The organism is Mesorhizobium sp. M0145 (genome assembly GCF_040322355.1).
Lineage (GTDB): Bacteria > Pseudomonadota > Alphaproteobacteria > Rhizobiales > Rhizobiaceae > Mesorhizobium.
In genome coordinates this window covers 599,132-654,819 of record NZ_JAMYTK010000001.1, presented here as the reverse complement: position 1 = coordinate 654,819, position 55,688 = coordinate 599,132, and the positions used below count along the sequence as shown (strand labels likewise).

At 62.5% G+C, this 55,688-nt stretch carries 55 protein-coding genes (2 of these 55 running past the window's edge); 23 read left to right on the top strand and 32 right to left on the bottom strand.

The genetic code is table 11. The features are described 5' to 3' along the window. Positions 1–716: the 3' portion of a prephenate/arogenate dehydrogenase family protein gene (locus NKJ28_RS03275; protein ID WP_352457603.1), read on the top strand. 220 nt of this gene lie to the left of the window's left edge; 716 of the gene's 936 nt are visible here — the last part of the coding sequence; its start codon lies off the left edge, out of view; its stop codon occupies positions 714–716. Positions 717–850: 134 nt separating this feature from the next. Here NKJ28_RS03275 and NKJ28_RS03270 read toward each other — a convergent pair whose 3' ends face one another. After that, complete coding sequence (locus NKJ28_RS03270) at positions 851–1,852, bottom strand: DUF2125 domain-containing protein (RefSeq protein ID WP_023677913.1); 1,002 nt, start codon at positions 1,850–1,852, stop codon at positions 851–853. Between the two features lie 113 nt (positions 1,853–1,965). On the opposite strand from NKJ28_RS03270, the gene NKJ28_RS03265 reads away from it, so the two are divergent. Then, positions 1,966–2,499 (top strand): gamma-glutamylcyclotransferase, encoded by a 534-nt coding sequence (locus tag NKJ28_RS03265; protein ID WP_023677914.1) that lies wholly within the window; start codon positions 1,966–1,968, stop codon positions 2,497–2,499. Positions 2,500–2,518: 19 nt separating this feature from the next. On the opposite strand, the gene NKJ28_RS03260 is transcribed toward NKJ28_RS03265, so the two are convergent. Then, positions 2,519–3,499, bottom strand: a complete 981-nt coding sequence (locus NKJ28_RS03260; RefSeq protein WP_352456700.1) for a quinone oxidoreductase family protein — start codon at positions 3,497–3,499, stop codon at positions 2,519–2,521. Positions 3,500–3,843: 344 nt separating this feature from the next. Between NKJ28_RS03260 and NKJ28_RS03255 the strand changes: the two genes are divergently transcribed. Together NKJ28_RS03255 and NKJ28_RS03250 are read left to right on the top strand one after the other, a co-directional pair. Continuing rightward, a complete protein-coding gene (locus NKJ28_RS03255) occupies positions 3,844–4,791 on the top strand; it encodes an aldo/keto reductase (protein WP_352634041.1) in 948 nt (315 codons plus the stop codon). Positions 4,792–4,869: 78 nt separating this feature from the next. Further along, the gene (locus NKJ28_RS03250) at positions 4,870–5,490 is read left to right on the top strand and encodes a LysE family transporter (RefSeq protein ID WP_352456698.1); all 621 of its coding nucleotides are present in this window, start codon (positions 4,870–4,872) and stop codon (positions 5,488–5,490) included. Between the two features lie 27 nt (positions 5,491–5,517). Here NKJ28_RS03250 and NKJ28_RS03245 read toward each other — a convergent pair whose 3' ends face one another. Next, on the bottom strand, positions 5,518–6,318 hold the full coding sequence (locus NKJ28_RS03245; protein ID WP_352456697.1) for a lysophospholipid acyltransferase family protein: 801 nt from the start codon (positions 6,316–6,318) through the stop codon (positions 5,518–5,520). Positions 6,319–6,426: 108 nt separating this feature from the next. After that, the gene (locus NKJ28_RS03240) at positions 6,427–7,335 is read right to left on the bottom strand and encodes a LysR family transcriptional regulator (protein WP_352634038.1); all 909 of its coding nucleotides are present in this window, start codon (positions 7,333–7,335) and stop codon (positions 6,427–6,429) included. A 131-nt stretch (positions 7,336–7,466) separates the two neighbouring features. Here NKJ28_RS03240 and NKJ28_RS03235 point away from each other — a divergent pair, with 131 nt between their 5' ends. Continuing rightward, positions 7,467–8,087 carry a pyridoxamine 5'-phosphate oxidase family protein gene (locus NKJ28_RS03235; protein ID WP_352634036.1) on the top strand — a complete coding sequence of 207 codons (621 nt, stop codon included), beginning with the start codon at positions 7,467–7,469 and terminating at the stop codon, positions 8,085–8,087. 29 nt (positions 8,088–8,116) lie between these two features. On the opposite strand, the gene NKJ28_RS03230 is transcribed toward NKJ28_RS03235, so the two are convergent. The 3 genes from NKJ28_RS03230 to ftsE all read right to left on the bottom strand — a co-directional run bounded on the left by NKJ28_RS03230 (position 8,117) and on the right by ftsE (position 10,605). Then, positions 8,117–8,881, bottom strand: a complete 765-nt coding sequence (locus NKJ28_RS03230) for a YdcF family protein (protein ID WP_352577222.1) — start codon at positions 8,879–8,881, stop codon at positions 8,117–8,119. 88 nt (positions 8,882–8,969) lie between these two features. Further along, positions 8,970–9,953 (bottom strand): cell division protein FtsX, encoded by a 984-nt coding sequence (locus NKJ28_RS03225; protein WP_352577220.1) that lies wholly within the window; start codon positions 9,951–9,953, stop codon positions 8,970–8,972. After that, positions 9,946–10,605 carry a cell division ATP-binding protein FtsE gene (gene ftsE, locus NKJ28_RS03220; RefSeq protein ID WP_023677923.1) on the bottom strand — a complete coding sequence of 220 codons (660 nt, stop codon included), beginning with the start codon at positions 10,603–10,605 and terminating at the stop codon, positions 9,946–9,948. Before ftsE ends, NKJ28_RS03225 begins: the two co-directional genes overlap by 8 nt. Before the next feature lie 236 nt (positions 10,606–10,841). On the opposite strand from ftsE, the gene NKJ28_RS03215 reads away from it, so the two are divergent. The 3 genes from NKJ28_RS03215 (at position 10,842) to NKJ28_RS03205 (ending at position 12,411) form a co-directional block, all read left to right on the top strand. Continuing rightward, positions 10,842–11,132 carry a hypothetical protein gene (locus tag NKJ28_RS03215; RefSeq protein ID WP_352634034.1) on the top strand — a complete coding sequence of 97 codons (291 nt, stop codon included), beginning with the start codon at positions 10,842–10,844 and terminating at the stop codon, positions 11,130–11,132. A 185-nt stretch (positions 11,133–11,317) separates the two neighbouring features. Then, positions 11,318–11,860, top strand: a complete 543-nt coding sequence (hpt, locus tag NKJ28_RS03210) for a hypoxanthine phosphoribosyltransferase (RefSeq protein WP_254816654.1) — start codon at positions 11,318–11,320, stop codon at positions 11,858–11,860. A gap of 179 nt (positions 11,861–12,039) precedes the next feature. After that, complete coding sequence (locus NKJ28_RS03205) at positions 12,040–12,411, top strand: response regulator (RefSeq protein WP_023677925.1); 372 nt, start codon at positions 12,040–12,042, stop codon at positions 12,409–12,411. A 19-nt stretch (positions 12,412–12,430) separates the two neighbouring features. Here the strand turns inward: NKJ28_RS03205 and NKJ28_RS03200 are convergent, their stop codons facing one another. Next, positions 12,431–13,381: a DMT family transporter gene (locus tag NKJ28_RS03200; protein ID WP_352634032.1), complete on the bottom strand. Its 951-nt coding sequence runs from the start codon at positions 13,379–13,381 to the stop codon at positions 12,431–12,433. A 223-nt stretch (positions 13,382–13,604) separates the two neighbouring features. On the opposite strand from NKJ28_RS03200, the gene NKJ28_RS03195 reads away from it, so the two are divergent. After that, positions 13,605–14,462, top strand: coding sequence for a LysR substrate-binding domain-containing protein (locus tag NKJ28_RS03195; RefSeq protein WP_023677927.1), 858 nt, complete (start codon positions 13,605–13,607; stop codon positions 14,460–14,462). A 73-nt stretch (positions 14,463–14,535) separates the two neighbouring features. Here NKJ28_RS03195 and NKJ28_RS03190 read toward each other — a convergent pair whose 3' ends face one another. Further along, positions 14,536–17,151, bottom strand: a complete 2,616-nt coding sequence (locus NKJ28_RS03190; RefSeq protein WP_352634029.1) for a TIGR02302 family protein — start codon at positions 17,149–17,151, stop codon at positions 14,536–14,538. A 212-nt stretch (positions 17,152–17,363) separates the two neighbouring features. Continuing rightward, complete coding sequence (locus tag NKJ28_RS03185; RefSeq protein ID WP_352618926.1) at positions 17,364–18,305, bottom strand: threonine/serine dehydratase; 942 nt, start codon at positions 18,303–18,305, stop codon at positions 17,364–17,366. A 63-nt stretch (positions 18,306–18,368) separates the two neighbouring features. Here NKJ28_RS03185 and NKJ28_RS03180 point away from each other — a divergent pair, with 63 nt between their 5' ends. Beyond that, the gene (locus tag NKJ28_RS03180) at positions 18,369–18,671 is read left to right on the top strand and encodes an ArsR/SmtB family transcription factor (protein WP_352634027.1); all 303 of its coding nucleotides are present in this window, start codon (positions 18,369–18,371) and stop codon (positions 18,669–18,671) included. Positions 18,672–18,763: 92 nt separating this feature from the next. Here NKJ28_RS03180 and lysA read toward each other — a convergent pair whose 3' ends face one another. The 3 genes from lysA to argH all read right to left on the bottom strand — a co-directional run bounded on the left by lysA (position 18,764) and on the right by argH (position 21,726). Continuing rightward, positions 18,764–20,032 (bottom strand): diaminopimelate decarboxylase, encoded by a 1,269-nt coding sequence (gene lysA / locus NKJ28_RS03175; protein WP_352634024.1) that lies wholly within the window; start codon positions 20,030–20,032, stop codon positions 18,764–18,766. Positions 20,033–20,047: 15 nt separating this feature from the next. Beyond that, a complete protein-coding gene (locus NKJ28_RS03170) occupies positions 20,048–20,254 on the bottom strand; it encodes a hypothetical protein (protein WP_023677931.1) in 207 nt (68 codons plus the stop codon). A gap of 71 nt (positions 20,255–20,325) precedes the next feature. After that, on the bottom strand, positions 20,326–21,726 hold the full coding sequence (gene argH, locus NKJ28_RS03165) for an argininosuccinate lyase (RefSeq protein ID WP_352634022.1): 1,401 nt from the start codon (positions 21,724–21,726) through the stop codon (positions 20,326–20,328). Positions 21,727–21,761: 35 nt separating this feature from the next. Between argH and tlpA the strand changes: the two genes are divergently transcribed. Continuing rightward, entirely contained in the window at positions 21,762–22,445 is a 684-nt protein-coding gene (gene tlpA, locus NKJ28_RS03160) for a thiol:disulfide interchange protein TlpA (protein ID WP_352634020.1), read from the top strand. Positions 22,446–22,447: 2 nt separating this feature from the next. Here tlpA and NKJ28_RS03155 read toward each other — a convergent pair whose 3' ends face one another. After that, complete coding sequence (locus tag NKJ28_RS03155; RefSeq protein ID WP_352634018.1) at positions 22,448–24,880, bottom strand: bifunctional diguanylate cyclase/phosphodiesterase; 2,433 nt, start codon at positions 24,878–24,880, stop codon at positions 22,448–22,450. Between the two features lie 296 nt (positions 24,881–25,176). Between NKJ28_RS03155 and ugpB the strand changes: the two genes are divergently transcribed. From ugpB to ugpC, 4 genes are all read left to right on the top strand, one after another. Then, positions 25,177–26,487 (top strand): sn-glycerol-3-phosphate ABC transporter substrate-binding protein UgpB, encoded by a 1,311-nt coding sequence (ugpB, locus tag NKJ28_RS03150; RefSeq protein ID WP_352634016.1) that lies wholly within the window; start codon positions 25,177–25,179, stop codon positions 26,485–26,487. A gap of 81 nt (positions 26,488–26,568) precedes the next feature. Then, positions 26,569–27,453, top strand: coding sequence for a sn-glycerol-3-phosphate ABC transporter permease UgpA (ugpA, locus tag NKJ28_RS03145; protein ID WP_023677936.1), 885 nt, complete (start codon positions 26,569–26,571; stop codon positions 27,451–27,453). A gap of 8 nt (positions 27,454–27,461) precedes the next feature. Then, positions 27,462–28,310, top strand: coding sequence for a sn-glycerol-3-phosphate ABC transporter permease UgpE (gene ugpE, locus NKJ28_RS03140; protein WP_023677937.1), 849 nt, complete (start codon positions 27,462–27,464; stop codon positions 28,308–28,310). A gap of 7 nt (positions 28,311–28,317) precedes the next feature. Beyond that, complete coding sequence (ugpC, locus tag NKJ28_RS03135; RefSeq protein WP_352452447.1) at positions 28,318–29,385, top strand: sn-glycerol-3-phosphate ABC transporter ATP-binding protein UgpC; 1,068 nt, start codon at positions 28,318–28,320, stop codon at positions 29,383–29,385. 22 nt (positions 29,386–29,407) lie between these two features. Here the strand turns inward: ugpC and NKJ28_RS03130 are convergent, their stop codons facing one another. From NKJ28_RS03130 to NKJ28_RS03120, 3 genes are all read right to left on the bottom strand, one after another. Beyond that, the gene (locus tag NKJ28_RS03130; protein ID WP_352634014.1) at positions 29,408–30,490 is read right to left on the bottom strand and encodes an ABC transporter ATP-binding protein; all 1,083 of its coding nucleotides are present in this window, start codon (positions 30,488–30,490) and stop codon (positions 29,408–29,410) included. After that, positions 30,487–32,070 (bottom strand): ABC transporter permease, encoded by a 1,584-nt coding sequence (locus NKJ28_RS03125; protein ID WP_352577202.1) that lies wholly within the window; start codon positions 32,068–32,070, stop codon positions 30,487–30,489. The genes NKJ28_RS03130 and NKJ28_RS03125 overlap by 4 nt, the downstream gene beginning before the upstream one ends. A gap of 169 nt (positions 32,071–32,239) precedes the next feature. Further along, positions 32,240–33,247: an iron ABC transporter substrate-binding protein gene (locus tag NKJ28_RS03120; protein ID WP_352577252.1), complete on the bottom strand. Its 1,008-nt coding sequence runs from the start codon at positions 33,245–33,247 to the stop codon at positions 32,240–32,242. 202 nt (positions 33,248–33,449) lie between these two features. Between NKJ28_RS03120 and NKJ28_RS03115 the strand changes: the two genes are divergently transcribed. Beyond that, on the top strand, positions 33,450–33,992 hold the full coding sequence (locus NKJ28_RS03115) for a sigma-70 family RNA polymerase sigma factor (RefSeq protein ID WP_352570551.1): 543 nt from the start codon (positions 33,450–33,452) through the stop codon (positions 33,990–33,992). Position 33,993: 1 nt separating this feature from the next. Then, positions 33,994–34,632, top strand: coding sequence for an NrsF family protein (locus tag NKJ28_RS03110; RefSeq protein WP_352593919.1), 639 nt, complete (start codon positions 33,994–33,996; stop codon positions 34,630–34,632). Between the two features lie 8 nt (positions 34,633–34,640). Here the strand turns inward: NKJ28_RS03110 and NKJ28_RS03105 are convergent, their stop codons facing one another. The 7 genes from NKJ28_RS03105 to NKJ28_RS03075 form a co-directional block, all read right to left on the bottom strand. Then, positions 34,641–35,519 (bottom strand): 3-hydroxybutyryl-CoA dehydrogenase, encoded by an 879-nt coding sequence (locus NKJ28_RS03105; RefSeq protein WP_352528900.1) that lies wholly within the window; start codon positions 35,517–35,519, stop codon positions 34,641–34,643. A gap of 114 nt (positions 35,520–35,633) precedes the next feature. Next, positions 35,634–36,563 (bottom strand): electron transfer flavoprotein subunit alpha/FixB family protein, encoded by a 930-nt coding sequence (locus NKJ28_RS03100; protein ID WP_352634011.1) that lies wholly within the window; start codon positions 36,561–36,563, stop codon positions 35,634–35,636. Between the two features lie 19 nt (positions 36,564–36,582). Beyond that, positions 36,583–37,332 (bottom strand): electron transfer flavoprotein subunit beta/FixA family protein, encoded by a 750-nt coding sequence (locus NKJ28_RS03095; RefSeq protein WP_352456678.1) that lies wholly within the window; start codon positions 37,330–37,332, stop codon positions 36,583–36,585. 207 nt (positions 37,333–37,539) lie between these two features. Continuing rightward, on the bottom strand, positions 37,540–38,343 hold the full coding sequence (locus NKJ28_RS03090; RefSeq protein ID WP_352456677.1) for a rhomboid family intramembrane serine protease: 804 nt from the start codon (positions 38,341–38,343) through the stop codon (positions 37,540–37,542). 25 nt (positions 38,344–38,368) lie between these two features. Then, a complete protein-coding gene (locus tag NKJ28_RS03085; protein WP_023677949.1) occupies positions 38,369–38,950 on the bottom strand; it encodes a cob(I)yrinic acid a,c-diamide adenosyltransferase in 582 nt (193 codons plus the stop codon). A gap of 29 nt (positions 38,951–38,979) precedes the next feature. Beyond that, positions 38,980–39,171: a twin transmembrane helix small protein gene (locus NKJ28_RS03080; RefSeq protein ID WP_023677950.1), complete on the bottom strand. Its 192-nt coding sequence runs from the start codon at positions 39,169–39,171 to the stop codon at positions 38,980–38,982. Between the two features lie 23 nt (positions 39,172–39,194). Next, a complete protein-coding gene (locus tag NKJ28_RS03075; RefSeq protein WP_352634008.1) occupies positions 39,195–40,061 on the bottom strand; it encodes an SDR family oxidoreductase in 867 nt (288 codons plus the stop codon). Between the two features lie 57 nt (positions 40,062–40,118). Between NKJ28_RS03075 and NKJ28_RS03070 the strand changes: the two genes are divergently transcribed. After that, positions 40,119–40,973: a YihY/virulence factor BrkB family protein gene (locus NKJ28_RS03070; protein ID WP_031212039.1), complete on the top strand. Its 855-nt coding sequence runs from the start codon at positions 40,119–40,121 to the stop codon at positions 40,971–40,973. On the opposite strand, the gene NKJ28_RS03065 is transcribed toward NKJ28_RS03070, so the two are convergent. Both NKJ28_RS03065 and gluQRS read right to left on the bottom strand, forming a co-directional pair. After that, positions 40,940–41,830, bottom strand: a complete 891-nt coding sequence (locus NKJ28_RS03065) for a DMT family transporter (RefSeq protein ID WP_352456675.1) — start codon at positions 41,828–41,830, stop codon at positions 40,940–40,942. The two genes, NKJ28_RS03070 and NKJ28_RS03065, sit on opposite strands and share 34 nt — an antisense overlap. 149 nt (positions 41,831–41,979) lie before the next feature. After that, complete coding sequence (gene gluQRS / locus NKJ28_RS03060) at positions 41,980–42,855, bottom strand: tRNA glutamyl-Q(34) synthetase GluQRS (RefSeq protein WP_352634006.1); 876 nt, start codon at positions 42,853–42,855, stop codon at positions 41,980–41,982. Between the two features lie 122 nt (positions 42,856–42,977). On the opposite strand from gluQRS, the gene NKJ28_RS03055 reads away from it, so the two are divergent. Then, positions 42,978–43,619, top strand: a complete 642-nt coding sequence (locus NKJ28_RS03055) for a DNA-3-methyladenine glycosylase family protein (RefSeq protein ID WP_352634004.1) — start codon at positions 42,978–42,980, stop codon at positions 43,617–43,619. A 129-nt stretch (positions 43,620–43,748) separates the two neighbouring features. Then, the gene (locus tag NKJ28_RS03050; protein ID WP_023677956.1) at positions 43,749–44,306 is read left to right on the top strand and encodes an HNH endonuclease; all 558 of its coding nucleotides are present in this window, start codon (positions 43,749–43,751) and stop codon (positions 44,304–44,306) included. Between the two features lie 151 nt (positions 44,307–44,457). On the opposite strand, the gene NKJ28_RS03045 is transcribed toward NKJ28_RS03050, so the two are convergent. After that, complete coding sequence (locus NKJ28_RS03045; RefSeq protein WP_023677957.1) at positions 44,458–44,976, bottom strand: disulfide bond formation protein B; 519 nt, start codon at positions 44,974–44,976, stop codon at positions 44,458–44,460. Positions 44,977–45,005: 29 nt separating this feature from the next. After that, positions 45,006–45,593, bottom strand: coding sequence for a YqaA family protein (locus NKJ28_RS03040; protein ID WP_023677958.1), 588 nt, complete (start codon positions 45,591–45,593; stop codon positions 45,006–45,008). A gap of 373 nt (positions 45,594–45,966) precedes the next feature. Between NKJ28_RS03040 and NKJ28_RS03035 the strand changes: the two genes are divergently transcribed. Both NKJ28_RS03035 and NKJ28_RS03030 read left to right on the top strand, forming a co-directional pair. Beyond that, complete coding sequence (locus NKJ28_RS03035; RefSeq protein WP_352634002.1) at positions 45,967–47,826, top strand: ABC transporter ATP-binding protein; 1,860 nt, start codon at positions 45,967–45,969, stop codon at positions 47,824–47,826. A 127-nt stretch (positions 47,827–47,953) separates the two neighbouring features. After that, the gene (locus NKJ28_RS03030; RefSeq protein WP_352577190.1) at positions 47,954–48,733 is read left to right on the top strand and encodes a CPBP family glutamic-type intramembrane protease; all 780 of its coding nucleotides are present in this window, start codon (positions 47,954–47,956) and stop codon (positions 48,731–48,733) included. Between the two features lie 1,481 nt (positions 48,734–50,214). On the opposite strand, the gene NKJ28_RS03025 is transcribed toward NKJ28_RS03030, so the two are convergent. Genes NKJ28_RS03025 through NKJ28_RS03010 form a run of 4 tightly spaced genes read right to left on the bottom strand, consistent with a single transcriptional unit; the run spans position 50,215 to position 54,473 of the window. Further along, positions 50,215–51,447, bottom strand: coding sequence for a trehalase family glycosidase (locus NKJ28_RS03025; RefSeq protein WP_502902157.1), 1,233 nt, complete (start codon positions 51,445–51,447; stop codon positions 50,215–50,217). 34 nt (positions 51,448–51,481) lie between these two features. Further along, a complete protein-coding gene (locus NKJ28_RS03020; RefSeq protein ID WP_502902161.1) occupies positions 51,482–52,264 on the bottom strand; it encodes an SDR family NAD(P)-dependent oxidoreductase in 783 nt (260 codons plus the stop codon). Continuing rightward, positions 52,264–53,571: a histidinol dehydrogenase gene (hisD, locus tag NKJ28_RS03015; protein WP_352633996.1), complete on the bottom strand. Its 1,308-nt coding sequence runs from the start codon at positions 53,569–53,571 to the stop codon at positions 52,264–52,266. The genes NKJ28_RS03020 and hisD overlap by 1 nt, the downstream gene beginning before the upstream one ends. Positions 53,572–53,585: 14 nt before the next feature. Then, entirely contained in the window at positions 53,586–54,473 is an 888-nt protein-coding gene (locus NKJ28_RS03010; RefSeq protein ID WP_352633994.1) for a TIM barrel protein, read from the bottom strand. 540 nt (positions 54,474–55,013) lie between these two features. On the opposite strand from NKJ28_RS03010, the gene NKJ28_RS03005 reads away from it, so the two are divergent. After that, positions 55,014–55,688 carry the 5' portion of a sugar ABC transporter substrate-binding protein gene (locus NKJ28_RS03005; RefSeq protein ID WP_352633993.1) on the top strand. Its footprint extends 396 nt past the window's final position, so the window shows 675 of its 1,071 coding nt (coding positions 1–675); the start codon lies at positions 55,014–55,016; its stop codon lies beyond the right edge, outside the window.

Sequence of the window (55,688 nt, the reverse complement as noted above, 5' to 3'; positions counted from 1 at the left end):
TGCCGGTCGGCTCTTCAGGCACGGTCGCCGCAGAGATCGCGCCGGCGCTGAAGAAGGGCGCCATCCTCACCGATGTCGGCTCGACCAAGGCGTCGGTGATCGCGCAGATGCAGCCGCACGTGCCTGATGGCGTGCTCTTCATCCCCGGCCATCCTTTGGCCGGCACCGAAAAATCGGGACCGGACGCCGGTTTTGCCGAACTGTTCGAGAACCGCTGGTGCATTTTCACGCCGCTGCCCGGCACCGATCCCGCAGCACTGGAAAAGCTCTCGGAATTCTGGCGCCGCTGCGGCTCCAACATCGACACCATGGACCCGCAGCATCACGACATGACGCTGGCCATCGTTTCGCACCTGCCGCATATCATCGCTTACAACATCGTCGGTACCGCCGACGATCTGGAGTCGGTGACCAAGTCCGAGGTCATCAAATACTCGGCTTCCGGCTTTCGCGACTTCACCCGTCTCGCGGCGTCGGACCCGACCATGTGGCGCGACGTCTGCCTGCACAACAAGGACGCCATTCTCGAAATGCTGGCGCGGTTTTCCGAGGATCTGTCCTCGCTGCAGCGGGCGATCCGCTGGGGCGACGGCGAAAAACTGTTCGACCTGTTCACCCGCACCCGCGCCGTCCGCCGCTCGATCATCGAGGCCGGCCAGGATATCGACGTACCGGATTTCGGCCGCCAGGCAGTCGAACACCCGCCGAAGGGATAAGCCGCGGCAGGCCGATCGCAGGCCGGCTCGGCTTAGAGCGGTTCATCGTTTCACAGAAACGCCGAACCGCTCTATCTCTTTGTTTTTGCGCAATTCCGGACGGAAAACCGTTTCACACTTTTCCTGGAATTGCTCTAGTCGAGCGGCTTGATCTTGCCGAGCGGGATGAAGCCGAGCGAGGCCTTGCCCCTGACGATCTTCAGCGGCATCGACGGCTGGTTGCCGAGCAGCGCCAGTCCGGCAAAGCCGGTTTGGATCTCTTTCTTCTGCTCGGGGATGGCGGTGGCGAGGATTGCCGCCACGGCCTTCGGATCATTGAGCCTGATCGTCAGGTCGGCATTTATGAGACCGTCGTCATCGACCGACAGCGGTCCGGAAACGGTGATGCGCGCAGTTCCGGACGACAGATCGAGCTCGTGGATTTCGGCCGCCTGGCCGCGCAGGCTCTTCGGATTTGCCTTGATCAGCGTCACGCCGTTCTTCAGCGTCACGTCGCCGCTGCCGTCGAGCGGCGGCAAGACGCGCCCGTCGATGGCCGCCGCGTCGATTTCGAGATCGGTGAAATTGCCGGTATAGTCGATGTCCGGGCCGTTTGGGCGCAATTGTCCGGTGGCGGTTCCGGCGCTGAACAGCGAGACGGGATCGGTGTCGTCTGCCGGATCGGTCTGGCCGGACAGGCCTTCTGCCTGCAGCGAGAGGCGTCTCGGCAGCGGCCAGGACAGCTTCATGTCGGCCCGCAGATCATCCCAGTCGATCCAGAGCGGGGTCATGCCGGGAACAGAGGTCCTGAGCGGCCCCCTGAGCTCGGCGGCAGGCGACAAAAGCCGGGTGATCTGCGTGGCGGCGTTGATCTTGCCTGTCGATGCCGCGACGTTGCGGCTGTCGTCCTCGTAAGCCAGGCTATCGCAGGAAAGGGTGAAGCTGAAGGGATAGCCGCTGATCGCGAGATTGGCGCAGTCGGCCCTGATGCCTTTGTCGTCGAGATCGGCGACCGCCTTGTCGGTCGCGCTCTCGACCAGGTCCGCCAGGTAGAACCAGCCCGCGCTGTAGATGCCGAACAGCACGAGAATGAAAGCGGCAAGCCACAACAGGCGGCGACGTTGGCTGGGCGGCGGGCGCTCGTCACTTGACGTCATGCTGCGGCTTTCGTTAACGCGGGTGGCACGGGCGGGCTGTCGCTTGCGGCAACAACAGGTAGACGGACTGAAACACCACCGGTGGGTGGTTCGTCACAATCAGGCTTGGCGATATGGGCGATTTTTGGGTTTTTGGCTACGGCTCACTGATCTGGCGACCGGGATTCGCGCATGTCGAGACGCGGCGCGCCCGCCTGCATGGCTACCGCCGTTCGCTGTGCGTCTATTCTTTCGTGCATCGCGGCACGCGCGAACGGCCGGGCCTGGTGCTCGGCCTCGACCGCGGCGGCTCCTGCATCGGGCTCGCGTTCCGGGTTCCAGGCGAGCTGCGCAACGAGGTCATTACCTATCTGCGCGAACGCGAGCTGGTCACCAACGTCTATCTCGAACGTGTGCTCAGCGTTCGCCTCGACAAGGGTAAAACGGATGGGGGCGAGACGGTCGACGCCGTCGCCTATGTCGTGGACCGCAGCCATGAGCAATATGCCGGTGCGCTCGACGCAGCCGAGGCGGCGGCCGTCGTCCGCGGCGCCGTCGGCCAGTCGGGGAGGAATGAGGATTACGTGCTCAGCACGCTGGAGCACCTCGAAGCACTGGGTATAAGCGACCACTGGCTGGAAGACGTGACAAGACGGGTCGCGACGTAGCTTCGGTGTCGTGAGCGGGCTACATCCTGAAAATCTGTTTTCCAAGATCGGCGCGATCCAGGCTGTTTGCCACGGCAAGCTTGAACTCGGTCAGCGGGTGGAGACCGCCGACAGGAACGTGGAAGCCGGGCTGGCCGAAGGTGTCGATAATCTCGCGTAGCACAGGCCGGTCGGCTTCGGCCAGCGGCGAAAAGAAATAGCGATAGATATTCGCCCTGATCTCGACGCCGCTCAGCAAGACATCGAAATTGTGCAGCTCGAAGCGCTCGGCACTCATGCCGCCATTGATCACCATCTGCCCGCCGAGCGCCAGGGTGCGGATCAATTCGCCGCTGACAGGTCCGCCGACATTGTCGATAATCCCGTTCAATCCGGCGCCACCGGTGATATCCATCACCGCTTCCCGGATACTTGTCTTCAAGTCCGAAAGGTCAAGAATGGCGCCGACGCCAAGCGTCTTCAGGTCGAAGCTTTGGTGCGAGCGCCGCACAAGCGCGATGACGTTGATGCCGCGTCGTTGGGCGAACTGCATCACCATTGTCGAAATCGACGAATAGCCGGCCGTGACAGCCAGCCACTGGCCAGGCCGCACACGGGAATCCACCAGCAGATCCCACGCGGTAATGGGGTTCACCATCTGCCCGGCGCGTTCGACCGGATAGCCGGCAGGCAACGGGATCAGCCATTCGGCGGGAATCGCCGCGTACTCGGCCCAACTGCCATAATAGCTGAATGCGACAAGCGTCCCCGGTTCCAGCAAAACGTCCGCGCCAACGGCTTCGACGATGCCGGCGCCATGGTTTCCGGCGATCTGCCGGGGAAAATGCGGCTTTTTCGGTTCGGGATAGAGGTTCTGGATAAACAGGAAGTCGCCCGGATTGATCGAGGCCGAGACCATCCTGACCAGCACTTCGCCGTCGCCGATCCGCGGCATCGGCAGGTCGTCCACATAGAGCACGTCGCGCGGCGAGCCGATGGCGTCAAATACAATTGCTTTCATTCCGGTCTCCACAACAAACGATCCGGGGCAAACAGTCCGGGCTTGGCCAGACCGTGCCGAGATTTGCGTCGGCGCCGCGGAACCTATGGCCGGCCGGCAAAGGTCTGAATTGGCAGATTTGACAATCTATTTGCTAAACTTGCCAGATTGTTTCCTCAGAGGGTACTGGTTTGGAAATTGGGGACAGCGTCTTGAAGCCCGACACGGCGCGGCGGGTCGCGGTTTTGTGAAGCGCCGGCGGGCTGGAAAAGAGGCTATGCGTTTGACGTTGCCACGGTGCGACATAGGTTAGCTCGGTCGGCGGCTCCCACCCGCCCCAGCATGAATCACCATGGAGATCAGCCTTGCAGAAACGTCGTCTCGGTCGCACCGACCTATCCATCGCGCCATTGGTTCTGGGCGGCAATGTGTTCGGCTGGACCGCCGATGAGAAAACCTCGTTCGACCTGCTCGACCGCTTTGTCGACGCTGGCCTCAACGCCATCGACACGGCCGATTCCTATTCGCGCTGGATTCCCGGCCACGAGGGCGGCGAATCCGAAACCATTATCGGCAAATGGATGAAAAGCCGCGGCAACCGCGACAAGGTTGTCGTTATCACCAAGGTCGGTTCGGATATGGGGCAGGGCAAGAGGGATCTGTCCGCCGCCTACATCGAAAAGGCCATCGACGCCACGCTGAAGCGGCTGCAGGTCGATACAATCGATCTCTATCTGTCGCACTGGCCTGATCCGGCCACTCCCTATGAGGAAACGCTCGGCGCCTACCAGAAACTGCTCGACAAGGGCAAAATCCGTTATGCCGGCGCTTCCAACCTCGACGCCGCCCAGTTGCGGGCCGCACTCGACGTAGCAAGCCTGCGCGGCCTGCCGCGCTACGAGGTGCTGCAGCCGGAATACAACCTTTACGACCGCTCGTCCTTCGATGGTCCGCTGCGCGATCTGTGCGCGGCCGAGGACATCGGCGTCATCACCTATTTCAGCCTCGCCAAGGGGTTTCTGAGCGGCAAGTACCGCAGCGAGGCCGACCTCGGCAAAAGCCCGCGCGGTGGCGGTGTGAAAGGCTATCTCAACACCCGCGGCATGCGCATTCTCTCAGCGCTCGATGCCGTTTCAGCCAGACATTCGGCCAAGCCAGCGGAAGTGGCGCTTGCCTGGGTCATGGCACGGCCCGGCGTCACCGCTCCGATCGCCAGCGCGACGACGCTCGACCAGCTCGACAGCCTGGTGCGTGCCGCGTCGTTGCAGCTCAGCCCGGACGATATCGCCGAGCTCGACAAGGCCAGCGCATAGCCGCGCACGATCGTTCAAGACCGGCGCCGCTGCCTTGCCCTACCGTCCCTGCATCGTCGCAGGATGCAGGGACGCCGCATGGCCGGACAGGGTCTTCTCGATCAGCAGCTATGGCAGCAATTGCTGGCGCTTGTGCTGGCATCGGCCATCGTTATGGGCAGCCCGGGGCCGGCGACGATAAGCGTCACCGCGATCGGCGCCGCATTCGGCCTGCGCGATTCGCTCCGTTATGCCTCGGGAATCGTTGTCGGGACGGTCCTCGTGCTTTTGGTGGTGGCGACGGGCATCATGGCCGTTCTCACCGCGCTGCCGAAGCTCGCAGCGCTGTTGGCGGTCGCGTCAGCAGCCTACATCCTCTATCTGGCGTTCAAGATAGCGACGGCGCCGCCACTGGCGGCACGCATTGGTGGGGCGGCGCTTCCCACTTTCCTGGGCGGGTTCCTTCTGGCCGTTGCCAATCCGAAAGCCTATGTGGCGATTGCCGCCGTGTTTGCCGGCGCGTCTTCCGGCACCGGCGGTCTTGCTATTTCAGCCAAGCTGGCGGTCCTCGCGTTGATGATTGTTGCCATTCATCTCTTGTGGCTTCTCGCCGGCGCGGCTTTTGCACGTTTGTTGCGCAAACCCTTGGCGTCGCGGATCATCAATCTGGTGTTTGCCGTGACGCTGGTTGCGACGGCCGCGCTGGCTGCCCTGCCATAAGTCTTTGTGGCATCTGAGGCCGTTGTTTCAGCCTTTCAATTCAGGTTTCGCATCCAGCTCACCAAGCCGTTTCATTGCCGTCGGCGGCATCGGCGGCGGGTTCGGCGTCTGCGCCGCCTCGACGAGAAGCTGGTCGCAGGCGGCCTCCGTCTCGCCGATCAGCCGTTGCATAAATTCGTCCTTGCCGAGGCCGGGCGGGATCGGTGGCAGGAAGCGCGCCTTGATCGTGCCGGGATAGCGCAGGAACTTGCGGCGCGGCCAATAGAGGCCGGCGACGTGAGCGACCGGCACCACCGGAATGCCAAGTTGCGCGTAGAGTTCGACGATGCCGTATTTGTAGACCGGTTCGTCGCCCGGCGCCCGGCGGGTGCCCTCGGGATAGATGATCAGCTGGCGCGGATTGCGCGCCAATTCCTGTTTGGTCGCGGCGATCACCGTCTTCAATGCCTTCGAGCGGCTGCCGCGGTCGACAGGAATCATCCGCATCTTCAAAATGTACCAGCCGAAGAACGGGATCCAGGTCAGCTCCCGTTTCAATATGTAAACGGGATCGTCGAGATACGGCAGGAAAGCGATCGTGTCCCAGAAGGACTGGTGCTTCGGCGCCAGGATGAAGGAGCCTTCAGGCAGGTTTTCCTGGCCGGTGATCTCACTTCTGGTGCCGGCGATCTTGTCGTAGAGCCACATGCTGGTGCGCGACCAGAATTTCGGCACGAACCAGGCGCGATGGCGTGGCGACAGGAAATAATACGGGGTCCAGAGGATCATCTGGACGATCAAATTGAGGTAGAAGGCGAGATTGAACGCCAGCGAGCGGAAATACAGCATACAGCATGTGCCCGGTGAGGAGGTGTGCGTTGGTTACACCAAGCGCCGGCAAAAAGGAAACGCTGCGAGGCGGGCGATCGGTTCCGGTTTTGCGATGGGCCGTCTTCGTCACGTTTGCCACGCCGCCTGCAGCAGGCGCTGTCTCAGGCGCGGGGCGGCGAAGTCGAGGAATGCGCGCAGCTTCACCGGCAGTAGCCCCTGGCCGGCATGGACGAGGCTCACCGGCCATGGGTCTGGCTCAAACTCTTGCAGCACCGGGCGCAGCGTACCCGACCGAACCGCGGCGGCGATCTGGTAGGAAAGCAGCCTCGTCACGCCGACGCCGGCAATCGCTGCATCGATTGCTGCCTCAGCGGTGTTGACCCGTAGCCTGGAGCGGACCGGCACGGCGAATTCGGCCTTGCCGGTGGCGAAGGTCCAACTGGCAGCGGTGAGCCCTTCAAAGGTGATGGCACTGTGCGCCGCAAGCTCTTGCGGCGTTTTCGGCGTGCCGTGCTCGGCGAGATAGGCCGGGCTCGCGCAAACGACGCGGCGGATTGAACCCAGGCGGGTGGCGATCAGGCTCGAATCGGCAAGCTCGCCGATGCGGATGGCGAGGTCGATGTGCTCTTCGACCAACTGGGTTATCCGGTCGGCGAGTGTCAGCCGCACACCTACCTCAGGATAGACGGAGAGGAAGCTGGTGACGACCGGCAGCACATGCAGGCGGCCGAAGACGATCGGCGCAGTGACGATGAGTTCGCCGGTCGGGGCATTGTATTCGCCGGCGGCTATTCGCTCGGCCTCGCCGACCTCGTCGAGAATACGACGACAGGCGGCGAGATAGGCATGGCCTGCATCGGTCAGCGACAGCTGCCGCGCCGGGCGGTTCAACAGCCGTGTCTTCAGGTGCTTTTCCAGGTCCGAAACCTTGCGGCTGACCGTCGTCAGCGGAATGCCGAAGCGGCGCCCGGCAGCCGAGAGGCTGCCTGTCTCCGCCGCGGCAACGAAAAGCGACATGGACTGGAGGCGATCCATAGCTCTCCCGAAAATCTGCCCTCCCGAAAAACGGAAGGATAGATTGCAGATATGGCATCTGCATCTCGAAGATGGAAGGACCTATTTCCTGACTAGCAATGCAGCGCAGCTTGGCGCTTGAGGAGGCTTCCATGAACGCTCACACCAGCGATGTTGCTTTCACTCCGACGGTGAAGGCGATTCAGGCGCGCAAGGGCTCGCGCCAGGCCTATGCCCGTGTCGAGGAGCGTGGCGGCTGGCAGGCGGCAATCACGTCCGATCTCGCCGCCTTCATCGAGGCGCAGACCAGCGTCTTTCTGTCGACCGCCAATGCGGACGGGCAGCCTTACATCCAGCATCGCGGCGGGCCTGCCGGTTTCCTCACGGTGCTCGACGAACGGACGATCGGCTTTGCCGATTTTTCCGGCAACAGGCAGTTCATCACCCAGGGCAACCTCAGCGACAACCCACAGGCTTTCCTATTCCTGATCGATTATGCGCACCGGCAGCGCATCAAGATCTGGGGCAGGGCGCGCGTCGTCGAGGGCGATGCCGAGCTGACGGCAAAGCTGATGCCGCAAGACTATAAGGCGCGACCCGAGCAGGTCATCCTGTTTACGGTTTCGGCTTGGGATTCAAATTGCTCGCAGCACATCCCGCAGCGTTTCGAAGCGGCCGACGTGGCGGCGGCGCTGGGCGAACGCGACAAGCGCATCGAACGGCTCGAACAGGAGATCGCACGCTTGCGATCAGATGCAGCAGCCAGGGAATAAGAGCTAGGGAATAAAAGTGCCGGTGCCGTTCAGTTTCCGCCCGCGGCGTCGGCCAGCGTGACGCCGTTGGGCGATTGCTTCACCGGCATGATGCCGCGCGCCAGCGCCAGCAGGTATTTGTTGTATTCGGTGAACAGCACGCGCAGCGCTTCTGGCTTGGTCAGCCAGCCGCCATTCTCGAGGTTGGTGTTGACCACCGGATAGGGCTCGAGCCTGGCGCCGTGCAGCAGCCGGCCCATTTCCAGCAAGCTACGCGGCATATGATAATTGTTGGTGACGAGAATGACCGTGCCGTAGGCATGGTCCTCGACCCATTTGGCACTTTCCTCGGCATTGCCGATCGTGTCGAGCGCGGCGCGGTCGATGTCGACGCAGCAGGAAAACAGCCTCTTGTCGCCGCCGGTCGCGGCCTGAAGCTGGCGGCGGCTGGCGGAGGGATGGACGCCGCTGATCAGCAGCCGCTCGCCCTTGCCTAACGCAAGCAGGCCCATCGCAGCGTCGAGGCGCGACTGGCCGCCGGTCAGCACGATGATAGCGTCGGCCCTTGCCGGATCGGCGGGCGTAGTCAGGCGGCTGACGGTATTGGCGAACCAGCCGAAGCCGGCGACAAACAGCGCCATAAAGGCGAGCAGAAGGAGAGCCGAGATGCGCAAGGAGCGGGCTGCCAGCAGCCGCCCATGTTTGGCGAACTGATCCGGCTTGGCAAATTCATCAGGCTCGGCGAATACAGGCGGGCGCGCAACCAGCACTGGCATGCATCCAGCGGTATCGGTCGAGTCCCGAACGTCCATCATGAAATGGTTAATCCCGAAATACGGCCTTTGGTAGGAAAAAAATGCAATTTTCGTGACGATGCGTTTTCATCCGTGATCGATCTTTCCTTTAGCCGGCGTCCGGCTGGCGAATGTCGATGTCGCTGAGATAGGTAACCACGGTGAAATGGGAGGTTGCCGCCGTCAGCGCGCCGATCACCAGCACCATGACAGCGACCCCGAGATAACCCGCCGAGCCGATGGCGAAATTGCCGAACAGGGCGGTCGCCTGGTCGGCCTGCGGCGTTGCCATGTTGCGTGACGACCACCAGGAGAAGACGATGAAGACCAGGATCGCCGCGGCGCCGCCTGCCGCGGCGCCCTTCATGCCGGTGACCAGAAAATGCCGGCGGAATTCGCGCGCGATGAAGCGCGCCTCGGCGCCGACAAAATGCAGCACCTCGATGATGTGACCATTGCCGGCCATGGCGCCGCGCGTTGCGAACACAACGGTCAGCACCGTCGCCGACAGCATCAGCGCCAGCACTGCAATACCGATCGTTACCGTGGTGCGGGCCATGGCAACCAGCCGGTCGACCCAGGTGCGATGATCGTCGAGCGAGGCACTCGGCAGCTTCGGCGTGATTGCCGCACGCAGTGCGGCGAAATCGGGCGGGTTGTTCTCATCGATGGTGATGATGATCAAGCGCGGCACCGGCAGCTCATCGATGTTCAGGCCCGAGCCCAGCCAAGGCTCGAGCAGCCGGGCCGTTGCTTCGCGGTCGACGATCCTGGCGCTTTTCACCCCAGGGAATTCGCCGGCGATCTGCGAGGCCAGCGCAAGTGCGGCCTCCATGTCGAGGCCGTCGACCGGCTTGATCTGGATGGTCGCCTCGCGCGAGATCTGGTTCTCCCAGACGGAGGCGGTGTCACGCACCAGCGTGACGGCGCCAAACGTCAGGCAGGACAGAAACGTCATGATGGCGATGACCAGCACCAGCGCCCGGCCGGCGATGTTCTGCGCCGGCACGATCGGCGCCATTTTGCGCTGGACGCGGGGCTTTGCCGCCGCGGCGTCGTGACCCTCGAAATGTTCGACGGAGAGCTCAGTCATAGATGTCCAGCCTTCCGCCGGCCAGGATCATTCGCCGTGCGTCGACCTGTTCCATCAGGCCGAGGTCGTGTGTGGCGATCACCACGGCGGTGCCCAGCCGGTTGAGCTCGATGAACAACCGCAGCAAGCGTCGTGCCAGCGGCGGGTCGACATTGCCGGTCGGCTCGTCGGCGAGCAGGATCTCGGGCTGCTCGATCAACGCCCGGGCGATGGCGGCGCGCTGCTTCTCGCCGCCAGACAGCACCGGCGGCAGCACATGCATGCGCTCGCCGAGGCCGACCCATTTCAGCAGCTCGGTGACGTCGGTGCGATAGGTCGCCTCCTCGCGGCCGCGCACGCGCAGCGGCAATGCCACGTTCTCGTAGGTGGTCATATGGTCGAGCAGGCGAAAATCCTGGAACACCACGCCGATGCGTCGTCTCAGATGCGGCAATTCGGTACGCGAGATGCGCGAGCGGTCCTTGCCGAAAATGGTGATCAGGCCGCGCGTCGGCTTCAGCGACATGAACAAAAGCCGCAGCAACGTCGTCTTGCCGGCGCCTGAAGGTCCGCTCAGGAACTGAAAGGAGCGCTCCGGAATGTGCAAGGAGATGTCGCGGAGAATCTCCGGACCCATGCCATACCGGAGGCCGACATTTTCGAAGCGGATCACTTTCGACGACCTGAAATTCTCGGCGGCAAGATGCCAGCCCTTTCTGTGGAAAGACCATCGGCCGGCATGGTTAACCGACGGTTAATTTGGGGGCTTTTCGAGCGAGTCACAGGGGTTCCGGTGGGGAAGCGTTAACCATTTCCGTTTACCCAAAAGAAACGAACAGCGAACAGGTGCGGTAGTGTTGGGCCATGATGGCTGAGGATCGAACCGCGCGCCCGGTTTCCGGCGAAATCATGACCGATCCGGCCGCCGAGCCGGAACGCATCATGCGCGACGTGACCGCCGAGGTCATCGATGCCGACTATGAGGTGCTGCCCCGCCATTTTACACGTCCAGACTTTGCGCAGCCGCCTGCGCGCATGATTTCCATGCCTTCGATCGAAGGCATGGACATGTTGCGCAAGCCCGAAACCGCCGTCGAACGGCCGTTGTGGGTGCATGGTGGGCCGATCTTCTGGATTGTCGGCGTCGGTGCCGCCTTTGCCGCCTTTTGGATTTCGGGCGGCCATGCGCTGGTTCGTTAGAGCGGCGCCAGAAAATCAACAGGTCACCAGATAAACGATCCGCGACGCGCTGCGGACACCCGACCGTTCGCGGGCGTCCTGCGAAAGATTTGGCCTTGCCAGCCGGCTCGACATGCCTAGAAACAGATTGAAGACCGTTTCGGTCGGCTTCGCCTACAGGGCGATCATTTCTGGAAGGGCAGCCAATGCCAGTTGTGCGCGGCAAGGACATCGAAGTCCTGTTTTCGGCGTCCGCCATCGCGCGGCGGAACCTGGAACTTGCCAAGGAGATCGCCGGGCACGACTACCACGACCTTCTGGTAATCTCGGTGCTGAAGGGATCGTTCATCTTCGCCGCCGATCTTATCCGTGCCATGCACGATGTCGGCCTGTCGCCGGAGGTCGAGTTCATCTTCATCTCCAGCTATGGCGCCGGCACGACCAGCGGTGAGGTGAGGGTGCTGCGCGACATCGACAACGAGGTCGCCGGCCGCGATGTGCTTTTGATCGATGACATTCTGGAATCCGGCAAGACGCTGAGTTTCACCCGCGACCTCATGCTGTCGCGCGGCGCGAGGAGCTGTGCCATCGCCGTGCTGCTCGACAAGCGCATGCGCCGCCAGACCACGCTCAACGCCGACTATGTCGGCTTTGACTGCCCCGATTATTTCGTCGTCGGTTATGGCATGGACGTCGCCCACGCGTTTCGGGAATTGCCCTTCGTCGGCATCGTCAAGGGCGACGCTTGAGGCCTTTTGATAATTCTACTCCGGCGGCCACCTGCCGGTGCTCTCCGACTCGAACGTCCGCTCCGCTCCGGTTCTCGAAAACCACGCCATCTGACTCGCCGGAGCGAATTCTGAAAAGGCCTCATCGACCCTTGGCGCCTTCAGGAAACATCAACTTTTCCCCGCCAAATATCCTGCCCATGGCAAAGCTCCTGATCGTCGAGGACGATGAATCCGTCCGCACTCTCGCCGCTCGCGCGCTCGAACGCGCCGGGCATAATGTCACTGTTGCCGCCGACGGCGCACATGGCCTTTCTCTGATCCGGGCGGCGCAAGGGAGCTATGACCTTGTGCTGTCCGACATCCGCATGCCGGAAATAGACGGCATCGAGATGGCCAAGGCGGCAGCGGCGCTGTTCCCGGCGATGAAGATCATGCTGATGACCGGCTATGCCGACCAGCGCGAGCGCGCCGAGGAATTGGACGGCATTATTCTCGACGTCGTGCAAAAGCCGTTCACGCTGGCTGAAATCCGCGCCCGCGTCGAACAGGCGCTCGCCTGCTTCGCCTAAAGCCCAAGGCCGACCGCCTTCAGGCGGGGTCGCAGGTCGCCGTAATGGCTGGCGCGCCGCTCCGGCGCCGGCTGGCATTGAGCGCAAACAGGCCGGCGCCGATGATGAGGGCTGCGCCTGCCGCCGTCGCTGGTCGCGGCACTTCGGCAAAGAACACAAAACCCCATAGCGGCGACCAGATGATACCGGTGTATTCGAAGGTGGCGACGCTGTTGGCGGGCGCCAGCCGGTAGGCCTGCGACAACAGGATCATGCCGGCCGAGGCAACGAAGCCGCATGCCCCCATCTTGAGGAGATCCGGCGTCGCCGGCCAGACCCATGGCCGGACGAGGAATTCGAGACTCGGATGCACGGCGTTGTCAATGCCTGCCAGCCAAAACAATGCCGCCACAAATGCGGCGCCGACCAGATAAGCGCCGTTCTGATAGAAAGCCATGACAGTCGAGGATTCGGTGTCGCCGATCTTGCGTGCCATGAGCTGCGAGAAACCGTAGAGCAGAGCCGAACCTAGCGACAGCAGCGCTGCCCAGTCGAACAAGCCGGCGCCCGGGCGCACCATCACCAGCACGCCGAGCATGCCGACCAGGACGGTGGCGAGCGCCTGCCAGGACACGCGTTCGCCGAGATAGGGTCCGGCCAACGCCATGATGAACAGCGGCGCCATGAAATAGAGCGCCACCGCGTCAGCCAGCGGCAGGGCGGCGATTGCCAGGTAGTAGGCCGTATAGGAGGTGAACTGGATGAAGGCGCGCATCGTCAGCATGCCGAACCGCTTCGACAGGATCGCCTGCAATCCGACATCGGCGTGGACAAGGAAAACCAGGATCGGCAGGGCGACGATCGAGCGGATCGCCATCACCTCGGTGACCGGATAGTGGCTCGACACCGCCTTGACCAGCGGGTCCTGCAGCGAAAAGACCAGCACGCCGAGACAGAGGCTGAGGATGCCGAGCACAAGCCGATTCTGCATAGGCGCTCCTGTCTCCCGCGTGCGCGGCCGAAAGCAGACCTGCATCCGGGTAAAAAGAACCCGCCACCGTTTCGGGCAGCGGGTACGAGTGAGGACTTTTGATTGGTCCGCAGCCGATTTCGCGGCCGCATATCCAATGGGTAAGGCGACTATCGTCCGCCGTTTGACATGTTGCAAACGAATTGGAATGATGCCAGCAATCAGATTTTCTTATGGCGGGCACATGCGACCCAATCTCGACAGCGACCTGTTGCGCACCTTCGTGGCGGTCGCCGACACCGGCAATTTCACCAAAGCGGCGGAGCGGGCCGGCCGCACCCAGTCGGCGGTCTCGATGCAGATGAAGAGGCTCGAAGGCATGATCGGCGACAGCCTGTTCGAGCGCGGGTCGCGCGGTGTAGCGTTGACGCAGCGCGGCGGCGAACTCATCGCCAACGCCAGGCGCATCGTTTCACTGCTCGACGAGACGGCGGCATCGATGGTCGCGGCGCCGCTTGGCGGGCCGGTGCGCATCGGTATCCCGGAGGAATATGGTCACGCGATCCTGTCGCGGGCACTCGGCGCCTTTGCCAAGCGCCATCCGCAGGTCGACATCACCGTCCGCTACGCGCATTCCGGTGCGCAGATCGCGGCGCTCGCCGCCGGCGAGCTCGATCTGGCGGTGGTGTTCGAATGGCAGGATCTGTCAGGCGGTGAGGTGCTGATGCATGACCCGACCGTATGGGTGACGTCGGAGCTGCATCACATGCATGAGGAGCGGCCGGTGCCGATCGCGCTCTACAACCGTGCCGGTTGGTGCAAGGATTTCGCCATAAAGTCGCTGGAACAGCGCGGTCTCGCCTATCGTGTCGCCTACACCAGCGATACCAATGGCGGCCTGCGGCTCGCCGTCACCTCCGGGTTGGCGATTGCGCCGATCTCGCGCAGCAACATCCCGGCCGGCTGCCGCGAGCTTACGGCCGCCGACGGGTTCGGCGACATCGATTCCTCGAACGTGGTGCTGCGGCGCAATCCGAACGCTTCCGGCGAGGCCATCGACGGCATGGAAGAGGCGATCCGAGAGGCGTTCACCAACCGTTAAAACGTGCCGCTCAGTCCGGCGGTGGCGGCCTCCACGGACCGCACGGCGATCTTCCGAATATTGGGGGGCAGCCTTACTTCAGCTCCAGCAACCGCTCCAGATAGCTGCGCTCGATATCGGGGCTGAGTGCGTTGCCGAGCCGCTTGCGGATCGCTTCGAGGATCTGGCGGGCACGCTGCACATCGATCTCGTCGGGCACTCTCACCGAACTTCCGTCATCGGGACCCTCGCTGGTGCGGGGCCGCCCGAGCGGGTCACGGTCGGCATTCTGCTGGCGTCCGCCCTGCCCGTTGCCGCCTTGATCGCCTTGCATCGCCTGCAGTTGCTTCATCATGTCCTTGGCGCCCCTGCGCAAGGCTTCCAATGCGCGGCCCTGGTGACCGACGGCCTGATCGCCTTCGCCCTCGCCGAGCGCCTGTTCGGCATTGCCCATGGATTTGCCGGCCTCGCCAAACCCCTCATTGGGGTCGAGGCCCATGCCTTCGAGGCTCTTCCTCAATTGATCGAGCTCGCCCTGCAGCTTGCCCTGGCCTTCCTGCAATTGCTTCAGCGCATCAGCAAATTCCTGCGGCGTCATCGGCTTCGGCCGGCCGAGCGGATCGCGGTCGTCACCCGGGCCGGGTTTGCCCTCTTCGCCCATCGGGCCTGGCTCACCGTTCTCGCCGAGCTGCTCGTCGCGGTTCTGCCCGCGCTGTTGCTGGCCGCGCTGCATCTGGTCCATACGGAAAGTGTCGTTCATCATCTCCTGCTGGCGCCGCATGATCTCGCCCAGCTTGTCCATCTGCTGGCGCATCTCGCTGTCTTGCTGGCCGCCTTGCTGCTGGCGGCCTGCCTGCAGATTGTTCATCATGTCCTGCAACTCGGACAGCAATTGCTGCGCCTGGTCGCGATTGCCGGATTTCGCCAGGTTCTCGATCTGGTCCATCATGCGGTCGATGTCGCTCTGGCGCAGTTCCTGACCGTTCTGCTGCATCTGTGGCGCATTCGGATTCTGCTGCGCCCGCGCCGCGAATTCCTGCAGGAACTGGTTCATCGCCTCGCGCAGTTCCTTCATCGCCTTCTCGATCTCTTGGTCGCTGGCGCCGTTCTTGATCGCATCCTGCAGCGCCTGCTGCGCCTGGCGCAGCCGCTTCTCGGCCGCCGACAGATTGCCTTCCTCGATGCCGAGCGCGATCTCCCAGAGGTAAGCGACCTCGTCGCGCAACTGGTCGTCGCTGTCGGCCATCTTCAGCCGGGTGCGGGCGCTCATGATGGCGAGGTAGTGCGCCATGTTGTCGAACGTGTCTTCCGGCCTGAGCGTGATTGCATCCATCAGGTCGAGCACGCGGTCCTTGGCATAGGCGTCGAGCGCCAGTATGCGGCGCTGCTCGACCACAGCCCGCGCCAACGGATTGGAGAATGGCCGCTCCGGCATCACCAGCGTCTTGGTTTCGCTGGTCGCCGTGTGTCCGGCACCGTCGGTGGCGACAAGCGACAGCTTGACGTTGCCACCTGCCCAGACATGGTCGGTCAGATCCTTCGTCGTCTTAGCGGCATTGGCCTTGCCGCCGCGGCGCGGCAACGTCAGCGGCATTTCCGGCGGGCCATAGAGCGGATGCGCGTTGGGCACTTGCGGATCGGCCAATGCGAAAACCGCATTGGCGGAGGCCGCGCCATAGTCGTCGTCGATCTGGTAGTTGAGTTCGAAGGCGCCGTTGACGGCGCGCTTCGGCTCGCCGACAAAGCGGATCTGCGGCGGCTTGTCGGGAATTATGGCGAAGGCCCAGCGGCCGAGCTCGCCGTCGCTGGACTGCAGCGTCAGCGTGCCGTCGGCCGTTAACTTGCCGCTGAACTGGCGCACGGTGGAAGGCGTTGCCGGACTTGCCTCAGTCTTGGCGGCTTGCGGCCCTGTCGGATCGATGGCGCGGGTGTTGCCGCCGGTGTCGGCGTAGCTCAGCGTTTCCTCGCCCGAACCGCCGGTGACGCGCAGCGACACATCGCTGCCCTCCGGAACCGTGAAGGTCGGCAGCGCTTGAGTGGCGTTGTTGGCCAGGACCGGGGCGTTCAGGAATACCGGCGGCCTGCCGGTATAGGCCGGCGGCGTCACCCAGGCATCAATGCGCGGCGGCACGACGTCGCGGGCGGCACGGGCAACAAAACCGTCGCTCAGCCTGCCGCCCGATGGCCCGAAGGAGAAGGCAAAGGCAGTGACCAACAAAAGCGCGGCAACGGCGCGCAGCGCCCACGGGTCGCGTTCCGGCACGCGTGTGCGCGGCACGTCGCCGCCAAGCTCGCCCAGCCGGTCCGCCATGCGCCGCTGATGCTCGCGCCACAGGGCTTGCGAAAAAATGCTTTCCTTGCCGCTCGGGCGATCGGTCTGGACCTGCACCGGGCTGTGCAGCAATCGGTTGGCCGCCTCGATGCGGCGGTCGACCTCGGCACTGGATGGCGTGCGGAAGAAACGCAGTGGATAGAGTGCGGCAAGCGCTGCGACGCCGAATGCCGTGATAAGACCGATCCGCGCCAGATCGGGCAAAAATGGGAACAGGCCGAGCCACGAAATGCTGAGGAACAGGCTGGCGACGATGATCAGTGGCAGCAGCAATGGCCAGCCGCGTTCGACGATTATCGAGACCTGCGTCCCCAGCCGGCTCAAGGCAAGGCGCCTGGCCAGACTGCGATCGCTGGTGAAAATGGGTCGTTGTGTCATCGGCCCTTCCTGGCCGGGCGGGATAGCCCAGGCCTCACGAGTCTATCGCATGGGCCCGAAAAGTCGATTTTCGGGAAGCACGATGCGAAGACCTAAAATCTTAGCGCGTACTTCGTGCGTCCAAGCGGATGTACATCGCCCTAAGGATACCAACAAACACGGCGAAGGCGAGGCGGTTCCCCAAAACGTGAACAATAATGCCCCGGATATTGTCAGAATTTCGCCGGATTGGCGTTTGCGCCGCAGACCAGTACGGCAACGCGCTCGCCTGCAGCCGGTGCGTAGCGGCCGGACAGGAGCGCCGCGAAGGCGGCCGCACCGCCCGGCTCGGAGATGATTCGCACGCGGTCCCACAGCGCCGCCTGGGCGGCGATAATGTCGTCGTCGCCGACCAGGATCGAGCGCTCGACGAATGCCTCGGCGATAGGAAACATCATTTCGCCGACACGCTTTGGCGCGAGCGAATCGGCGGCGATGCCCTCAGCCGGCGCGTCGACGGGTCGGCCCGCCTCGAAGGCGCGATGAAGCGTCGGCGCACCCTCCGGCTCGACCGCGATTATCCTGATGCGGCCGGAAAACCAGGCAGCGATGCCGCCGATCAGCCCGCCGCCGCCGACGGCGACCAGCAGGGTGTCGAGCTTCGGCAGGTCGGCCTCGATCTCGAGGCCGAGCGTGCCTTGCCCGACCAGCGTCTCCTCCTGGTTGAAGGCGTGGATCTGCAGCGCGCCGGATTTTTCGGCGAAGCTCTCGCTGGCGGCCAGCGCCTCGGCATAACGGGCGCCGCCGACGATCAGCTCGGCGCCGTAGCCGCGGATGCGGTCCAGCTTGGCCTGCGGGCTCACTTCGGGAACAAAGATGGTCGCCTTGTGGCCGAGTCGCATGGCGGCATAGGCGACCGCGGCGCCGTGATTGCCGCCCGACGCGGCGACGACGCCGGCCGCAGGAACCGGCCGTTCGAGGAGATTGGTGAACGCACCACGTGCCTTGAACGAGCCGGAATGCTGCAAGCACTCAAGCTTCAGGTCGACAGGCAGAGGCGGGCGGCCGAAATCGGCCATGTCGACGCGCAGCACCGGCGTGTGGCGCACGAAGGGCCGGATGCGGGGTTCTATCGCCGCAATGCGCTCGCGTGTGATCGTGTGGCCGTGCAGCATGATTTCACTCCCAGAGTTGACATTCAGAGTTGACATTACTTAGTAACTTGGCAAAGTGCCTAAATGCAAGAGCTCGATGTCTTCAAAGCAATTGCCAACCAGCGCAGGCTGCAGATCCTCGATTGGCTGAAGGACCCGCGCGCGCATTTTCCGCCGCAGGCGGACGGCGATCTGGTCGAGGACGGCGTCTGCGCGCTGCTGATCGCGGAAAAGCTGGGGATCACCCAGGCGACGCTCAGCGAACACATGCGCGTGCTCACCCAGACAGGGCTTTTGCGTAGCAAGCGCATCAAGCAGTGGACATTCTATCGCCGGAACGAAGACAGGATCGCCGAAACCAGGGCGCTCATTCAGCACCGGCTGTAGCGCTCAGGTATCTATTTTTGTTTGACCATGATCGGTTCCGAAAACCGGTTTCCACTTTTCGCTGACGCGGACCTTCGGTTCGGGATCATGGTCTACTCCAACCAGTCCGGCACCGAGTCCAGTCCGATCAGCTGGTCATAGGTCTGGCGCGGGCGCACAACGTGGAAGCGGTCGCCGTCGACCAGCACTTCCGGTACCAGCAGCCTGGTATTGTAGGTGCCGGCCTGAACGGCGCCATAGGCGCCGGCGGTGGAGACAGCGATCAGGTCGCCGGATTTCAGCCGGGGCAGGTCACGGTCGAGCCCGAGATAGTCGCCGGTCTCGCAAACCGGGCCGACGACGTCGACCTTCATGCGTGGTGCTGCGGCCGGCTGCTGCGCCACCGGCTTGATGTCGTGGAAAGCGTCGTAAAGCGTCGGCCGGATCAGATCGTTCATCGCGGCGTCGACGACGAGGAAGTTCTTGGCGTCGCCCTCCTTCACGAAGATCACCTGCGAGACCAGGATGCCGGCATTGCCGACGATCAGCCGGCCTGGCTCGAACATTACCTTCAGCCCAAGTTTGGCAACATGCTTCCTGACGATCTGGGCATAGGCATCGGGCAAAGGCGGCGGGTTGTTGTCGACGCGGTAGGGAATGCCAAGGCCGCCGCCGACATCGATGTGCTCGATGGCATGACCGTCGGAGCGCAAGGCGCCGACCAGCTCCACCAGCAGCGCAAAGGCGTCGTCGAAGGGCTGCAATTCGGTGATCTGGCTGCCGATATGGGTGTCTATGCCGGTGACCTTGATGCCCGGCAGCTCAGCCGCGCGCGCATAGACCTTCCGCGCATGCTGCCACGGAATGCCGAACTTGTTCTCGGCCTTCCCAGTCGAAATCTTCTTGTGCGTCCTGGCGTCGACATCCGGATTGATGCGCAGCGAGATCGGCGCGATCTTGCCCAGCGCGGTGGCGCGGGCCGACAGCAGCTCCAGCTCCGGTTCGGATTCGACGTTGAAACAGAGAATGCCGGCCGAGAGCGCAAAATCCATTTCGCGAGCGGTCTTGCCGACGCCCGAAAACAGGATCTTGCTTGCCGGGATGCCGGCCGTCAAAGCGCGGCGCAATTCGCCCTCCGAGACCACGTCGGCGCCGGCGCCGAGCCTTGCCAGCACCCTCAGCACGGCCTGGTTGGAATTCGCCTTCATGGCATAGCAGACGAGAGCATCGAGCCCGGCAAAGGCCTCGGTGAAGACGCGAAAATGCCTGGTCAGCGTCGCCGTCGAATAACAGTAGAACGGCGTGCCGACGCTGGCGGCGATGTCTGATATCGCCACGTCCTCGGCATGCAGCGCGCCGTCGCGGTAGTCGAAATGGTTCACGAGATTGGTCCGAAATCAGAGCAGCGGGTCGAGGATGAATTTCTTGTCCTCGACAGGTTTTTCCGGCTCCGGCGGCAAAGGTTGCTTGGCCTTCTCGGCGTCCTTGCGGGCCTGCACGGCTGCCGCGTACGGCGTGTCGAGCGCAGCCTTCCTGCCGCAGGCCGCAACGGTGGCCATTGCCGCCAGCAGCGTCAGCGTCACCAAAATCCTGCTTCCGGTCATCGTGCCATCCGTCCGAAACTGTTGCCCGCAGCCGCTTCTAGCCGAGTTTTGCGGCCATTGCACCCCGCGTCTTACGCCTTGGCGAGCCGCTTTTTCCAGTAGCGGATCTGCTTGCGCACCTCGGACGGCGCGGTGCCGCCGAAGCTCGTGCGGCTCTTTACAGAATTCTGCACGGCAAGAACCGAAAACACGTCGGCGCTGATACCGGGGTGAATGGACTGCAGATCCTCCAGCGAAAGCCTGTCGAGCCCGATCTTCCTGTCGTCGGCCAGCGCCACCGCCCGGCCAGTAATATGGTGCGCCTCGCGGAACGGCAGCCCAAGCGTGCGCACTAGCCAGTCGGCGAGGTCGGTCGCAGTCGAATAGCCGGCGCCGGCCGCCTTTTTCATCGCGGCAGTGTTCACCGTCATGTCGCGCACCATGCCGGTCATTGCCGCCAGCATCAGGTCGAGCGTCTCGGCCGCGTCGAAGACGGATTCCTTGTCTTCCTGCATGTCCTTGCCATAGGTCAGCGGCATGCCTTTCATTACCGTCAGCAGGCCGACGAGATGGCCGGTGACGCGGCCGGTCTTGCCGCGCACCAGTTCGGCAGCGTCCGGGTTCTTCTTCTGCGGCATGATCGACGAACCCGTCGAGAAACTATCCGATAGCCTGACGAAGCCGAATTGCGGCGTCGACCAGATGATGATCTCTTCGGCCAGCCGCGACAGATGCGTCGCGCAGATCGCCGCCAAGCCCAGGAACTCGAGCGCGAAATCGCGGTCCGAAACACTGTCGAGCGAATTGCGCATCGGCTCGCGGAAGCCAAGCGCCTTCGCCGTCTGGTGCCGGTCGATGGAAAAGCTGGTGCCGGCAAGGGCGGCGGCGCCGAGCGGGCTTTCATCCATCCGCTCAATCGCATCGCGGACGCGAGACAGGTCGCGTGCAAACATCTCGATATAAGCCATGCAGTGGTGGCCGAAGGTCACCGGCTGCGCCGCCTGCATGTGGGTGAAGCCCGGCATCACCGTTGCCGCATGCTCCTCGGCCCGATCCAGGAACGCCGTGATCAGGCCCTTCAGCGCCTCGGCGACGCGAAAGCACTCGTCCTTGACCCACAGCCTGAGGTCGACCGCCACCTGGTCATTGCGCGAGCGGGCGGTATGCAGGCGGCCGGCGGCGGGGCCGATCAAATCGGCCAGACGGGCCTCGACATTCATGTGGATGTCTTCCAGCCTGGTCGAGAACTCGAATGTGCCGGCCTCGATCTCTGCGAGGATCGTGTTCAGCCCGTGAGCGATTTTTTCTTGATCGGCCGCCGAAATAATGCCCGTTTGCGCCAGCATCTGGCTATGGGCGATCGAGCCGCGAATATCCTGCGCATAGAGTTTGCGGTCGAACGAGATCGACGCGTTGATCGCTTCCATGATTGCGGCCGGACCCGAGGCAAAACGTCCGCCCCACATCTGGTTGCTGGCCTTCTTGTCGTTCATCGCTATAACCCGTGCTCCGGAGCAGTTTTTCAAAAATGGCAGACGGCAATAGATTTTTCCCGGCTTTGCGTCTCATCCTCGCCGCTTTGGTTGCGGGCGTGCTGGCCGGCGCGTTCGCGGTATATGTCAGGGAAAGCAGTTCTGGCAACAAGGCGCCCGCGCAAGTGGCCGCCGGCGGCGGCAAGGACGACGTCGCCTGCGCCGCCAAGACCGACCGTGCCAAGAAGATCGCCGCCGCTGCCACCGGCCAGGTTGCCGCGCTTTTGCCGGCGGATCCGCCGCAATCGCTGAAAAGCCTTGCCTTCAACGGCCCCGACGGCAAGCCGACGACGATCGCCGATCATGCCGGCAAGACGGTGCTGCTCAATCTGTGGGCGACATGGTGCGCACCTTGCCGCGCCGAAATGCCGGCGCTCGATGCGCTGCAGAAGGAGATGGGCAGCGATGCGTTTCAGGTTGTTGCCGTCAACGTCGATGCCGGCGACGATGCCAAACCGAAGAAGTTCCTGGAGGACACCGGCGTCAAGTCGCTCGGCTACTATCGCGATGCCACGATGGCGCTGTTCAACGACGTCAAGACGCGCGGCCTAGCGCTCGGTCTGCCGGTCACCATGCTGATCGATGGGCAAGGCTGCCTGATCGCCCATATGAATGGCCCGGCCGAATGGTCGGGGCCGGATGCCAAGCGTCTGGTCGAGGCGGCGCTTCAGCCGGGATAGGCTCAGACCGTGCGCAGGCGCGGCTTGAGCACGGCAATGCTTGCGCCGCGTCGGCTGGCGGTGCGGATTGCCGGAGCGGCCACGCCCGTCAGTTCCCCGAATGTCTCGATCGGAGCCGGTTTGCCGAGGTAGTAGCCTTGCCCGATCTCGCAAGCCTCGGCGTCCAGGAACTGCAATTCACCCGGCGTCTCGATGCCTTCTGCCAGAACCGGTAGGCCGAGACCGCGTCCAAGCCCCAGCACGGCGCGAACGATCGCCGCGAACTGGGCGTTCTTGTCGACCGATTTGATGAACGACCCGTCGATCTTGATCTTGTCGAAGGGAAAGGCGCTGAGGTTGGACAGCGAAGAATAGCCGGTGCCAAAATCGTCCATCGCCACATGCACGCCAAGCGCCTTGACCTGCCTCAAGGTTGCCAGCGCGCGCGGCATGTCCTTCACCAGGGCCGTTTCGGTGATCTCCAGTTCGAGCCTGCCGGGGGCCAGGCCGGATCTCGTCAATGCGTCGTGCACCTTGCGGCTGAAGTTCGGATTGTGAAGTTGCACGGCGGAGACGTTGACGGCGACCATCAGCGGGTTTGTCCAGCGAACAGCATCGTTACAAGCCGTCGTCAGCACCCAGTCGCCGATCTGCGCGATAGCGCCACTGTCCTCGGCCACGGGGATGAAAACGGCCGGAGAAATGTCACCCCGCTCAGGGTGCTGCCAACGGACCAGGGCTTCGAAGCCGATCATCCTGCCGCCGCGGATCTCCTTCTGCGGCTGATAGACGAGGTGGAACTCCTTGCGGGCGATCGCCTGGCGCAATTCATGCTCCATCACGCGCTTGTCGCGGGCCGCGGTGCCCATGGCTGTCTCGAAAAACCGATAAGTGTCCCTGCCTTCGGTTTTGGCGCGATGGAGTGCCGTGTCGGCATGGCTGATCAGGCCGGCCTGGTCTTCGGCATCCAGCGGAAAGAAGGCGATGCCGATGCTGGCCGAGACGAGGCCGGAGCCGACCGAAACCCTGTTTTCCTCCCGGATCGCCGCCAGCAAGTCCTCGGCTATCCGGCCTGCGGCCAGGGGGTCGGGGAGGTTCGGAGCTATGATGGCAAATTCATCGCCGCCGAGACGCGCGAGCATCTGTCCGTGGCGCGGGATGCCGGAAATGCAGTGCGCCAGCTTCTGCAGCATAGCATCGCCGGCCCCGTGGCCATAGAGGTCGTTGACTTGCTTGAACCGGTCAAGGTCAAGCAGCAGGAGCGCCAGATGTCCATCCTTGCCGCCACGATCCATCGAGGCGAATTCTGCTTCCAGCCGGGAAGAAAAGCTCCGCCGATTGGCAAGCCCGGTAAGCGGATCGAAATGCGCGAGGCGGAGGATCTCTTGTTCTGCCTTCTTGCGCTCACGGATGTCGCGAACGGCAAGCACCGTATGAGGCCTGCCGCAGTAGGTGATTTTCCTGGCGATCAGCTCGACAGGAATTCTCGCCCCGTCGCTGCCCCTTAACTTCGCTTCCTGCGCCTGTTCGCCGAAGCCGGACATATCGGCTGCGCTCTGTCCGTCGAAAAGCTCGCCGAATTGCATCGTGTTCAGGGTGGCTGTCGCTGTTCCGGTCAGCTTCGCCATACTGTCATTGGCGCTGACAATGCGGGTGCCATCGCAAACGATCAGACCTTCCACCGCCGCATTGGCGAGATCGTGCATGCGATCGGCCTCGAGCTTCTGGCGGCGAAAGCGCAGGTCGATCCACAGCGCGGCACCCGATAGTACAAGGATTATCAGGCTGGCGACCGCTGCGGCAAAGGCCTGGGAAATGGGCTCGATGGAATGTTCGGATATTTCAATCGAGGAATCCGGAATGATCGACACCGCAGCCATCGCGATGAAATGCAAGCTGCAAATCGCCAGCGTCAAAAGCGCGGCGCCGCCGAAAGTCGCGAGCGCTGACGGACGGCGCAAGACGACAAGGAGCGCCAGTGCCGCGAGGGTCACGCCGGCCAGAAGCGATATCGCGACAAGGAGCAGGTTCCATACGACCCGGCCTTCGACCTCGAAAGCTGCCATGCCGATGTAGTGCATCGTCGCGATGGCGCCGCCCAGAATGGCGCCACCGACGAGGAAATGGTCGATGCCGCGGCGCAAGGTGGCGACCCACATCCCAAGCGCGGTCATGATAACGGCGGCGGCAAGCGAAAAGGCGGATAATCCCGGATTGTATGCGTTCGGTATTCGCGGCGTAAACGCGGTCATGGCGATGAAATGCGTCGCCCATATGCCGAACCCGGTCGAGGCTGCGGCGATCATCAGCCAGACAAGCCGGTTTCGCTCGGTCGATCGGCCGACATGCTTAAGGAGATTAACCGCTGAGAAGCAAGAAATTCCACAGACGAGTGCGGCAAGCGCAACCAGTCTCGGATCGTGCTGACTTACAATACAATTATAGACCCTCAGCATCCTGGTTCACTCGGTCTGCCAAAACTAACAGGGGAGGTGTGACTGATTAGCTCTTGGAGATTTTAACGAATGGTTAACCCGCGGGCCACGAGGCGGGTCTTTTCGGGGGAAACCCGACGCCGCTGCGCCGAAAAGACGGTGATGTGATTTCTGGCGCCCGGTTTCGGTAGCGAGTGCACTTTAGGAAGGAATGATGTTCATTGATCCGCAATAAAACCGTTGTCCGATTGTCATCAGCGCCACATATTGGCTTTGCGGAAGTGCCCCTTTCGCCAATGACAAACGGGAGATGAAACATGAAGTTCTTCGGCTTTGCGGCCGGTATCGCCGCCACCGTGACCCTGCTTTCCACCACCTCCGCCTTCGCCGTCACGCAGATCAGCTGGTGGCACGCCATGACCGGCGCCAACGCCGAGGTCGTCGCCAAGATCTCCAAGGATTTCAACGCCAGCCAGAGCGACTATGAGCTCGTTCCGGTGTTCAAGGGCACCTATCCGGAGACGCTGAATGCCGGCATCGCTGCCTTTCGTGCCGGGCAAGCGCCCGATATCCTCCAGGTGTTCGACGTCGGCACCGGCGTGATGATGGCGGCCGAGGGTGCGATAAAGCCGGTGGCCGATGTGATGACCGGCGCCGGGATGACTTTCGACAAGAGCCAGTATCTGCCCGGCATCGTCGGCTATTATTCGAAGCCGGACGGCACCATGCTATCGTTCCCCTACAACTCTTCCTCGCCGATCCTCTACTACAACAAGGACATCTTCCAGAAGGCAGGCCTCGACGTGAACAATCCGCCCAAGACGTGGAACGAGGTGTGGGAAGCTGCCAAGAAGATCAAGACGAGCGGCGCCGCCCCTTGCGGCTATACCTCGACCTGGCTGACCTGGATCCACCTGGAGAATTTCGCGGCGTGGAATGACGTGCCTTGGGCCACCCAGCAGAATGGCCTGGCTGGAGGTGATGTCGAACTCAAGATCAATGCGCCGATTTTCGTCAACCACTTCCAGGCGCTAGCTGACCTGGCCAAGGACGGCACGTTCAAATATGGCGGACGCACCTCCGAAGCCAAGCAGATATTCCTCGCCGGCGAATGCGGCATCTTCACCGAATCGTCGGGCGGCCTCGGCGATATCGTCAAGTCCGGCATGAACTATGGCATCGGCCAGCTTCCCTATGATACCGACGCCAAGGGCGCACCACAGAACACGACGCCGGGTGGTGCCAGCCTGTGGGTGTTCGGCAACAAGTCGGACGAGGAATACAAGGGCGTCGCGGCTTTCTTTGCCTATCTGTCCAAGACCGATGTGCAGGAATATCTGCACCAGAAGTCGGGATATTTGCCAGTGACGCTTGCGGCATACGAGGCGACTAAGAAATCAGGCTTCTATGACAAAAACCCCGGCCGCGAGACACCCATCCTGCAGATGACAGGCAAGGCGCCGACCGACAACTCGAAGGGCGTGCGCCTGCCGAATCTGCCGCAGGTGCGTGATATCCAGAATGAGGAGTTGGAGAAGATGCTGGCTGGCCAGCAAACCGCTCAGCAGGCGCTCGACAATGCGGTTGCGCGCGGCAACGCGGCGATCAAGGAAGCGCTGGAGAACTGACGGGATTATCTCGGTTAGTCGGTTGGAATATCGCCCACGCGGGCTCGCGTGGGCGACACCTGGATAGCGAGGGAAATCAGCCTGTCTCCACGCGTCGTCTTTCCCAACAAGATCCTGCCCTACCTGCTGGTGGCGCCACAACTCGCCATCACCCTGGTTTTCTTCTACTGGCCGGCCGGTCAGGCGCTTTACCAGTCGATGCTCAGGCAAGACCCGTTCGGGCTGAAGAGCAGGTTCGTCTGGTTTGCCAATTTCCGGAAGGTGCTGGCCGATCCGGCCTACCTCAACTCGATCAAGGTCACCGTAGTGTTCTCTCTTGCGACCGCGATCGTTGCCATGGTTGTGGCCCTGCTGCTCGCGGTCATGGCCGAGAAGGCCGTGCGCGGCAAAGGCCTCTACCGCACACTGTTGATATGGCCTTACGCCGTGGCGCCGGCGATTGCCGGCATGCTTTGGCTTTTCCTGTTCAATCCCTCGATCGGCTCGTTGGCCTATTTGCTGAGAAGCCTCGGCATCGTATGGGACCCGCTGCTCAACGGCACCCACGCCATGATCCTGCTGGTGTCGGCTGCTGCCTGGAAGCAGATCAGCTACAACTTCCTGTTCTTCGTCGCCGGCCTGCAGGCGGTGCCGAAAACGCTGATCGAAGCGGCGGCCATGGACGGCGCCGGCGAAACCAAGCGCTTCTGGACCATCGTCTTCCCGCTGCTTGCGCCGACAACCTTTTTCCTGCTGGTCGTCAACACCGTCTATGCCCTGTTCGACACGTTCGGCATCGTTCATGCCGTCACCGGCGGCGGGCCGGGCAAGACGACCGAGACGCTGGTCTACAAGGTCTACAATGACGGCTTCGTCAATCTGATCCTGGGCGATTCGGCGGCGCAGTCGGTCATCCTGATGGCCATCGTCATTGCGCTCACAGCGATCCAGTTCCGCTATGTGGAACGCAAAGTCCATTACGGCTGAGGGCAGCGATGATCGGCCAGTCCCCGCTCCGCACCTTCATCGCCCATGCCGTGCTCATCCTCGGCATATTGATCGTGGCTTTTCCGATCTACTACACCTTCGTTGCCTCGACGCACACGCTGCAAACGATCCTCAGGCCGCCCCTGCCGCTCTTGCCCGGCGACCAGCTATGGAACAATTACAGCGAGGCGCTGTTCGGCGGCATCGGTCGTATCGGCGGGGTCAGCGTCGGCAGGCTGCTCCTCAACACCACGATCATGGCGCTCGGCGTTGCGGTGGGAAAGATCTTCATCTCGATCCTGTCGGCCTACGCGATTGTGTTCTTTCGCTTTCCGCTGCGCATGACCTTCTTCTGGCTGATCTTCATCACCTTGATGCTTCCAGTCGAGGTGCGCATCCTGCCGACCTACAAGGTGATGGTCGATCTCGGCATGATCGACACCTATGCCGGCCTGATCGTCCCGCTGATCGCCTCGGCCACCGCAACGCTGCTGTTTCGCCAGTTCTTCATGACCATACCGGGCGAATTGGTCGAGGCGGCGCGTGTCGACGGTGCCGGGCCATGGCGCTTCTTTTTCGATATTCTGGTGCCGCTGTCGCGGACAAACATCGCCGCGCTGTTCGTGATCCTCTTCATCTATGGCTGGACGCAGTATCTTTGGCCGCTGCTCGTCACCAACAGCAACGACATGAACACCATCGTCATCGCGCTGAGAAAGATGGTTTCCTTCGCCGATGCCGACACCCAATGGCACCTGGTGATGGTCACGGCAATGCTGGCCATCGTGCCGCCGATCCTGGTGGTCGTGCTGATGCAACGCTGGTTCGTGCGCGGTCTGGTCGAATCCGAAAAGTGAGAAGCCGATGGCGACCGTGGATCTGAAGGATGTCAGGAAAATCTATCCCAGCGGCGTCGAGGCCGTGAAGGGCGTTTCCATCGCCATTCCCGACAAGGAGCTTTGCGTGCTGGTCGGCCCCTCCGGCTGCGGCAAGTCTACGCTGCTGAGGATGATCGCCGGGCTGGAGACGATTTCTGCCGGTACAGTCGCCATCGACGGCAAGGTGGTCAACGCCATTGGCCCGACCGAGCGCGACATCGCCATGGTGTTCCAGAACTACGCGCTCTACCCACATATGAAGGTCTATGACAACATGGCCTATGGCCTGCGCAACCGCGGCACGCCGAATGACGAGATCGACAGCAGGGTACGCTCGACTGCCAAGGTGCTGGAGCTTTCGGCGCTGCTCGACCGGCGCCCGCGCGAGCTTTCCGGCGGTCAGCGCCAGCGCGTCGCCATGGGTCGCGCCATCGTGCGCAACCCGAAGGTCTTCCTGTTCGACGAACCGCTGTCCAACCTCGATGCGAAATTGCGCGGGCAGATGCGCATCGAGATCAAGAATCTGCAGCGCTCGCTTGGCGTCACCTCGGTTTATGTCACGCACGACCAGCTTGAGGCGATGACGCTGGCCGACATCCTCGTCGTCATGAACGCCGGCCTGGTCGAGCAGACCGGCGCGCCGCTTGATGTGTACGAGAAACCGGCCTCGACCTTCGTCGCTTCGTTCATAGGCGCACCGCCGATGAATCTGCTGGCGCTCACAGGGGCCTCCCCAAGCTCGGTATTGGCGGACGGTACTGTGATTGGCTTGGCGCCTCGACAGGGCAAGGCAGTGACACTAGGCTTTCGTCCGGAGGACGCCGACATCACCTTCGCGGCAGAGGCGCCGGCCGGCGCGCTCGCGCTGCCGGCAACAGTGGAAGCGGTCGAACCGGTCGGTGCCGAAAGCTTTCTCCATTGCGTGGCAGCCGGCAGCCGCATCGTGGTGCGCGTCTCAGGCCGCGCCAGCGCCAAGCCAGGCGACCAATTGCGCGTCGTGGCTAGGTCCGAAAAGCTGCATTGGTTCGATCAGGCAGGCAAACGGGTCGATTGAAGTCGGCCTTGCGCAGAACCGTTCAGGCAAACACATGCGCCTTGCCCGACACGGTCAGCCGGACGATCTCGCCGATCGCCGGCGCGTCCATGCCCGGCTTGCGCAGGATCAACGGCGTATTGCCGATGGCGGCGGCGTCGGGCGGATCGGGGCTGTTCAACAGACGCACCGCGATGGTGCACATCGAGCCGGCGAACTCCGATTCCGTCACCTCGCCGAACAGCATGTCCGGCGTGCCGGACATGCCTTCACGCGATGTGCGTTTCAGCAACACCTGCTCCGGCCGCAGCATGATGCGGGCGACGTCGCGCCGCTCCGAGCTGTCGACAGCGATGCGGCCGAGCGGCGAGATGGCGAAGCCATCGGCGATCCTTGCCGGCAGGACGATGGCGTCGCCAAGGAACTCGGCGACCATCCTGTCCTTCGGCTTGAAATAGAGCTCGCGCGGCGTGCCGACCTGCGAGAATTTGCCGTCGCGCATCACCGCGACCTGGCTGGCGAATGACAGCGCCTCGGCCTGGTCGTGGGTGACCAGGATGGTGGTGATGCCGGCGGTTTCAAGGAGCTCGGCCACGGCCTTGCGCATCGAGGCGCGCAGGCCGGTGTCGAGCGCCGAGAACGGCTCGTCGAGCAGCATCAGCCGCGGCTTCATGGCCATGGCGCGGGCGAGCGCGACGCGCTGCTGCTGGCCACCGGAGAGTTCGTGCGGACGGCGCTTCAGGATACCTTTGTCCAGCCCGACGACATAGGCGAGCTCGGCGATGCGCTCACTGCGCTTTTCCTCGTGACGCCCCATGCCGAAGCCGATATTGGCGGCGATGCTCAGATGCGGGAATAGAGCGCCGTCCTGCGCCACCAGCCCGATGCCGCGGCGATGCGCCGGCACGGCCGTGTCGCCATCGGCCAGCACCTCGCCATCAAGCACGATGCTGCCCTGGTCCGGCGCCTCGAAGCCGGCGATCAGCCGCAGCAAGGTGGTCTTGCCGCAACCGGACGGCCCGACGATTGCCGTACGGCTGCCGCTGGCCACGCTGAGGTCGACGCCGGCAAGTGCTGCGACGGGCCCGTAGTGCTTGTGGATGCCGCTCAGCTCGAGAAAGCTCATCGCCCGGCCATCCGCTTCGACTGGACGTAGAGCAACCAGGTCAAAGGCAGCGACATCGCCACCATGATCAGGGCATAAGGCGCCGCCGACGCATAGTCGATCTCGCCGCTATAGGACCAGAACGCCATGGCCAGCGTGCGGGTGCCGTTGGGCGCCAGCATCTGGGTTGCGGTCAATTCGTTCATGATACCCAGCGCGACCAACGCCATGCCGGCTGCGGCACCCGGCGCCGACAGGCGGATGGTCGTCGACCACAGCGCCTTGAGCGGCGACCGGCCGAGGCTGGAGGCGGCGCGTTCGAGCTCGACCGGCGCCTGTGCGATCGACGCCCTGAGGCTAATCAGAGCGCGCGGCAGGAACATCAGCGCATAGGCGACCAGGATGGTGAACAGGGTCTGGTAGAGCGGCATGGCGATACGCACGGCGATGGTGACCAGCGCCAGGGCGATGACAACGCCGGGCAACGCGCCGACGATATAGTTGCAGCCCTCCAGGACGCGTTGCAGCCGCCCCGGCGCGCGGATCGAAATCCACGCCATCGGCATTGCCGCGACGGTGGCGAGCAGCGCGCCGGCAATTGCTAGGAACAGCGTTTGGCCAAGCGCCAGGCCGATCTCGTCGAGCCGCCAGACATCGGCGCCGCCGGCCATGAGCCAGCGGCCGATAGTGGCGAACGGCACGCCGAGCGCCAGCAGCGTGGTAATGGCAGGCAGCAGCAGGCAAGGAATGGTGGCGCGCCCAAGGCCCGTGCGCTGCTGCTGGCGCGCAGCACCCGAACCGACGCGGGCATAGCGCTCCTCGCCGCGCACCAGCACCTCCAGCCCGAGCAGCACAAGGCAGCAGGTCACCAGCACGCCGGCCAGCATGTTGGCGGCGGGACCGTTGAAGGTCGACTGGAACTGGTCGACGATCGCGGTGGTGAAGGTGTCGAAGCGGATGAAGACATAGAGCCCGTATTCGGCCAGGAGATGCAGGCCGACCAGCAGGGAGCCGCCGCAAATGGCGAGCCGGAGCTGCGGCAGCACGACACGCCTGAACACACGCCACGGGCCGAGACCAAGGGCTGCCGCTGCATCCTCGAGAGCGGGATCGAGCCGGCGCAATGCCGCCGCCACCGGCAGATAAAGGAAGGGGAAATAGGCGATGACCGACACAAGCACGCCGGCCCACAGGCCGTGCAGTCTGGGCACCATGGTGACCCAGGCGTAACTGTGGACGAAGGCCGGAATGGCGAGCGGCGCCACCGACAGCCAGGCCCATAGGCGGGCACCCGGCAGATCGCTGCGCTCGGTCAGCCAGGCCAGCATGACCGACAGCACGATCGAGATCGGCACCGCCAACACCACCAGCAGGCTGGTGTTGACCAGAAGTTCGCCGACGCGCGGCCTGAACACCAGCGCCGCCACCGTTTCCCAGCCGGTCTGCACCGCCACCCAGACGATGAAGGCAAGCGGCAGCAGCGCGAAAAGCGAGACAAAGACGGCAGCCAACGCAATCCATGAGACCGACCAACGACGTGCCCGCACGGCCGTGGCGTCGGCCGGCAAGCCTGGGCGTGCGAGATCGATCGCGGATTGCATCAGATCAGACGTTGCGCCAGCTCCGCCCGGAGGCGGAAACGATCGGCGGCGGATAATCTCGCGGGTAGCTTGTGGTCATAGGCAAATGCCATCTTGAAAACAGAGCGCTCCTGTGGAAAGCGAATTCCCACAGGAGCGCAGTCGGTTGCCCTTTTAGGACGAACGCCGGCTAAAGCAAGCCGGCCGCCGTCATCAGGTCGGTCACCTTTTTCGAGTTCAGCGTCGTCGGGTCGACTTTCGGCGCCTGCAGATCGGCCAGCGGCACCAGCTTCGGATTGGACTCGGCGCCCTTGCCGACTGCGTATTCGAACGAATCGCCTGTTTTCAGCACGTCCTGGCCGCCATTGCCGGTGACCCATTTCAGGAAAGCCTGCGCTTCCTTCGGGTGCTTGCTCGAGGCCAGCACGCCGCCGCCGGAAATCGAGACGAAAGCACCGGGATCCTGATGCTTGAAATAGTGCAACTCGACGTTCTTGCTGTTCTCGCCGGTCTTGGCCTGATCGCCGTAGTAGTAATAGTGATAGATCACGCCGCCTTCGACCTCGCCGGCATTGACCGCCTTCATCACCGTGCTGTTGCCCTTATAGGCGGTAAAATTCTCCTTCATCGCCTTCAGCCATTCGGCCGTCGCCGCCTCACCCTTGAGCTGCAGAAGCGCGCTGACGATCGCCTGGAAATCGGCGCCGGAGGGCGAAGCGGCCCAGCGGCCCTTCCAGCTCGGATCGGCGAGATCGAGCAGCGATTTGGGCAGCTGGTCGGCGCTCAGCTTGGTCTTGTTGTAGGCAAAGACGGTGCTGCGCGCGGCGACGCCGACCCATTTGCCGCTCGCCGGCTGGTACTCCTGCGGAACCTGGGCCAGCGTCTCGGTGCCGACCGGTGCGAACAGGCCGGCCGCCTCGACTAATGCCATGGCCGGCGAATTCTCCGTCAGGAATACATCGGCGGGCGAAGCGGTGCCTTCCGCAACGATCTGATTGGAGAAATCGCTGTCGCCGCCATTGCGGACGGTAACCTTGATGCCGGTTTCCTTGGTGAATCCCTCCGCCCAGGCCTTGGTCAGGTTTTCGTGCTGGGCGTTGTAGACGACGATGCCCTCGTCCTCTGCTATTGCCGGGCCGGCGATCAGGCTGATTGCAAGTGCTGTCGCACCGGCAAGGGCGGAAAGAGCATATTTCATGGCGTCGTCCTCGATTTCGATGGTCTTTGGCTTGGCACGCTGCACCTACCAATACCTGACTGGTGCAGTCAACATTGCTGGCCCACTCAATCGCTCAAAAGGAGCAAACTTTCGTGATGCTCAGCTAATTTGCCTTGGACATTATTTCGCCGGCCCCGTAACAAATCAGCGCCGAGACGCGAATATCGGGGAGTGAACTCTTGTGAGCGGCAAGGACGAAGCCGAGCTTTCACGCCTGCTGCGGGCCGCGATCGCCGGAGACGAAAGGGCCTATGCCGACTTTCTGCACCGGATCGCCGCGCTCGTTCGTGGCTTTGCCCGGCGCAAGATCGTGCAGGGCGGGGTGGATCCCGAGGATGTCGTGCAGGAAACCTTGCTGGCCATTCATGTGAAACGACACACCTGGCGCCATGATGCGCCGGTGCTGCCTTGGGTCTATGCAATAGCCCGCTTCAAGCTGATCGATGCGTTCCGGCGGCGCGGTCGGCGGATCGAGATCGAGATCGACGAAATCGCCGAGACCTTTGCCGAGCCGGAATCGGAGACGGTGAGCGAGCGCGACATCAACCGGGCGCTCGACAGCCTGTCGCCGGCACAGCGTTCCGTCGTCTCGGCCGTATCGGTCGAAGGCCGGTCAATCGGTGAGACCGCGGCCAAATTCGGCATCAGCGAGACGGCTGTGCGGGTGTCACTGCACCGCGGGCTTGCCGCCATTGCCAAACGGTTCAGGGCGGGGCGGGAATAACATGAGGACCGAAGATCTCATCAAGGCGCTCGACGCCGATGCCCGCAGCAAGGCGCTGCCGCTAGGCACCACCTGGTGGCTTGCCACCGGCGCGGCCATCGTGATCGCGGCCGCGGTTTTCTGGCTGACGATCGGCCCGCGCCCCGACATCGCGATCGCCATGCACACGATGCGGTTCCTGTCCAAATTCGTCTTCACGATTGCTCTTGCCGCCAGCGCCTTTGTCCTGGTGCGTGGGCTGTCGACGCCCGGTGCATCGACCGGCCGGGCGGTGAGCTGGATGGTCGCCGCGCCGCTGCTGGTGATTGTGGCTGTGATTCTCGAACTCTTCGCCGTGCCTGCGTCCGACTGGGGCACGCGCCTGGTCGGCACGAACATGGTCATCTGCCTGACCTTCATTCCGTTGATCGGGATCGGCCCGCTTGCCGTCTTTCTCGCGGTGCTGCGCCATGGCGCGCCGACAAGGCCGGTGCTTGCCGGTGCGGCCGCGGGCCTGCTTGCCGGCGGGCTGGCGGCGACCTTCTATGCGGCGCATTGCTTCGACGATTCGCCGCTTTTCGTCGGCACCTGGTATACGATCGCGGTCGCCATCCTTGCCGTGCTCGGGGCGCTCGGCGGACGACTTTTTGTGCGCTGGTAGCGAGGCGATCAGCGTGTCGGAACGGGATGCTCGCCGCGATAGTCGTAGAAGCCGCGGCCGGTCTTGCGGCCGAGCCAGCCAGCCTCGACATATTTGACCAGCAGCGGGCAGGGGCGGTATTTCGAATCCGACAGCCCGTCATGCAGCACCTGCATGATCGACAGGCAGGTATCGAGCCCGATGAAATCGGCAAGCTGCAGCGGCCCCATCGGATGGTTGGCGCCGAGCTTCATGGCGGTATCGATGGCGTCGACCGAGCCGACACCTTCATAGAGCGTGTAGATCGCCTCGTTGATCATCGGCAGCAGGATGCGGTTGACGATGAAGGCCGGGAAATCCTCCGAGACGGTTATCGTCTTGTCGAGCTGCTTCACATAGGTTTTTGCCGCCTCGAAGGTCTGGTCCTCGGTGGCGATGCCGCGCACCAGTTCGACCAGCTTCATCACCGGAACCGGATTCATGAAATGTATGCCGATGAAGCGTTCCGGCCGGTCGGTTTGTGAAGCCAGCCGTGTGATCGAGATCGATGACGTGTTCGTCGCCAGGATGGCCTCGGGGTTGAGCTGCGGGCAGAGCTGGGCATAGATCTTGCGCTTGACCGTCTCGTCCTCGGTCGCTGCTTCGATCACCAGATCGGCGCCCGCAAGGTCGGCCATGGCCGGTGCCGACGAAATGCGCGCCATCGCCTCATTGCGCAGCTTTTCCTCGAGTTTGCCGGAGCCGACCTGACGGGCCATGTTGCCGCTGATCGTAGCGATGCCCTTTTCGATGCGGTCGGGCGAAATATCGTAAACCAGCACCTTGTAGCCCGCCAGCGCCGACACATGGGCGATGCCGCCACCCATCTGGCCCGCGCCGATGATGCCGATCGTCTCGATCTTGCTCATTACCCGATCCCGTCGAGGCCTTTGCGGCCCGTTTTTTGTGCAGTGCAAACTAAAAGGGCGGGGCGACTTCGTCTACCCCACCCCTCAGAATTTAATACGCTTTGGCAGAAGGCGTCAAAGCGCCTTTTGCAGTTCCGGCAGAATGACGAAGAGATCGCCGACGAGACCGTAGTCGGCGACCTGGAAGATCGGCGCTTCCTCGTCCTTGTTGATGGCAACGATCACCTTCGAATCCTTCATGCCGGCAAGGTGCTGGATGGCACCGGAGATGCCGACGGCAATATAAAGGTCGGGCGCTACCACCTTGCCGGTCTGGCCGACCTGCCAGTCGTTCGGCGCATAGCCGGCATCGACGGCGGCGCGAGATGCGCCAACCGCCGCACCGAGCTTGTCGGCGACCGGCAGGATGACCTCCTGGAACTTCTCGGAGGAGCCCAGCGCACGGCCGCCCGAGATGATGATCTTGGCCGAGGTCAGCTCTGGACGGTCGGTCTCGGAGAGCTTGTTCTCGACAAAGCTCGACAGGCCGGGATTGGCCGCCGCCTGGACCGTCTCGACCGGCGCGGAACCGCCCTCGGGTGCTGCCTGGAAGGAAGCGGTACGCACCGTGATGACCTTCTTAGCGTCACTGGACTGCACCGTCTGGATGGCGTTGCCGGCATAGATCGGCCGCTTGAAGGTGTCGGGCGACACGACTTCGATGATTTCAGATATTTGGGCGACATCGAGCAGCGCTGCCACGCGGGGCGCGACGTTCTTGCCCGACGAGGTCGCCGGCGCGATGATCGTCTCGTATGGCTCAGCAAGCGAAACGACGAGTGCCGCCAGCGGTTCGGCGAGACGCTCGGTCAGTTCGTCGGCGTCGGCGAGCAGCACCTTGGTGACGCCCTTGAGCTTGGCGGCGGCGTCCGCTGTCGGCTTGGCACCTTTGCCGGCAACCAGCACATGCACGTCCGAACCGATCTGCAGCGCCGCCGAAAGCGCCTTGGCGGTCTGGTCGGAAAGCGCAGCGTTGTCGTGTTCGGCAATCAGAAGAATTGTCATTTTTTATCCCTTCCTGGCCTTACAGCACGCCGGCTTCGTTTTTCAGCTTGTCTAACAGTTCGGCGACGCTCTTGACCTTGACGCCCGCCTTGCGGCCGCCCGGCTCCTCGGTCTTGATCACTTTAAGCCGCGGCTTGACGTCGGCGCCGTAATCGGCAGGGCTCTTCTCGTCGAGCGGCTTCTTCTTGGCCTTCATGATGTTGGGCAGAGACGCGTAGCGTGGCTGGTTCAGCCGCAAATCGGCCGTGACGATCGCCGGCATCTTCAGTTCCAGCGTCTGCAGGCCGCCATCGACCTCGCGCGTCACCGTGGCTTTGTCACCGTCGAGCACGATCTTGGAGGCGAAGGTGCCCTGCGCCCAGCCGAGAAGTGCGGCCAGCATCTGGCCGGTCTGGTTGGAATCGTCGTCGATCGCCTGCTTGCCGAGAATGACAAGGCCGGGCTGTTCTGCCTCGACGACGCCCTTCAGCACCTTGGCGACGCCCAGCGGCTCAGTCTGCTCGTCGGTCTTGACCAGGATGGCGCGGTCGGCGCCCATGGCGAGCGCCGTGCGCAAGGTCTCCTGTGCCTGCTGCGGCCCGATCGACACGACGATGATCTCTTCGGCCTTGCCAGCTTCCTTCAGCCGGATCGCCTCTTCGACCGCGATCTCGTCGAACGGGTTCATCGCCATCTTGACGTTGGCGAGTTCCACCGCCGAACCGTCCGCCTTAACCCGGACCTTGACGTTCGCATCCACAACCCGCTTCACGGGCACAAGGATCTTCATTTGCCTGTCACCTCTTTCACGATAGTCTCTTCACGCTCGTCGGGCGCGCTATAGCAGCGTGCACCTCTTCAGAGTTGTCGAAAGCCGACATTCCGGACGGAATTCTGGTCTTCGCCACGCCAGTAGGGTGGCGCTTCCGTAGTTGCGGCGACCCCGCGCGTCAATATCGGGGCGCACTCGGATCCTCGGCGAAGCACTCAAATCGGTTCAGTCCGGACCGGAAACGGTCCCCCGGCCCCAGCGCGGCGCCGGCTGCGCAGGTTGTGGGTCGCTTGGCGCCGGCTCCACGGCTACGGGCACCGGACCGGCAACCACGGCCGGCTCCTCGTCTGCGCCGGCGAGTAGCGGTACGCCGCGGCTGCGCAAGACAAGCACCAGCACGGCTCCAGCGATGATGCCGCCAATATGGCAGGCCCAGGAAACCTGATCCTCGCCCCCCTGGGCGAACATGAAGATCTGGAACAGGATCCACAGGATCAGCGGGATGAAGGCCGGGATGCGCAACGGGATGCGCGCGAAGACCAGCACCCATACCTTCACCCGCGGATAAAGGATCAGATAGGCGGCGACCACACCGGCGATGGCGCCCGACGCGCCAATCAGCGGCACCTGCGAATCCCAGGCAACCAGACCCTGGAAGAAAGCGCCGGCGATGGCGCAAAGCAGGTAGAAGACGAGGTAGCGGACATGGCCGAGTGCATCCTCGACATTGTCGCCGAACACCCACAGGAACAGCATGTTGCCGCCGAGGTGGAAGATATCCGCGTGCAGGAAGGAATAGGTCAGATAGCTCAGGCTCTCCGGAATGACGACAAATTGCGGAGCGAGCTCGACGCTGTCATGCACAACCGACGGGATGAAACCGAGGCCCAGCACCGCGGCGTTGGCGAAATCCTCGCCGCCCAGTGTGGTGACAAAGTAGATCAGCACGTTGAGCGCGATCAGGCTGATCGTCACATATTGCAGCTTGATGTGCCGCAGCCGGTTGGTGTCGTAAAGCGGGATGAACATCGGGCCTCTCCCGCTTCCGGCGGATTCAGCGGTTCTTGCCGGGAACCCATAGCACGTCGGCATTTCCATTGTCATTGACCGCGCGTGCGGCGACGAACAGAAAGTCCGAGACACGGTTGATGTATCTTATCGCCTCGCGGTTGACGTGCTCGTCCGGGTCTTGCGACAGCGCCACCATGATGCGCTCGGCGCGGCGGGCCACCGTGCGGGCGAGGTGAAGGGCAGCCGCTGCCGGCGTACCGCCGTTGAGCACGAAGGATTTGAGCGGCTCAAGGTCCTTGTTGAGGAGATCGATATCCTGTTCGATGCGGTCGGTCTGCGAGGCGATGATGCGCAACGGCTCGTAGTCGAGCGGCTTGCCATTATCGGGGACTGCCAGATCGGCGCCGAGGTCGAAAAGGTCGTTCTGGATGCGGCCGAGCATCGCATCGATCGCCGGATTTACTGCCGCGGTATGAATGCGGGCCATGCCGATGCAGGCATTGGCCTCGTCGACGGTGCCGTAGGCGTCGATGCGAAGGTCGGATTTCAGCCGCCGCTCGCCAGAGCCGAGGCCTGTGGTGCCATCGTCGCCAGTGCGGGTGTAGATCTTGTTGAGCTTGACCACGGGTTACCTCCCGGCTGGTGGCTGCTGCGTCACTTACGGGTGAAATACACCGCCAGCATGATCAGCACCAAGGCCACGAACTGCAAGAGCACGCGCGTCTGCATCAGTTTGTTGGAGGTCATGCTGGAGCCGCCGCGCATCATGTTGATGAGGCCGCGGATCAGTACGATCACCACGGCGACCATAACGAGAACGGCGAGGATGTTGAAGACGGTTGCCATGGTGTGTTCCAGTTGGATTGCGTTCAGGCGCGTTTGGCGAGCAGACGGTAGAGTGCCGATGACGGCAGGATGCGTTTAAGGATCGCGCCGATCCTGGCCGGCACAGTTACCACATAATGCGGGCGCGGGCGCCGCGACAGAAGCGCATGATGCAAGGCGGAATAAACCACCTCCGGCCCGGGCTTCAGCCGCGATGTGCTGCCGCCGGCCCGCAGCCGTTTGAGTTGCGCCGCATAGGCGAGGCGATGAACGGACTTCTCGTGATCGATATTTGCCAGGAACCACGCAAGGCTGTTGCTGGCGATCTTCGATTTCACCGGCCCCGGCTCGATCAGCGAAACATGGATTCCGCTGCCGAGGAGTTCTTGGTAGAGGGACAGCATCAGCCCTTCGATAGCGTGCTTCGATGCCGAGTAGGCGCCGCGGAAAGGCACCGGCGCCAGGCCGAGGATCGACGAGCAATGAACGAGACGACCATGGCCTTGGCGGCGCATCACCGGTACGACACGGCGAGTGAGGTCATGCCAGCCAAAGACATTGGCCTCGAACTGCTGCCGTAAAGCCTCGACCGGCAGGTCCTCGACGGCGCCGGGCTGTCCGTAGGCGCCATTGTTGAAGAGCGCATCGAGCCGGCCGTCGGTCCGTTCCAGCACCGACGCCACCAGCGCCTCGATCGATCCGGACTCGGTGTAGTCCAGATAAAAGGCCTCGATGCCGTCGGCCTCGAGCGCAGCGATATCTTCGGGCTTTCGGGCCGTTGCGAACACCCGCCAGCCTTCCTTCTTAAGAGCATGGGCGCAATAGTCGCCTATACCGGAAGAGGCACCTGTGACAATGATGGTGCGCAACTCTTCTCCGGGAGGAATGGTGGTTTGACCTAGGGTTGTCATTTACCGCAAACCCTTCCCATATTCGCGGCGTCGGGACAATCGAAGGGAACGCGGTTCTTGTTGCGGAAGATCGTAGCCCTCAAACGCGTCCTCTACGACGCGCTCGGCCATTTCAACACCGACGACGGCTGGGCAATGGCCAGCCATCTGGCGATCACCGCGCTGATGGCGCTTTTTCCTTTCCTGATCTTCGCCACGACGCTGGCGAGTTTTTTCGGCGCGCAGGCTTTCGCCGACACCGCCGTGCACCTTGTGTTCGACACATGGCCCGAGCAGATCGCCAAACCGATCGCGCGCGAGGTGCTCAACGTGCTTACCGTCCGGCGCAGTGACCTGTTGACCTACGGTATCGTGCTTGCCGGATATTTCGCCTCGAACGGCATCGAGGCGCTGCGCACCTCGCTCAACCGGGCCTATCGTGTCTCGGAAACGCGCGGCATCATCTATCGGCGGGTGCAGAGCATCATCTTCGTGCTGATCGCGACGGCCGGGTTTTTGGCCATCAGCGTGCTGCTGGTCTTCGCGCCATTGCTGGCACGGCTGGCCGAGTCGCATTTCGAATGGATAAAACCCTATATGGGCACGATCACGCTGTGGCGTTACGTCATCGCCTCTGTAGTCATCATCGGCGGCCTGTTCGCCGTGCATTTCTGGTTGCCGGCCGGCAAGCGCCGCCTCGTTTCGATCGTGCCTGGCATCATCTTCACGCTGGTCGGCTGGCTCATCGGGTCGACCATCTTCGCCGCCTATCTCGATCATTTCTCGTCCTATGTGACGACCTATGCCGGCCTCGCCTCGATCATGATCGCCGTCGTGTTCCTCTATATCGTCTCAGCGATCTTCATCCTCGGTGGCGAGCTCAACGCCGCGATCAGCCGCTATTTAGAGGCGCGTGCCCGCGTCGGCGGCTGAGCCGTCGCCAGCCCGACGCCGAGCGTCGCGATCGCCATGCCGGCGATCTGGAGCGGGCTCAAGTGCTCACCGAACAATGCCCAGGCGATGACCGCGGTGACAGCCGGCACGAGGTAAAACAGCGAGGCGACCTTCGACATTTCGCCGTCGCGGATCATCACCATCAACAGGAAGATGGCGCCGATCGACAGCACCAGCACGAGCCAGGTCATGGCGAAGATCAGCTCGCCGTTGACGATGACCGTTCGGGTCTCGAAGGCGAGCGAGGCCAGAGCCATCACCGATGCGCCGCCGACATATTGCCAGAACGTGGCAGCCACCAGATCGCCGCCGGAAGCAAAGCGCTTCTGCCAGATGGTGCCGGCGCTCATGCCGAGTACCGAGACCAGCGAGGCGCCCAGTGTCTCGGCCGTCACGCCGCCGCCGAGCGCACCGAGCTTCGGCCAAAGCACGATCACCACGCCGATCAACCCGAGGCCGAGACCGGCCCAGTGGCGCGGCAGGATGGCCTCGCCGAGAAGCCGGCCGGCGAGCACTGCCGTGATCAGCGGCTGCAGGCCGACGATCAGGGCTGAAAGTCCGGCGGGCATGCCCCGGTGGATTGCCCAGAACACGCCGCCGAGATAGATGCCATGCATCAGGATGCCGGCACCGGTCGCGTGCAGCGCCTCATCGCGGGTGGCGCGGCTCGAACCAAGTGCGGCCATCAAAGCGACAAGCAGGATTGCGGCCAGGACAAAGCGCGCGGCCAGGAACGTAAAGGGCTCCGCCCACGGCATGGCATAGCGCGCGCCGATGAAGCCGGTCGCCCACAGGACGACGAAAGAGGCGGGGATGAACCGCTTGAGGCTGTGCATTTCCGGAGGCCGCGATGAATTCGGGTGAGGGATCGACTGCGGCGACTGCTTAATGCCGTTCGGGCCGGCAAGCAAAACCAAACGGTTGATCCATAGAGTCATTTGAATTGAAGGAGCGCCGTTGATGGCCGCGAGCTCACCGGTCTAGTCTAGAGACCGACCAGCCGCTTGAGATCGGCGGGCGATGCGCCCGCCTTACGCTGGGCGGCAAGGCCGGTATCGCCAAGGCTCTTCGACAGTTTTCGTCCGTCCGGGCCGAGGATCAGGCGATGGTGAAAATAGGCCGGCTGCGGCAGGCCAAGCAGTTGCTGAAGCAGCCGCTGCACGCTGGTCGCGGAATAAAGGTCCTGGCCGCGCACGACATGGCTGACGCCCTGCAGCGCGTCGTCCATGGTGACGGCGAGGTGATAACTGGTCGGGATTTCGCGGCGCGCCACGACCACGTCGCCCCAATCCTGCGGATGGGCTTCGATACGACGCGTCGCGGAGAGCGTCTCGTCCGTGTGTTCGGCCCATGACAGGTCCTTGCCGGCGCGCGCTATTGCCGCATCGACGTCCAGCCGCCAGGCAAATGGCACATTTTCGGCGACGCGCCGCTTGCGTTCGCTCGCCGTCAACGCCTTGTCGGCGGCGGGATAGAGTGGCACGCCGTCCGGGTCGCGCGGCCAGTCGCGGCCACCCTTCTCGCTGTCGGCGATAAAGGCGCGGATCTCACTTCTGCTCATGAAGGCCGGGTAGACAAGTTCTTCCTTGATCAGCCGCTCGAGCATCGCCCGATATTCGGCAAAATGCTCGGACTGGCGGCGCACCGGTTCCTCCCAGCCAAGCCCCAGCCATTTCAGGTCGCGAAAAATGCCTGCCTCGAATTCCGGCGTGCAGCGCGTCGTGTCGATATCCTCGACGCGCAGCAGCAGGCGTCCGCCCGCCGCCTTTGCCAATTTCTGATTGAGCAGCGCCGAATAGGCATGGCCGAGATGCAGTTCGCCGTTCGGGCTCGGCGCGAAGCGGAATGTCAGCAGTGTCATTGTCCGGCGGCAATCGGGTTGTGCGGCGCTTTCGCCAATTGCTACTTTGCGCCGGTGGCGTCGTGCGTCCAGAGGGACACGTGACGAAGCGTGCGGCACTTTTGATTTTGGAACAAGCAGACATGCAACGCATCGCCAGTCTCGACGACATTGCGCAAGGGCTGGATAGGCTATGCTTACTCGACCCACGCCTGGAAAAAGTGCGCGGCATGGCCGGCGAGGTGCCGCTCCGGCTGTCGGAGCCGGGATTCAGGAGCCTTGCCTCGATCGTCGTTTCACAACAAGTGTCCCGCGCGAGCGCCGATGCCATCTTCGGCCGGCTGACGAGACTGCTCGATCCGCTGACGCCGCAGGCGATACTTGCCGCCGACGAGGCGATCTTTCGCGAGGCCGGGCTGTCGCGGCCCAAGCAGCGGGGCCTGGTTGCCGTCGCCCGGGCGCTGGCCGAGGGACTCGACCTCGATCACCTGTGCCGGCTCGATGCAAGCGAGGCGATCGCGGCCATGACCAAGGTGCCGGGGATCGGCTCGTGGACGGCTGAAGTCTACCTTTTGTTTGCCGCCGGACATCCAGATATCTTTCCGGCGCGCGACGTAGCATTGCAGAGCGCGGTCGGCCATGCGCTCGGCATCGACCCGCGTCCGCCGGAGAAAATGCTGATCCGGCTTGCCGAATCATGGAGCCCGTGGCGCGGTGTCGCATCGCGGCTTTTCTGGGCTTATTATCGCGAATTGAAGGGCAGGGATGCCGCGCCTCCGGCCTGAATCCGCAAAAAAGCATTGAAATCATGCGTTTTTGAGACCCGGCATGATCGACAATCCGCTTCACATCCCTGTCATGTCGGGCTTACAGTATCCGCGTCGACCGGTTCTAGGGTGAAGGAGGTCAACGACGTGACGGTTGCCGTATCTCCGGATGGGCTTCCAGCGCTGGTGCTGAATGCGGATTACCGTCCGCTCAGCTATTACCCCCTGTCGCTCTGGTCCTGGCAGGATGCCATCAAGGCGGTGTTCCTCGAGAGGGTGAACATCGTCGCCGAATACGAACACGCCGTCTCTTCACCGACCTTTTCGATGAAGCTGCCGAGCGTCGTCAGCCTGAAGGCTTACGTGAAGCCGTCGAGGCATCCGGCGTTTACCCGTTTCAACGTCTTCCTGCGTGACCGTTTCCAATGCCAATATTGCGGCACGCCGGACGATCTGACGTTCGACCATGTCATTCCTCGCCATCGCGGCGGCGCCACGACCTGGGAGAATGTCGTCGCTGCCTGCTCGCCCTGCAATCTGAGGAAGGGCGGCATGATGCCGGCCCACGCCAAGATGTGGCCGCTGCAGAAGCCCTACCAGCCGACGGTGCATGATTTGCATAATAACGGCCGGCTGTTCCCGCCCAACCATCTACACGAAAGCTGGATGGATTATCTGTACTGGGATGTCGAACTCGAGCCGTGAGATCATCCGATAATTCGGGAGGCTGGCCGTCTGAAGCGATTGTCTGCGCTTCCGATGCTCACGGACCAATGTCCGCTCCGCTTCGGTTCTCGACAATCACTCCACCCGACTCAGCCTGCCGAATTCTTGGATGATCTCGTGTCGCGCTAAATCAGTCGCGGGCAAAGGCGCCGCGGAAGGCGACGACTGCCAGGACAAAGCTGGCGATGGCGTTCCAGCCGGCCAGCGACAGGCCGAGGATGCGGAGCGCCGCCTTGTCGCAGGAGGGCGGGACGAATTTGTCGAGCGCATCGAGCACGCCCTTGCCGCCGGTGTCCACCGGCCCGGCGGCTGCGGTGCAATCGGTCGGGCCTGGCCACCACGCCCATTCGACGCCGGAGTGATAAACGCCGAGATAGACGCCGTAGAGCATCAGCAGGCCGCCAACAGCCAGCAGGCCACGGCTTACCCAGGCTGGCGCGTGAAGAGCCGACGCAAGCACCGCCAGCAGCATCAAGGGCACGCCGACGTAGTAAGGCGTGCGCTGCTCGAGGCAGAGCTTGCAGGGGATATAGCCGCCGAGATACTGGAAGGCCAGCGCCGAGCCGACCGTGGCGGCCATGGCGACAGCGAGAAACAGGGCGGTGCGCAGCCGCTGGCGTCCGGTATCGGCATTCACGGTCGCTGTCATCGGACTCAGTCCATTCGGTTCGATGTCGTTCAGACGGCGTATTTGACGACGATATAGAGCAAAATCAGGGCAGCGGCGGCGGCGCCTGCAATCTGGCCAAGGCGCTTTTCGATGAAGTGGCGGATCGGCTCGCCATAGCGGCGCAAGAGCCAGGCGAGAAACAGGAAGCGAGCACCGCGCGCCACGATTGCCAGCACGATGAACAGCAGCAAAGGAACACCGATGACGCCCGACAGGATCGTCACAACCTTGATCGGCGGCAGATGGGCGAGGCCGGAGGTGACCAGCATCAGGATGATGAAGCCGACACCCGATGAGACGCGCATCGCTTCGAACTCGTCATATTTGCCATAAAATTCGAGGATCGGCCGCGCCACCGCATCATAGGCATAATGGCCGATGAACCAGCCGGCGATGCCGCCCAGCACCGAGGCGACGGTGGCGACCAGCGCGTAACGATAGGCGCGATCCGGCCGTGACAGCGCCATCGGCAGATAGAGGACGTCGGCCGGCACCAGGAACACCGAGCTCTCGACGAAGGCGATGAAGGCCAGCCACCATTCGGCGGATTTGCTCGCCGCCAGCGACAAGGTCCAGTCGTAAAGTCCGCGAAGCATCGGCACTCCTAATGCACGCCCAAACCAGAAGCGGTCTTGGGATCACGACATGTACAAACAAGACTTGGAAGCGCCCCGCATCAACCTCGTCGGACAAGGTGCGCTTCAATGACATGCGCCGCCTGTCTAGAAAGATTTTCCGCGCTGCACAATGGCAGCTGCTTCACGAAATCGAAAGGCTGAGGCTTGAGCGAGCCCAGATGTCGGGATTTGGCCAGTTGACGAGCAAGCCATGGCGTCGAACACTTGCCCGCTGAAGTGCGTCAAGGCAGTTTCCAATTACATCGTGGGTTTTCCGGTCGAACACGATCCGTGTTTAAATACCGGCGATTCCTGTCGCATCCTCTCTCCCTGCTTCGCCCTTTGCGCCGCCATGTCGTTGTCTGATTTCATTTATCGCCCCTTTGAGAAGCTCATCCGTCCGCTGGATATTCCACCCGCGCCGCTGCCTGCGAGCGGGCCGTTTGCACTGCTCCTGCATTTTGCGCGGATGTTCCGCGGCACCCTTGCGGCCATTACCGTCCTGATGATGGCGGTCGAGGGGATCAACCTTGCGACGATTTGGGGGGCCTCGTTCGTCGTCGATGGGGTGAGCGCGAAGGGCGCGGCGGTTTTCCTGCAGGAGGACTGGCCGACGCTGGTCGTGCTCGGCGTGCTGGTTTTCCCCGTGCTGCCGTTGCTCATCTTCGTGGGCAATGCGCTGAACTCGCAGACGGTGGCCGTATGCATGCCGGCGGCGATGCAGTGGCAGGGCCACAAGGCGGTGGAACGTCAGGATCTTGCCTTCTTCCACGACCTCTTCGCAGGTCAGGTGGCGTCGCGCATTTCGCAAGTCGCATCCGCCGTGCAGCAGCAGATCGTCGTGGCCTTCTACAGAATACCGCTGTTTCTGGTGCAACTCGTCGGGTCGCTCGTTCTGCTTGGCGCGTTGTCCTGGCCGCTGGCGCTTCCGGTTTTCCTCTGGATCTCCGCCAACATCGCCATTGCGGTGGTGGCGGTACCCCAATATTCCGAGCGGTCGCGCCGCTCGGCGCGGGGGCGAAGCCTCGTGGTCGGCGCCATGACCGACCTCTACAGCAACATTCAGATGGTCAAGCTGTTTGCGGCGGAAGACAGCGAGGCGGGCGCGATGCGGACCGTGATGGAAAACGCCATCGAGACCCAGCAGCGCGAAAGGCGCATCTATCTGACGACCGATATGGGCGTCGTCCTGCTCAACGTTGCCCTCTTTCTCACCAACGTTGCCATAGGGCTCTGGGGATTTGTCGCCGGCTTCGTCACGGTTGGTCAGTTCGCCGCTTCGATCGCCATCGTGCAGCGGCTCAATGCCAACTCCCGTGCCTTCCTGCAGATGGGCCAGCAGATTTTCCAGGCGGTGGGCACGATCCGCGACGCAATGCCGGTCGTGACGACGCCGCCGACCATAAAAGACGCGCCGAACGCCAAGCCGCTCGACGTCACGGCCGGCGAAGTCGAGTTCAAGAACATCCAGTTCGAATACCGCGAGGGGCAACGGGTGATCGAAGACCTGTCTCTCACCGTGCGCGCCGGCGAGAAGGTCGGGCTCGTCGGCCTCTCCGGGGCCGGCAAGTCGACCCTTGTCAGCCTGCTCCTGAGGTTCTTCGAGCTGAAGGGCGGCGCGATCCTGATCGATGGGCAGGATCTCCGCAGCGTGACCCAGGCCAGCCTTCGGGAGAGCATCGGCGTCGTCACCCAGGACGTCTCACTGCTGCATCGCTCCGTCGGCGACAACATCCGTTATGGCCGGCCCGATGCCCCGCCGGAGGCGTTGGAGCGCGCCGCGATGCTGGCCGAGGCCGACGGCTTCATCGCCGATCTCAGAGATGGCGAAGGCCGCACCGGCTACGACGCTTTCGTCGGCGACCGCGGGGTGAAACTTTCCGGCGGCCAGCGTCAGCGCGTTGCGATCGCCCGGGTGTTGCTCAAGGACGCGCCAATCCTGGTTCTCGATGAGGCGACGTCCGCATTGGACAGCGAGGCCGAGGCGGCGGTCCAGGACAAGCTCGCTCTTCTGATGGAAGGCAAAACTGTGATCGCCATCGCCCATCGCCTGTCGACGATTGCCAGGATGGACCGGATCGTCGTCCTCGACAAAGGCCGCATCGTCGAGGAGGGAAAACCATCGGCGCTGCTGGAGCGCGACGGGCTCTATGCCCGACTGTGGAAGCTTCAGACCGGCGGCTATATTGCCGACGCCCTCGAGGAGATGTGAGCCGCCCTCGGTGATGATGTTTTTGCTCATGGCCGGCTCGATACATTCTGCTTTCACTCCGGAAACCGGACTTGGCTGAACTCGTTTCCACCATAACGTTCGGAAGCCGATCCCAACTTCATCGATCATGAGCGAAGCCATAATCCCGAACTCCCGTGCCGCCATTCTCGAGCGGCGATCTGCCGGCGCGCTGACATGGTCCGGCCCCGCCCTGATGTTGTTCGCGCGGTCGGCTTTCGCTGTTGCCGCGCAGGGCCTGGTTGCGGCCGTGTACGCTGCGCACGGTTCGGCGACGCCCTGGCGCGACGCAGGGGCTTGGCTGCCGGTATACGGCAGCTTGATCGACGCGGGCTGCCTTGGACTCCTTTGGTGCCTTGCGCGGCGCGAGGGCATCACGTTGCTCGATTTGGTCGGTTTCGATCGCAACCGCTTGGGGCGCGATCTGTTGTTGGGCGTTGCGCTCATCCTCCCGAGCCTCGTTTTCATCTACGTTGGGATCACCGCCAGCAGCCTGTTGGTCTATGGCAACCCTGACGCACCGCAAATATACGGACCTTTGCCGCTCTTGCCTGCGCTCTACGGGGTGCTGATCTTTCCGTTGGTCTGGGGCATTACGGAGCAGACCACCTATAACGGCTATCTTCTGCCGCGTTTCCAAGTCTTGTCGGGAAGCACGGGATTTGCCGTTGCCGTCGTAGCGTTTTCCTGGTCGTTTCAGCATGCGGTGATGCCGCTGACGTTCGACCCGCATTTCATGCTCTACCGGCTCTTGGCACCCATCGCGCATTCGACATTCATCACCCTCGTGTACCTGCGCGTGCGCCGCATCCTGCCGCTGGCGACGGCGCATTGGCTCATGGATGGGGCGTCGGTATTCATCGGCATTCTGTGGCCGCTGTTGCGGTAGAAGGGTTCAAACGGGACGAGATGCCCGCTATCGATCGAAGCGCCGTATCACGAAAACCGAAAGGCTGGGCTCGAGCTAGATGGGATCTCGGGAATTGGCCAGTTGACGAACAGGCCTCCAACCGTATAGTCCGCGCCCATCCAGGCCGCCCGGCCTGAGCCCCTATGGCGGAATTGGTAGACGCGCTCGACTCAAAAAGTGGTTTGTCTACCATGCGACGGAGTGTCGCGAGATGCCGAACCGGCAGAAAAATCAAGGCCTTACTAAATCAGCTCTTAGTCCCTTGAAGCCCCGCAAAGTCGTCTAGGTGCAGAATAGGAGCCGCGTCCACAACTGCTGGCGGCGCCAATGGCGTACGAATGGCGTCCTCGACCAAAGCTGTAAGGCACGACACGGCCTTCATCGCCCACCAGCCTGTCGCGCTGCTCTTTAGATCGTCGGTGGGAGAAGGCCCGGACTACGGCTTCGAGCATTTGTGGCGCAACTGCGACGTTCCCGGCTACGCTGATGGGATCGTTGGAAGTTTTCGTTTTCACGTTCATGCCGACCCAATCAGTGACCTTCACTGCCCGTGTTTGAACGGCAGCAATATTCAGCATATCGCTCAGCGAGGTCAGTCTGTCTTTCCCAAGAGCTGACGCACTGCTCTGCTCGGATAGACACACCGTCCTGAACTCCCGATCAGTGGCGCCGTCTCGACTATGATGTACGTGCCGACTAGCCGCAGTCGGTGGAGAGATGTGACGCATGGTTTGAGCATAGCGGGGACGGTTTGCTGCGCGAGGAGATGGCGCCGACAGCACTGCCTAAACTTGCGCGAAAGCCGAACGCTAACCCGTCAGCTTCGTTTTCGTCGCTCCGCTCCAAGGACGCGCCGCTGATCCTGAACTGCTCGAGAAGCGCCCGTCGGAAGCTAGAAAGACTGGCGGTCGAATTGATGAGCATCTACTCCCAAGCTATAGGCGAGCCCAATCGCGGGAACGGCATTAGCATTATTCGCGGGAACGGCATTAGCCTTAGAAGCATCGGCCTGCTGCAATTTGAGCTTCAGGCCGGCCGTCTAGTTATAGTTAGATGTATTTTTTTGGCTTGGTTAGCCAAGTCATGACTGGCAAACCTCCGCCTATAGCGTTGATTTCATTGATTTACAGTGGGCTCTCGATGACTGCCGATCGAACTCCGGCGTGAAAGGATTCGAACTGCCCTCCCGTCTTACTTGAAGACTTCAGGGAGGGCTCATGACCCTATCTAGATACACTTGGAATATCATCATAGCACCGGGTGCTCTGAACGGCGCCGCCATGTCCAGCTGTCGGCTAGCTGACGAAACATGGCCTCTTAAGTCGCTTAATATGCGGTCTGGAACAGGCAGAGACAAACGCATCCACTAGTGCCGGGATCAAGCCACAGTGATCTCGACAACGGATCATCACATAAACTGTGCTGTGCACCTCGTCCGAATGCCGGGGAGGGGGCGTTGCTTATGCCGAAGAAATCGCCGGTTGGGGTTTCGGAGCGCGCACATCCTTCTTAGCATCCCCAAGACGTCGATGAAAATCGAGGAACACTGCGTTCGTCCATCCGAATCCGCCGACGGAACCGTAACGATCATCGACCGGTGGGGCGCCAACCTCAACGACGTTGTACTTTTCCCACATAGCCCCAGTTTTCTCGAAGCTAAGGACACAGGTGTCCCACCAGGTGCGCATGATCAGCATCGCCTCCTCGCGAAAGCCGTAGCGTTCAAGGCCGGCTACAACGATCCACTGCAAGGGAGCCCATCCGTTTGGCCATGCCCATTGATGCCCATCTCGGGCAGCGAGCGAAGTTACCAATCCGCCGGGCTGCGAGAATTTCGGCAACCACTCACCCACCATTCGGTCAGCTTCAGATTGCGAGGCGAGGCCTGACCACAGAGGAAAGAATGCAGCCAGTGTTGCTACGCCATCGCGTTCGCCGGCGACGTAATCGAAATCAAAAAAGAGGCCAGCTGTTTCGTCCCACATCAGATCGCGCACAGACGCGGCCCGTGCGTCAGCGGCCGATCTCCACGCGTTGGCGCTCTCGTCATCGCCCAAGCGGCGAGATGCCCACTCAAGGTCGATTTCGCGTAAATACAGGACAGAGTTAAGACAAATCGGAAGGTGATCGAGCCACCTATTCTGACAGCGCGTCGAGCGATCCCAGCCGCTCTCAAAGCTCGCGAGTTCGTCAGTGTAGTTCGCGTCGAAGTAGCGCGACAGTCCAGCATGAACACGCCTGATGTGTGGATGAATTTCGCCAAGCCAAACATTTCGATGTTCGAGAGCTGCGAGGCTCATAGCTTCAGCAAGGAAAGCGCAGGCATCCGGATCGCCACGAGCCTCCTTCGTTTCGAAGGCAAGGCGAAACATGGCAGTCGAAAGAGGCGGTTGGCTGCGCGAAAGGAAATATAGACGGCTCGCATTGGGGATCATGCCAAAGCGACGCAGCATTGCGACCATATTCTCGGCCATGTCGACGATAAGCTGCTCGCGAGGAGTGCCACTCAAACCAACAGCCGTGAAATAGCTGTCCCAGTAAAACATCTCCTGAAAAATTGGGTCCTCGGCCGACGCCATGTAAGGTCGGGGGAGCCCAATCAGCGTGCCTTGGTCAACGGGCACGTTACGGACAATCCGTGGCCAATAGGCCTCGATGTAGTCAAGAATTTCCATGCTGCTACTCTTTTTCATTGTCTGCGTCTTGTGGCGGCGATATTGCGTTCGCTCACTCCGCGGTCCATCCGCCATCGACAACCAGTGAGGTTCCTGTGACCAGTGCCGAGGCATCGGAGGCCAGATAAACTGCCGCGCCCATCAGATCCTCCACACGCCCCAGGCGGCCGAGCCTGATCTTCGCAAGGACGGATTGTGCAAAGACCGGATCCTGCAGGAACGGTCGCGTCATGGGCGTCTCGATGAATGTGGGCGCGATCGTGTTGACGCGGATGCCCTTCGGGCCGAGTTCCACGGCCATCGCCTTCGTCAGACCCTCGACTGCATGTTTTGAGGAACAATAGAGTGTCCGGTTTGCCGCGCCGACATGGCCCATCTGCGAGGACATGAAAATGATTGATCCCCGGATCGCGTCCTCGGCCATGCGCTTCGCGACAGTCTGGGAGACGAAGAACGAGGCCTTCAGATTGAGATCGAGTACCGCGTGGTAGTCGTCCTCCGTCACGTCGGCGATCGGTTTGGGCCGGTTGGTGCCGGCATTGCTGACAAGAATGTGGAAGGCGGGCTGGGCCGCCAGGATTTCGCGCACCCCGGCGACGTCGGTCACGTCCAGGGTCAGTGGGGCGGCCCGGCCGCCGCGAGCCCTGATAGCGGTCGCAACGGTCTCCACCTCCGAGGTGGTGCGGGCGGCAAGAATGACCTCGGCACCTGCCTCCGCGAGAGCAGAAGCCAGTGCTGCCCCGATCCCCCGCCCGGCGCCAGTCACCAGCGCCCGCCGTCCGTCAAGACGGAATGACGGCGTTGCCGGCAAGCTTGTGGGCGCGGCGTCAACCATCATTCGGCGGCGTGTGCGTAAGGGACGTTGCGGCCGCCGTAACGCCGCACGCGGATGTTGGCCTGCTCGGCATGGCCGAGGAAACCCTCGAGTACGCACAGCCGCGAGCAGTATTCGCCGATCATCGCCGATGCTTCGTCGGTCAGGATACGCTGGTAGGTGCAGGTCTTCATGAATTTGCCGACCCACAAGCCGCCGGTGAAACGGGCGTTGCCGAGCGTCGGCAAAGTGTGGTTGGTGCCGATGACCTTGTCGCCGTAGGCAACATTGGTGCGCGGTCCGAGGAAGAGCGCACCGTAGTTGGTCATGTTGGCGAGGAAGTACTCGGGATCGCGGGTCATCACCTGGACGTGTTCGGACGCAATCCGGTCGGCTTCCGCCACCATCTCCTCTTCGGTGTCGCAGACGATGACCTGACCGTAGTCGGCCCAGGCCTGGCGGGCGATCGTCGCGGTTGGGAGGATTTCGAGGAGCCGCTCGACCTCGGTGACAGTGTCGTGAGCCAGACGTTCGGAACTAGTGAGCAGGATCGCCGGCGAATTGGGGCCGTGCTCGGCCTGACCGAGAAGGTCCGTGGCACAGAGCTCCGCATCAACCGTCTCATCGGCAATAACCAATGTCTCTGTTGGCCCGGCGAGCAAGTCGATGCCGACGCGTCCGAACAGTTGACGCTTTGCTTCGGCCACATACGCATTGCCCGGCCCGACCAGGAAATCGACCGGACTCATAGTGTCGGTGCCAATCGCCATCGCGCCGATCGCCTGAATTCCACCGAGCACGTAGATTTCGTCGGCACCGGCAAGCGCCATTGCAGCGATGACAGCAGGTGCGGGTTTGCCATGGAAGGGCGGGGTCATGGCCACGACGCGCTTCACGCCTGCGACCTTGGCTGTGATGACACTCATATGGGCAGAAGCCACCAATGGGTACTTGCCGCCGGGCACATAGCAGCCGACCGAGCTCATCGGAATGTTCTTATGTCCCAGTACTACGCCAGGGAGAGTTTCGACCTCGACGTCACGAAGCGCATCTTTCTGGATCTGCGCGAAGCGCCGGATCTGGGCTTGTGCGAAGCGGATGTCATCGAGGTCGCGTGGTGCCACCGCGGCGATGCATTCGTCGATCTCAGCTTGTGACAGGCGGAAATTGTCAGGTGCCCATTTGTCGAACGTTTCTGAATAGTGGCGCACTGCTTCGTCGCCGCGTTGCTCGACGGCCGCCAGCACGGATTCCACCGCCGCCTTGACAGAGGCATGGTCATTGACTTTCTGAACCGATGAACGGCCTTCCTTCAGGACACGGATCATTGCAGCACCTCGTTTCAGAAGCCGACGGAGCGGAGATAGGCGAGACTGGCCCGCGCATCGTCCGCGGGATTGAGCGAAATGGTCGGATCAATGTCCTGTTCCACCGTCGCGGCCCCGTCATAACCGGTTTCCCGCAATGCGGTTGCCAGTCCGGCCCAGTCGACAACGCCCTTGCCCAGCGGGCAGAAAACCTTCTGCTCGATAGCGGTGAGAAACGGAATGCGATCTGCAAGCACGCGTTTGTGGACAACAGGATCGATGTCCTTGAAGTGGAAGTAGCGTACGCGACGCGCATGCCGGCGGTAGAAAGCGACAGGATCGATGCCCGCATATGCCATATGGCCGGTATCTATGCAGATACCGACCCGGCTCGGATCCAGCCTGTCCAGAGCGGTCTCGATTTCGTCCTCGAATTCGATATAGCAGCCAGCATGCTGGTGGATGACTGGCATGACCCCGTGTGCGAGCGCGAGGTCGGCGATGCGATCGATCAGCCCGACAAGATGGTTGAGGCGCTGCGCACCGATTGGCTGAGCGAGGTCACGTCGCCCGGCTGTATTCATCCGTTCCGGCGAGATGTGGTCGATCGTGACGAGGTACTTTCCGCCGGCCGCCGCAAGCAGTCGCGCCGTGCGGTCGGCAACATCCAGCACTGATTCAGCCTTCTCCGGGCTATGCAGATCCTGGAACACAAATCCGGCAATCACTGTAAGGCTACGGCGATCAAACTCAGGCCGCAGAACCCCCGGATCTGTCGGATAGTAGCCGTAGGGACCGAGTTCGGTGTAAGCGTAACCGGCCGCGCTGATCTCATCCATCACACGCGGCCAAGCCGGGTTTTTGGGATCGTCGGCGTAGTCGACCCCCCAAGACACGGGCGCATTGGCAAGTTTGACGAGCATACTGGATATCCCTTGGGCTATGCATCATGTGTCGCCCCGATCTCTGCGGAGCGACACCTCCCATAAATCATGTTTTGCATAGCAATGCAATCCGTTCTCTTCTCGTGTTGACCGAGCGCCTTGGATGCGCCGCTCCCGAGCGCGTTCGGATACTCTACCTAACGGGTTTCGTCTGGACGGATAAGCGCAATGAAAACAATTGGTTGCTCTAAGGCTGGTTGACGCCTGGCGGCCCGCATCTTGGCTCGGCGATTAAGGCATGAGGCCAGGGCGCTGCTGATTGGCTCTATGCCTTCAGCCATGCAGGAGCGCAATAGGGTACTTTATTCCGAAAACGCGCACCCAAAAGCCTCCAGATATTCAGCGATTGGGTCGATCAAGCAAGATACATTCGACGATATATCGTTTATTTACAATGCGTTGGCGGGGAAATTGCGGTTGCTCAGCATAGCAATGCAAGATTCCTGTTGCATTGCTATGCAAATTGGCGTTTGGTGTTCGCAGCCCGTCCGTGGCGGGTGGTTTACCAGGGAGGAAGCCATGCTAAAGAATCTTATGAGAAAGCTTGCACTCGGCTTAGGCGTACTGTCGCTGTCGGGATCTACCTCGTTCGCCAGAGACCTTGGGAACGTCTATGTCGGCGTCGGGAGCGCGTCCAGCGAGTACTGGGCAGCATTTATCGAGGGGGCAAAGGCGGTCGCCGGATCGAAGGGCAAGGACGTCAATGTTATCGTCAGCGACTTCAACGGGCAGAAACTGCTGGAGCAGTTCGGGGCCGTGTTTGCGACCGGCTGCGAGGGTTGCGCGATCGCCGTCGACCCTGCGTCCAACGCCTTCACCAAAGCGATTGTGGAGCGGGCGCGAGATGCCGGCGCCAAAATCGTCAATCTCTGGAATCGCCCCGACGAGATCCATCCGTGGGATACGGCGCCGGACGCCTGGGTCGCCAACATCTCGTTCGACGGCGTCGATTCCGGCTATCGGAACGGCATGGAACTGTGCAAGGCGCTCAACGGGAAGGGCAACATCGCTGCCCTTCAGGGCATACCGGACAATCCGCCGGCCAAGCAGCGGCTCGCCGGGCTCGAAAAGGCGGTTGCCGAATGCCCGGGGCTGAAACTCCTCGATGTCCAGGTCGGAAACTGGGATCAGACCCAGGGCCAGAGCATCACGCGAGCCTGGCTTACCAAATACGGCAGCGACCTCAAGGGTATC

Coding starts and splice junctions, on each gene's coding strand:
- NKJ28_RS03270 (WP_023677913.1), bottom strand. CDS start 1,852: ATGACGTCAAGTGACGAGCGCCCGCCGCCCAGCCAACGTCGCCGCCTG.
- NKJ28_RS03265 (WP_023677914.1), top strand. CDS start 1,966: ATGGGCGATTTTTGGGTTTTTGGCTACGGCTCACTGATCTGGCGACCG.
- NKJ28_RS03260 (WP_352456700.1), bottom strand. CDS start 3,499: ATGAAAGCAATTGTATTTGACGCCATCGGCTCGCCGCGCGACGTGCTC.
- NKJ28_RS03250 (WP_352456698.1), top strand. CDS start 4,870: ATGGCCGGACAGGGTCTTCTCGATCAGCAGCTATGGCAGCAATTGCTG.
- NKJ28_RS03245 (WP_352456697.1), bottom strand. CDS start 6,318: ATGCTGTATTTCCGCTCGCTGGCGTTCAATCTCGCCTTCTACCTCAAT.
- NKJ28_RS03240 (WP_352634038.1), bottom strand. CDS start 7,335: ATGGATCGCCTCCAGTCCATGTCGCTTTTCGTTGCCGCGGCGGAGACA.
- NKJ28_RS03235 (WP_352634036.1), top strand. CDS start 7,467: ATGAACGCTCACACCAGCGATGTTGCTTTCACTCCGACGGTGAAGGCG.
- NKJ28_RS03230 (WP_352577222.1), bottom strand. CDS start 8,881: ATGATGGACGTTCGGGACTCGACCGATACCGCTGGATGCATGCCAGTG.
- NKJ28_RS03225 (WP_352577220.1), bottom strand. CDS start 9,953: ATGACTGAGCTCTCCGTCGAACATTTCGAGGGTCACGACGCCGCGGCG.
- NKJ28_RS03215 (WP_352634034.1), top strand. CDS start 10,842: ATGACCGATCCGGCCGCCGAGCCGGAACGCATCATGCGCGACGTGACC.
- hpt (WP_254816654.1), top strand. CDS start 11,318: ATGCCAGTTGTGCGCGGCAAGGACATCGAAGTCCTGTTTTCGGCGTCC.
- NKJ28_RS03205 (WP_023677925.1), top strand. CDS start 12,040: ATGGCAAAGCTCCTGATCGTCGAGGACGATGAATCCGTCCGCACTCTC.
- NKJ28_RS03200 (WP_352634032.1), bottom strand. CDS start 13,381: ATGCAGAATCGGCTTGTGCTCGGCATCCTCAGCCTCTGTCTCGGCGTG.
- NKJ28_RS03195 (WP_023677927.1), top strand. CDS start 13,605: ATGCGACCCAATCTCGACAGCGACCTGTTGCGCACCTTCGTGGCGGTC.
- NKJ28_RS03190 (WP_352634029.1), bottom strand. CDS start 17,151: ATGACACAACGACCCATTTTCACCAGCGATCGCAGTCTGGCCAGGCGC.
- NKJ28_RS03185 (WP_352618926.1), bottom strand. CDS start 18,305: ATGCTGCACGGCCACACGATCACACGCGAGCGCATTGCGGCGATAGAA.
- NKJ28_RS03180 (WP_352634027.1), top strand. CDS start 18,369: ATGCAAGAGCTCGATGTCTTCAAAGCAATTGCCAACCAGCGCAGGCTG.
- NKJ28_RS03170 (WP_023677931.1), bottom strand. CDS start 20,254: ATGACCGGAAGCAGGATTTTGGTGACGCTGACGCTGCTGGCGGCAATG.
- argH (WP_352634022.1), bottom strand. CDS start 21,726: ATGAACGACAAGAAGGCCAGCAACCAGATGTGGGGCGGACGTTTTGCC.
- tlpA (WP_352634020.1), top strand. CDS start 21,762: ATGGCAGACGGCAATAGATTTTTCCCGGCTTTGCGTCTCATCCTCGCC.
- NKJ28_RS03155 (WP_352634018.1), bottom strand. CDS start 24,880: ATGCTGAGGGTCTATAATTGTATTGTAAGTCAGCACGATCCGAGACTG.
- ugpB (WP_352634016.1), top strand. CDS start 25,177: ATGAAGTTCTTCGGCTTTGCGGCCGGTATCGCCGCCACCGTGACCCTG.
- ugpE (WP_023677937.1), top strand. CDS start 27,462: ATGATCGGCCAGTCCCCGCTCCGCACCTTCATCGCCCATGCCGTGCTC.
- ugpC (WP_352452447.1), top strand. CDS start 28,318: ATGGCGACCGTGGATCTGAAGGATGTCAGGAAAATCTATCCCAGCGGC.
- NKJ28_RS03130 (WP_352634014.1), bottom strand. CDS start 30,490: ATGAGCTTTCTCGAGCTGAGCGGCATCCACAAGCACTACGGGCCCGTC.
- NKJ28_RS03125 (WP_352577202.1), bottom strand. CDS start 32,070: ATGCAATCCGCGATCGATCTCGCACGCCCAGGCTTGCCGGCCGACGCC.
- NKJ28_RS03120 (WP_352577252.1), bottom strand. CDS start 33,247: ATGAAATATGCTCTTTCCGCCCTTGCCGGTGCGACAGCACTTGCAATC.
- NKJ28_RS03110 (WP_352593919.1), top strand. CDS start 33,994: ATGAGGACCGAAGATCTCATCAAGGCGCTCGACGCCGATGCCCGCAGC.
- NKJ28_RS03105 (WP_352528900.1), bottom strand. CDS start 35,519: ATGAGCAAGATCGAGACGATCGGCATCATCGGCGCGGGCCAGATGGGT.
- NKJ28_RS03100 (WP_352634011.1), bottom strand. CDS start 36,563: ATGACAATTCTTCTGATTGCCGAACACGACAACGCTGCGCTTTCCGAC.
- NKJ28_RS03095 (WP_352456678.1), bottom strand. CDS start 37,332: ATGAAGATCCTTGTGCCCGTGAAGCGGGTTGTGGATGCGAACGTCAAG.
- NKJ28_RS03090 (WP_352456677.1), bottom strand. CDS start 38,343: ATGTTCATCCCGCTTTACGACACCAACCGGCTGCGGCACATCAAGCTG.
- NKJ28_RS03080 (WP_023677950.1), bottom strand. CDS start 39,171: ATGGCAACCGTCTTCAACATCCTCGCCGTTCTCGTTATGGTCGCCGTG.
- NKJ28_RS03075 (WP_352634008.1), bottom strand. CDS start 40,061: ATGACAACCCTAGGTCAAACCACCATTCCTCCCGGAGAAGAGTTGCGC.
- NKJ28_RS03065 (WP_352456675.1), bottom strand. CDS start 41,830: ATGCACAGCCTCAAGCGGTTCATCCCCGCCTCTTTCGTCGTCCTGTGG.
- gluQRS (WP_352634006.1), bottom strand. CDS start 42,855: ATGACACTGCTGACATTCCGCTTCGCGCCGAGCCCGAACGGCGAACTG.
- NKJ28_RS03055 (WP_352634004.1), top strand. CDS start 42,978: ATGCAACGCATCGCCAGTCTCGACGACATTGCGCAAGGGCTGGATAGG.
- NKJ28_RS03045 (WP_023677957.1), bottom strand. CDS start 44,976: ATGACAGCGACCGTGAATGCCGATACCGGACGCCAGCGGCTGCGCACC.
- NKJ28_RS03040 (WP_023677958.1), bottom strand. CDS start 45,593: ATGCTTCGCGGACTTTACGACTGGACCTTGTCGCTGGCGGCGAGCAAA.
- NKJ28_RS03035 (WP_352634002.1), top strand. CDS start 45,967: ATGTCGTTGTCTGATTTCATTTATCGCCCCTTTGAGAAGCTCATCCGT.
- NKJ28_RS03030 (WP_352577190.1), top strand. CDS start 47,954: ATGAGCGAAGCCATAATCCCGAACTCCCGTGCCGCCATTCTCGAGCGG.
- NKJ28_RS03025 (WP_502902157.1), bottom strand. CDS start 51,447: ATGAAAAAGAGTAGCAGCATGGAAATTCTTGACTACATCGAGGCCTAT.
- NKJ28_RS03020 (WP_502902161.1), bottom strand. CDS start 52,264: ATGGTTGACGCCGCGCCCACAAGCTTGCCGGCAACGCCGTCATTCCGT.
- hisD (WP_352633996.1), bottom strand. CDS start 53,571: ATGATCCGTGTCCTGAAGGAAGGCCGTTCATCGGTTCAGAAAGTCAAT.
- NKJ28_RS03010 (WP_352633994.1), bottom strand. CDS start 54,473: ATGCTCGTCAAACTTGCCAATGCGCCCGTGTCTTGGGGGGTCGACTAC.